This is a genomic window from Acaryochloris thomasi RCC1774 (assembly GCF_003231495.1).
In the GTDB taxonomy this organism is placed as follows: Bacteria; Cyanobacteriota; Cyanobacteriia; order Thermosynechococcales; family Thermosynechococcaceae; genus RCC1774.
Genome location: NZ_PQWO01000004.1, coordinates 115,344 through 170,167, shown reverse-complemented (window position 1 = coordinate 170,167; position 54,824 = coordinate 115,344). Strand labels below are relative to the sequence as shown.

The 54,824-nt window shown below is 50.5% G+C and carries 60 protein-coding genes and 3 pseudogenes (2 of these 63 cut by a window edge); 33 read left to right on the top strand and 30 right to left on the bottom strand.

Annotated elements, in window-relative coordinates:
• Together C1752_RS08490 and C1752_RS08485 are read left to right on the top strand one after the other, a co-directional pair.
• Nucleotides 1–258 carry the 3' portion of a copper resistance protein gene (locus C1752_RS08490; protein ID WP_110985631.1) on the top strand. Its footprint begins 192 nt before the window's first position, so the window shows 258 of its 450 coding nt (coding positions 193–450); its start codon lies off the left edge, out of view; its stop codon occupies nucleotides 256–258.
• Nucleotides 259–432: 174 nt separating this feature from the next.
• Entirely contained in the window at nucleotides 433–1,533 is a 1,101-nt protein-coding gene (locus C1752_RS08485; RefSeq protein ID WP_110985630.1) for a site-2 protease family protein, read from the top strand.
• Nucleotides 1,534–1,573: 40 nt separating this feature from the next.
• Here C1752_RS08485 and recJ read toward each other — a convergent pair whose 3' ends face one another.
• The 5 genes and pseudogenes from recJ to C1752_RS08460 form a co-directional block, all read right to left on the bottom strand.
• A complete protein-coding gene (recJ, locus tag C1752_RS08480) occupies nucleotides 1,574–3,973 on the bottom strand; it encodes a single-stranded-DNA-specific exonuclease RecJ (protein ID WP_110985629.1) in 2,400 nt (799 codons plus the stop codon).
• Between the two features lie 105 nt (nucleotides 3,974–4,078).
• Nucleotides 4,079–4,258, bottom strand: a pseudogene (locus C1752_RS30525) (CHAT domain-containing protein); the annotation flags it as partial.
• A 169-nt stretch (nucleotides 4,259–4,427) separates the two neighbouring features.
• The gene (locus C1752_RS08470) at nucleotides 4,428–6,374 is read right to left on the bottom strand and encodes a S8 family serine peptidase (protein ID WP_158535043.1); all 1,947 of its coding nucleotides are present in this window, start codon (nucleotides 6,372–6,374) and stop codon (nucleotides 4,428–4,430) included.
• A 267-nt stretch (nucleotides 6,375–6,641) separates the two neighbouring features.
• Complete coding sequence (locus tag C1752_RS08465; RefSeq protein WP_110985627.1) at nucleotides 6,642–7,100, bottom strand: protein tyrosine phosphatase family protein; 459 nt, start codon at nucleotides 7,098–7,100, stop codon at nucleotides 6,642–6,644.
• A gap of 45 nt (nucleotides 7,101–7,145) precedes the next feature.
• A complete protein-coding gene (locus C1752_RS08460; RefSeq protein ID WP_110985626.1) occupies nucleotides 7,146–7,550 on the bottom strand; it encodes a rhodanese-like domain-containing protein in 405 nt (134 codons plus the stop codon).
• Between the two features lie 110 nt (nucleotides 7,551–7,660).
• Here C1752_RS08460 and C1752_RS08455 point away from each other — a divergent pair, with 110 nt between their 5' ends.
• The 5 genes from C1752_RS08455 to C1752_RS28890 all read left to right on the top strand — a co-directional run bounded on the left by C1752_RS08455 (nucleotide 7,661) and on the right by C1752_RS28890 (nucleotide 10,842).
• Complete coding sequence (locus C1752_RS08455; protein WP_110985625.1) at nucleotides 7,661–8,374, top strand: methyltransferase domain-containing protein; 714 nt, start codon at nucleotides 7,661–7,663, stop codon at nucleotides 8,372–8,374.
• 43 nt (nucleotides 8,375–8,417) lie between these two features.
• On the top strand, nucleotides 8,418–8,603 hold the full coding sequence (locus tag C1752_RS08450; protein WP_110985624.1) for a hypothetical protein: 186 nt from the start codon (nucleotides 8,418–8,420) through the stop codon (nucleotides 8,601–8,603).
• A gap of 246 nt (nucleotides 8,604–8,849) precedes the next feature.
• The gene (locus C1752_RS08445; RefSeq protein WP_110985623.1) at nucleotides 8,850–10,016 is read left to right on the top strand and encodes a low temperature requirement protein A; all 1,167 of its coding nucleotides are present in this window, start codon (nucleotides 8,850–8,852) and stop codon (nucleotides 10,014–10,016) included.
• Between the two features lie 78 nt (nucleotides 10,017–10,094).
• A complete protein-coding gene (locus C1752_RS08440) occupies nucleotides 10,095–10,667 on the top strand; it encodes a Uma2 family endonuclease (RefSeq protein ID WP_110985622.1) in 573 nt (190 codons plus the stop codon).
• A gap of 28 nt (nucleotides 10,668–10,695) precedes the next feature.
• Nucleotides 10,696–10,842, top strand: a complete 147-nt coding sequence (locus C1752_RS28890; protein WP_199464326.1) for a hypothetical protein — start codon at nucleotides 10,696–10,698, stop codon at nucleotides 10,840–10,842.
• A gap of 6 nt (nucleotides 10,843–10,848) precedes the next feature.
• On the opposite strand, the gene C1752_RS08430 is transcribed toward C1752_RS28890, so the two are convergent.
• From C1752_RS08430 to bcp, 4 genes are all read right to left on the bottom strand, one after another.
• Entirely contained in the window at nucleotides 10,849–11,901 is a 1,053-nt protein-coding gene (locus C1752_RS08430; RefSeq protein ID WP_110985621.1) for a hypothetical protein, read from the bottom strand.
• A gap of 145 nt (nucleotides 11,902–12,046) precedes the next feature.
• Entirely contained in the window at nucleotides 12,047–13,741 is a 1,695-nt protein-coding gene (locus tag C1752_RS08425; RefSeq protein WP_315865248.1) for an ABC transporter substrate-binding protein, read from the bottom strand.
• A gap of 45 nt (nucleotides 13,742–13,786) precedes the next feature.
• Nucleotides 13,787–14,242 (bottom strand): NUDIX domain-containing protein, encoded by a 456-nt coding sequence (locus C1752_RS08420; protein ID WP_110985619.1) that lies wholly within the window; start codon nucleotides 14,240–14,242, stop codon nucleotides 13,787–13,789.
• 13 nt (nucleotides 14,243–14,255) lie between these two features.
• A complete protein-coding gene (gene bcp / locus C1752_RS08415) occupies nucleotides 14,256–14,735 on the bottom strand; it encodes a thioredoxin-dependent thiol peroxidase (RefSeq protein ID WP_110985618.1) in 480 nt (159 codons plus the stop codon).
• Between the two features lie 187 nt (nucleotides 14,736–14,922).
• On the opposite strand from bcp, the gene C1752_RS08410 reads away from it, so the two are divergent.
• From C1752_RS08410 to C1752_RS08390, 5 genes are all read left to right on the top strand, one after another.
• A complete protein-coding gene (locus C1752_RS08410; RefSeq protein WP_110985617.1) occupies nucleotides 14,923–15,117 on the top strand; it encodes a DUF8624 family small hydrophobic protein in 195 nt (64 codons plus the stop codon).
• A 2-nt stretch (nucleotides 15,118–15,119) separates the two neighbouring features.
• Nucleotides 15,120–15,590 (top strand): GNAT family N-acetyltransferase, encoded by a 471-nt coding sequence (locus tag C1752_RS08405; RefSeq protein ID WP_233501465.1) that lies wholly within the window; start codon nucleotides 15,120–15,122, stop codon nucleotides 15,588–15,590.
• Nucleotides 15,591–15,883: 293 nt separating this feature from the next.
• Nucleotides 15,884–18,361 carry a glycogen/starch/alpha-glucan phosphorylase gene (locus tag C1752_RS08400; RefSeq protein ID WP_315865249.1) on the top strand — a complete coding sequence of 826 codons (2,478 nt, stop codon included), beginning with the start codon at nucleotides 15,884–15,886 and terminating at the stop codon, nucleotides 18,359–18,361.
• A 179-nt stretch (nucleotides 18,362–18,540) separates the two neighbouring features.
• Nucleotides 18,541–19,179, top strand: a complete 639-nt coding sequence (gene cobO / locus C1752_RS08395) for a cob(I)yrinic acid a,c-diamide adenosyltransferase (protein ID WP_110985615.1) — start codon at nucleotides 18,541–18,543, stop codon at nucleotides 19,177–19,179.
• Nucleotides 19,180–19,188: 9 nt separating this feature from the next.
• Entirely contained in the window at nucleotides 19,189–19,701 is a 513-nt protein-coding gene (locus tag C1752_RS08390; protein WP_110985614.1) for a DUF2085 domain-containing protein, read from the top strand.
• 286 nt (nucleotides 19,702–19,987) lie between these two features.
• On the opposite strand, the gene C1752_RS08385 is transcribed toward C1752_RS08390, so the two are convergent.
• Entirely contained in the window at nucleotides 19,988–20,920 is a 933-nt protein-coding gene (locus C1752_RS08385; RefSeq protein ID WP_110985613.1) for a phosphodiester glycosidase family protein, read from the bottom strand.
• Between the two features lie 96 nt (nucleotides 20,921–21,016).
• Here C1752_RS08385 and C1752_RS08380 point away from each other — a divergent pair, with 96 nt between their 5' ends.
• From C1752_RS08380 to C1752_RS08365, 4 genes are all read left to right on the top strand, one after another.
• The gene (locus tag C1752_RS08380; RefSeq protein ID WP_110985612.1) at nucleotides 21,017–21,628 is read left to right on the top strand and encodes a hypothetical protein; all 612 of its coding nucleotides are present in this window, start codon (nucleotides 21,017–21,019) and stop codon (nucleotides 21,626–21,628) included.
• 130 nt (nucleotides 21,629–21,758) lie between these two features.
• Entirely contained in the window at nucleotides 21,759–22,391 is a 633-nt protein-coding gene (locus C1752_RS08375; RefSeq protein ID WP_110985611.1) for a hypothetical protein, read from the top strand.
• 82 nt (nucleotides 22,392–22,473) lie between these two features.
• On the top strand, nucleotides 22,474–23,358 hold the full coding sequence (locus C1752_RS08370; protein WP_110985610.1) for a hypothetical protein: 885 nt from the start codon (nucleotides 22,474–22,476) through the stop codon (nucleotides 23,356–23,358).
• Nucleotides 23,359–23,384: 26 nt separating this feature from the next.
• Nucleotides 23,385–23,921 (top strand): GNAT family N-acetyltransferase, encoded by a 537-nt coding sequence (locus C1752_RS08365; RefSeq protein ID WP_110985609.1) that lies wholly within the window; start codon nucleotides 23,385–23,387, stop codon nucleotides 23,919–23,921.
• 131 nt (nucleotides 23,922–24,052) lie between these two features.
• On the opposite strand, the gene C1752_RS08360 is transcribed toward C1752_RS08365, so the two are convergent.
• Together C1752_RS08360 and C1752_RS08355 are read right to left on the bottom strand one after the other, a co-directional pair.
• On the bottom strand, nucleotides 24,053–25,045 hold the full coding sequence (locus C1752_RS08360) for a M23 family metallopeptidase (protein ID WP_110985608.1): 993 nt from the start codon (nucleotides 25,043–25,045) through the stop codon (nucleotides 24,053–24,055).
• Nucleotides 25,046–25,141: 96 nt separating this feature from the next.
• Nucleotides 25,142–26,551 (bottom strand): cryptochrome/photolyase family protein, encoded by a 1,410-nt coding sequence (locus C1752_RS08355; RefSeq protein ID WP_110985607.1) that lies wholly within the window; start codon nucleotides 26,549–26,551, stop codon nucleotides 25,142–25,144.
• An 81-nt stretch (nucleotides 26,552–26,632) separates the two neighbouring features.
• Between C1752_RS08355 and dinB the strand changes: the two genes are divergently transcribed.
• On the top strand, nucleotides 26,633–27,703 hold the full coding sequence (dinB, locus tag C1752_RS08350; protein ID WP_110985606.1) for a DNA polymerase IV: 1,071 nt from the start codon (nucleotides 26,633–26,635) through the stop codon (nucleotides 27,701–27,703).
• 145 nt (nucleotides 27,704–27,848) lie between these two features.
• Nucleotides 27,849–28,268, top strand: a complete 420-nt coding sequence (locus C1752_RS08345; RefSeq protein WP_110985605.1) for a hypothetical protein — start codon at nucleotides 27,849–27,851, stop codon at nucleotides 28,266–28,268.
• Here C1752_RS08345 and C1752_RS29680 read toward each other — a convergent pair.
• Nucleotides 28,255–28,386: a hypothetical protein gene (locus tag C1752_RS29680; RefSeq protein WP_274704505.1), complete on the bottom strand. Its 132-nt coding sequence runs from the start codon at nucleotides 28,384–28,386 to the stop codon at nucleotides 28,255–28,257. The genes C1752_RS08345 and C1752_RS29680 overlap by 14 nt on opposite strands.
• Nucleotides 28,387–28,640: 254 nt before the next feature.
• Nucleotides 28,641–29,159: a MarR family winged helix-turn-helix transcriptional regulator gene (locus C1752_RS08335; RefSeq protein ID WP_110985603.1), complete on the bottom strand. Its 519-nt coding sequence runs from the start codon at nucleotides 29,157–29,159 to the stop codon at nucleotides 28,641–28,643.
• A 124-nt stretch (nucleotides 29,160–29,283) separates the two neighbouring features.
• Between C1752_RS08335 and C1752_RS08330 the strand changes: the two genes are divergently transcribed.
• On the top strand, nucleotides 29,284–29,760 hold the full coding sequence (locus C1752_RS08330) for a GNAT family N-acetyltransferase (protein ID WP_110985602.1): 477 nt from the start codon (nucleotides 29,284–29,286) through the stop codon (nucleotides 29,758–29,760).
• Between the two features lie 111 nt (nucleotides 29,761–29,871).
• Here C1752_RS08330 and C1752_RS08325 read toward each other — a convergent pair.
• Nucleotides 29,872–30,030 (bottom strand): annotated as a pseudogene (locus tag C1752_RS08325) (ATP-binding protein); the annotation flags it as partial.
• 380 nt (nucleotides 30,031–30,410) lie between these two features.
• On the opposite strand from C1752_RS08325, the gene C1752_RS08320 reads away from it, so the two are divergent.
• Entirely contained in the window at nucleotides 30,411–31,874 is a 1,464-nt protein-coding gene (locus C1752_RS08320; protein WP_110985601.1) for a cellulose synthase family protein, read from the top strand.
• A 257-nt stretch (nucleotides 31,875–32,131) separates the two neighbouring features.
• On the opposite strand, the gene C1752_RS08315 is transcribed toward C1752_RS08320, so the two are convergent.
• From C1752_RS08315 to C1752_RS08305, 3 genes are all read right to left on the bottom strand, one after another.
• Nucleotides 32,132–32,380: a DUF4926 domain-containing protein gene (locus tag C1752_RS08315; RefSeq protein WP_110985600.1), complete on the bottom strand. Its 249-nt coding sequence runs from the start codon at nucleotides 32,378–32,380 to the stop codon at nucleotides 32,132–32,134.
• Nucleotides 32,381–32,398: 18 nt separating this feature from the next.
• A complete protein-coding gene (locus C1752_RS30235) occupies nucleotides 32,399–32,758 on the bottom strand; it encodes a DUF6883 domain-containing protein (RefSeq protein ID WP_110985825.1) in 360 nt (119 codons plus the stop codon).
• A 509-nt stretch (nucleotides 32,759–33,267) separates the two neighbouring features.
• The gene (locus C1752_RS08305; protein ID WP_110985599.1) at nucleotides 33,268–33,561 is read right to left on the bottom strand and encodes a hypothetical protein; all 294 of its coding nucleotides are present in this window, start codon (nucleotides 33,559–33,561) and stop codon (nucleotides 33,268–33,270) included.
• Between the two features lie 312 nt (nucleotides 33,562–33,873).
• Between C1752_RS08305 and C1752_RS08300 the strand changes: the two genes are divergently transcribed.
• The 3 genes from C1752_RS08300 to C1752_RS08290 all read left to right on the top strand — a co-directional run bounded on the left by C1752_RS08300 (nucleotide 33,874) and on the right by C1752_RS08290 (nucleotide 36,309).
• A complete protein-coding gene (locus tag C1752_RS08300; protein WP_110985598.1) occupies nucleotides 33,874–34,842 on the top strand; it encodes an integron integrase in 969 nt (322 codons plus the stop codon).
• A gap of 125 nt (nucleotides 34,843–34,967) precedes the next feature.
• Nucleotides 34,968–35,507: a sll1618 family protein gene (locus C1752_RS08295; protein WP_110985597.1), complete on the top strand. Its 540-nt coding sequence runs from the start codon at nucleotides 34,968–34,970 to the stop codon at nucleotides 35,505–35,507.
• Between the two features lie 34 nt (nucleotides 35,508–35,541).
• Nucleotides 35,542–36,309: an SDR family oxidoreductase gene (locus C1752_RS08290; RefSeq protein WP_110985596.1), complete on the top strand. Its 768-nt coding sequence runs from the start codon at nucleotides 35,542–35,544 to the stop codon at nucleotides 36,307–36,309.
• 1 nt (nucleotide 36,310) lies between these two features.
• On the opposite strand, the gene C1752_RS08285 is transcribed toward C1752_RS08290, so the two are convergent.
• Together C1752_RS08285 and C1752_RS08280 are read right to left on the bottom strand one after the other, a co-directional pair.
• Nucleotides 36,311–38,146 (bottom strand): tetratricopeptide repeat protein, encoded by a 1,836-nt coding sequence (locus tag C1752_RS08285; RefSeq protein WP_110985595.1) that lies wholly within the window; start codon nucleotides 38,144–38,146, stop codon nucleotides 36,311–36,313.
• A 148-nt stretch (nucleotides 38,147–38,294) separates the two neighbouring features.
• Nucleotides 38,295–39,992 (bottom strand): hypothetical protein, encoded by a 1,698-nt coding sequence (locus C1752_RS08280; RefSeq protein WP_158535042.1) that lies wholly within the window; start codon nucleotides 39,990–39,992, stop codon nucleotides 38,295–38,297.
• 54 nt (nucleotides 39,993–40,046) lie between these two features.
• Between C1752_RS08280 and C1752_RS28045 the strand changes: the two genes are divergently transcribed.
• Nucleotides 40,047–40,274 carry a hypothetical protein gene (locus C1752_RS28045; RefSeq protein ID WP_146242303.1) on the top strand — a complete coding sequence of 76 codons (228 nt, stop codon included), beginning with the start codon at nucleotides 40,047–40,049 and terminating at the stop codon, nucleotides 40,272–40,274.
• Here C1752_RS28045 and C1752_RS08275 read toward each other — a convergent pair.
• Nucleotides 40,230–40,922, bottom strand: coding sequence for a cupin domain-containing protein (locus C1752_RS08275; RefSeq protein ID WP_110985593.1), 693 nt, complete (start codon nucleotides 40,920–40,922; stop codon nucleotides 40,230–40,232). The genes C1752_RS28045 and C1752_RS08275 overlap by 45 nt on opposite strands.
• A 33-nt stretch (nucleotides 40,923–40,955) precedes the next feature.
• Complete coding sequence (locus C1752_RS08270) at nucleotides 40,956–41,576, bottom strand: glutathione S-transferase family protein (RefSeq protein ID WP_110985592.1); 621 nt, start codon at nucleotides 41,574–41,576, stop codon at nucleotides 40,956–40,958.
• 103 nt (nucleotides 41,577–41,679) lie between these two features.
• On the opposite strand from C1752_RS08270, the gene C1752_RS08265 reads away from it, so the two are divergent.
• A complete protein-coding gene (locus C1752_RS08265; RefSeq protein WP_110985591.1) occupies nucleotides 41,680–42,249 on the top strand; it encodes a TetR/AcrR family transcriptional regulator in 570 nt (189 codons plus the stop codon).
• Between the two features lie 3 nt (nucleotides 42,250–42,252).
• On the opposite strand, the pseudogene C1752_RS29675 reads toward C1752_RS08265, so the two are convergent.
• Both C1752_RS29675 and C1752_RS29670 read right to left on the bottom strand, forming a co-directional pair.
• Nucleotides 42,253–42,420: pseudogene (locus tag C1752_RS29675) on the bottom strand (carbonic anhydrase family protein); the annotation flags it as partial.
• Between the two features lie 70 nt (nucleotides 42,421–42,490).
• A complete protein-coding gene (locus C1752_RS29670) occupies nucleotides 42,491–42,682 on the bottom strand; it encodes a carbonic anhydrase family protein (protein ID WP_146242302.1) in 192 nt (63 codons plus the stop codon).
• Between the two features lie 285 nt (nucleotides 42,683–42,967).
• Between C1752_RS29670 and C1752_RS08255 the strand changes: the two genes are divergently transcribed.
• On the top strand, nucleotides 42,968–43,342 hold the full coding sequence (locus C1752_RS08255) for a VanZ family protein (RefSeq protein WP_110985589.1): 375 nt from the start codon (nucleotides 42,968–42,970) through the stop codon (nucleotides 43,340–43,342).
• Between the two features lie 56 nt (nucleotides 43,343–43,398).
• Here C1752_RS08255 and csaB read toward each other — a convergent pair whose 3' ends face one another.
• Nucleotides 43,399–44,442 (bottom strand): polysaccharide pyruvyl transferase CsaB, encoded by a 1,044-nt coding sequence (gene csaB / locus C1752_RS08250; protein ID WP_233501461.1) that lies wholly within the window; start codon nucleotides 44,440–44,442, stop codon nucleotides 43,399–43,401.
• Nucleotides 44,443–44,501: 59 nt separating this feature from the next.
• Here csaB and C1752_RS08245 point away from each other — a divergent pair, with 59 nt between their 5' ends.
• The 3 genes from C1752_RS08245 to C1752_RS08230 all read left to right on the top strand — a co-directional run bounded on the left by C1752_RS08245 (nucleotide 44,502) and on the right by C1752_RS08230 (nucleotide 46,495).
• On the top strand, nucleotides 44,502–44,816 hold the full coding sequence (locus C1752_RS08245; RefSeq protein WP_110985588.1) for a DUF2499 domain-containing protein: 315 nt from the start codon (nucleotides 44,502–44,504) through the stop codon (nucleotides 44,814–44,816).
• A 43-nt stretch (nucleotides 44,817–44,859) separates the two neighbouring features.
• A complete protein-coding gene (locus C1752_RS08240) occupies nucleotides 44,860–45,150 on the top strand; it encodes a DUF3593 domain-containing protein (RefSeq protein WP_110985587.1) in 291 nt (96 codons plus the stop codon).
• A 433-nt stretch (nucleotides 45,151–45,583) separates the two neighbouring features.
• On the top strand, nucleotides 45,584–46,495 hold the full coding sequence (locus C1752_RS08230) for a DUF4336 domain-containing protein (protein WP_110985586.1): 912 nt from the start codon (nucleotides 45,584–45,586) through the stop codon (nucleotides 46,493–46,495).
• 120 nt (nucleotides 46,496–46,615) lie between these two features.
• Here C1752_RS08230 and C1752_RS08225 read toward each other — a convergent pair whose 3' ends face one another.
• The 3 genes from C1752_RS08225 to C1752_RS08215 are packed head-to-tail and all read right to left on the bottom strand — an operon-like array spanning nucleotide 46,616 to nucleotide 48,666.
• Nucleotides 46,616–47,350, bottom strand: a complete 735-nt coding sequence (locus tag C1752_RS08225) for an SDR family oxidoreductase (RefSeq protein WP_110985585.1) — start codon at nucleotides 47,348–47,350, stop codon at nucleotides 46,616–46,618.
• 9 nt (nucleotides 47,351–47,359) lie between these two features.
• Nucleotides 47,360–47,851 (bottom strand): carboxymuconolactone decarboxylase family protein, encoded by a 492-nt coding sequence (locus C1752_RS08220; protein ID WP_110985584.1) that lies wholly within the window; start codon nucleotides 47,849–47,851, stop codon nucleotides 47,360–47,362.
• A gap of 47 nt (nucleotides 47,852–47,898) precedes the next feature.
• Nucleotides 47,899–48,666 (bottom strand): SDR family NAD(P)-dependent oxidoreductase, encoded by a 768-nt coding sequence (locus C1752_RS08215; RefSeq protein WP_110985583.1) that lies wholly within the window; start codon nucleotides 48,664–48,666, stop codon nucleotides 47,899–47,901.
• A gap of 270 nt (nucleotides 48,667–48,936) precedes the next feature.
• On the opposite strand from C1752_RS08215, the gene C1752_RS08210 reads away from it, so the two are divergent.
• The gene (locus C1752_RS08210; RefSeq protein ID WP_110985582.1) at nucleotides 48,937–49,755 is read left to right on the top strand and encodes an AraC family transcriptional regulator; all 819 of its coding nucleotides are present in this window, start codon (nucleotides 48,937–48,939) and stop codon (nucleotides 49,753–49,755) included.
• Between the two features lie 55 nt (nucleotides 49,756–49,810).
• On the opposite strand, the gene C1752_RS08205 is transcribed toward C1752_RS08210, so the two are convergent.
• Nucleotides 49,811–50,731: a LysR family transcriptional regulator gene (locus tag C1752_RS08205; protein ID WP_110985581.1), complete on the bottom strand. Its 921-nt coding sequence runs from the start codon at nucleotides 50,729–50,731 to the stop codon at nucleotides 49,811–49,813.
• 108 nt (nucleotides 50,732–50,839) lie between these two features.
• Here C1752_RS08205 and C1752_RS08200 point away from each other — a divergent pair, with 108 nt between their 5' ends.
• A complete protein-coding gene (locus tag C1752_RS08200; protein ID WP_110985580.1) occupies nucleotides 50,840–51,490 on the top strand; it encodes a DsbA family oxidoreductase in 651 nt (216 codons plus the stop codon).
• A complete protein-coding gene (locus tag C1752_RS08195) occupies nucleotides 51,487–52,662 on the top strand; it encodes an FAD binding domain-containing protein (RefSeq protein WP_110985579.1) in 1,176 nt (391 codons plus the stop codon). The genes C1752_RS08200 and C1752_RS08195 overlap by 4 nt, the downstream gene beginning before the upstream one ends.
• A gap of 35 nt (nucleotides 52,663–52,697) precedes the next feature.
• Here the strand turns inward: C1752_RS08195 and nusB are convergent, their stop codons facing one another.
• Nucleotides 52,698–53,327, bottom strand: coding sequence for a transcription antitermination factor NusB (gene nusB / locus C1752_RS08190; RefSeq protein WP_110985578.1), 630 nt, complete (start codon nucleotides 53,325–53,327; stop codon nucleotides 52,698–52,700).
• 385 nt (nucleotides 53,328–53,712) lie between these two features.
• Between nusB and glgX the strand changes: the two genes are divergently transcribed.
• Nucleotides 53,713–54,824: the 5' portion of a glycogen debranching protein GlgX gene (gene glgX / locus C1752_RS08185; RefSeq protein ID WP_110985577.1), read on the top strand. The gene runs 1,036 nt beyond the window's last position; the window shows 1,112 of its 2,148 coding nt (coding positions 1–1,112); its start codon is at nucleotides 53,713–53,715; its stop codon lies off the right edge, out of view.

Here is a 54,824-nt window from a genome sequence, read left to right as displayed (position 1 = left end):
GGGCGCGTTGCCATTGGCATCTCAGCCCACGGCTTTGTTGCGCTGGGTGTATCGACCCACGGCGTAATCTCCATTGGCGTAATTTCAATGGGAGTCGTTTCGATTGGGTTGGTGTCGATGGGCGTCCTCAGCTCTGGCCTGGTGTCAATGGGACTTATCAGTCTGGGGCAGCAAACAATGAGTCTCGTTAAGCCCCATGTGCATTCAATAGAGGCTGCCCCTCAAGGCGAAGCTCAAGATCACAAAATGCACCATTAAGGCGGATCGCCCTTTTCAGTATTCTGCCTTCATTGGGAAACCGACCTGCGCAAGTTCGGTTAGTACGAGCAGGCTGTTGTTCATGTTTCGTTACAATTGTGAGCAAGGAGTTCAGATTGCCGTTAGGTTTTTAGCCCGCAGCTGTGACTCCTAGAACGATCAGGAGTTTTGATAATGAACGGTAATTTTCGGTTGGGTAGCCTGTTTGGCATCCCCTTTTACCTCAATGCATCATGGTTTCTCGTGCTGCTGTTGGTGACCTGGAGCTACGGCAACGGCCTCGCTTCTCAATTCCCAGCGTTAACGGGTGTTGCGCCGTGGGCCTTGGGTCTGGGTGCTGCCGTATTGCTGTTTGGTTCGGTGCTGGCCCACGAGTTAGGCCACAGTCTTGTTGCCATGCAACAGGGTATTGAGGTGAAGTCGATTACGCTGTTTCTGTTTGGGGGACTCGCCAGTTTAGAAGAAGAGTCCAAGACTCCGCTGGAAGCATTTGCAGTTGCGATCGCAGGTCCAGCCGTCAGCATCGCACTGTGGGGCTTACTCAACTTCGCCGGTCTCGCCCTCCCCATCTCTGGCCCAATCGCCGCCGTCATCGGACTATTAGCGACGGTCAATCTATACCTAGCGCTCTTCAACATGATTCCTGGCCTACCGCTCGATGGCGGTAATGTCCTTAAAGCTGCAGTCTGGAAGTTTACCGGCAATCGCTATCGCGGCATCCGAGTTGCAGCTCGCGCCGGACAAGTTGTGGCCTACGTCGCCATGATCTCCGGTGTCGTTACCATCAGCTTCTGGAATTTGTTAATTGGCTGGTTCCTGTTGCAGAACGCCGGTCGCGCGCTTCAGTCGTCCAAAGTTCAGGAGGCTCTGAGCAAGTACACCGTCGCTGACGTGGTCGCAGAAGGCCACCTTGTGATTGGCCGCAACGACTCCCTTCGTCAGCTTGCCAATCAAGCCATTCCTTTCCAGGGCAAAGTCAAAGAATTTCTAGTCACTGATGAACAGGGCCAGTTAGTCGGCTTGGTTGATCTAGAGCAATTGAAAACTGTCCCCACCTCTCAATGGCCTCAAGTCCCGGTTCAGGAAATTCTGTCCCCCACCGCAGAACTACCCAAGGTGGTTCAGGACAGTCAATCCTTGCTCGATATCGTGACGCTGTTTGATCAAGAAAAAATGCAGGTGCTAGCGGTGGTTAAAGAAAGCGGTGCCCTCGTCGGCTTACTCGAAAAAGCAGCCGTGCGTCGTCACCTGCAGCAGGGTATTGCCCCCGCATAGCTTTCTCTAAAGCTTAAGTTCTGAACAAAATAGGCGATCGCTAGGGCAACCCGGCGGTCGCCTGAACTGTTTCTAGGGGGACTGTTTGAAAATACTGCTGCTGAAATTGTTCTTCCTGGACAGCCTGTAGAAAGGTTTGAATTCTTTGATTCGCATCCGCCGTCGGTCCTTCTTCAGTCCGCTGAACGTGAAGACGATCTTCCGCTACTTGGAAGGTAAAACCCAAAGACTCCAGCGTTTGTATCCCCAATTCTAAGGTGCGGCGGCTGAGAGATAGCTTTTGCTGGAGCTGTAGATAGGTGACCGCTTGTCCCGTTCGAACGAGATACTTCGCAACGCCAACCCACTGTTCCCAGCATGTAACAGCAGCAGAGGTCACGTTAGAAGAATCCTCACCCGCAATCGCCGCTACTCCTCTGTCAGCCGCCTGTTGCTCATGGACCATCGCCACCGGAAGGCCATAGGACATGGCTGCCTGCTTCCCTTCTGCTTGAGCCTGCTGTAGATCAACGCCCAACTGGTCCCACGACAATGGACATTGATCGACAACAGCAATGCTTTCAGGTGACCAATCGAGGGGGCAAGTCTGACGCCAGTCCAAAATCTGTGGCGTTTCTGTACTCTCAGTCTCTGATTGAGCTGCAGGACGCACCGCAATCAGACGGACTTCATAGGGTGACTGCTGCTGCTTACCGCGATAGGAGTTGAAGTCTAACTCCACGATCACATCACAGTTTCCCTGGGGCACCTCATCTCGATAATGCCCCCACCATAAGCCTGGGAAGCCTCGCTCAGCGGTGTCATCCCAAAGTTCAAACTCTGTCTTGATGTACTGAACTTTGTTTCCTCTACGATCTTTGATATTGCGATTCCAGACATTCTCAAACCAGCAGTTCTGAATCAAAAGCTTCGGTACCGGGTTTCCCATACCACAGGGTTCTAAAAGCTTCAGTTCCTTGAACAAAGTCTGTCCACCCTCTCGTTCAAGATCTGCGACTGTAATCGTTAAATCGGCCTGTACTGTCGGCTGGGGTGGGGTTTGAAATCGCTGCCGGAACTGCTGATTAATCGCTTCAGTGAACAGCAAGATATTCTCAACCTCAAGGCTCATGCCCGCTGCGAAGGGGTGTCCTCCGAAGCTTTGCAACAGATGCGCCTGCTCTTTGACTAGCTCATAGAGATCAATGCGGCTGACCGAGCGAGCCGAACCCCTAGCAATATCGTCCCCAACTAGCCCATCGGTACTCAGCAGAATCGTAGGCCGACCATAGGTTTGGGCAACCTGGCCCGCCACCAGTCCCAGCACACCCAACGGCCACTGCGGATCGCTGAGCACAATGACCTGCATCGTAGACAAATCTAGTTGCTCCAGCTTGGCCGTCACCTGCTGCACTACCGTTTTCTGCAGCGCCTTGCGGCGCGTATTGGCGAGTTCGGTCTCTGCAGCTAAATCTTGACAGCGTGCTGCATCTTGACTGGTGAGTAACTCCACGCAGAAGCTAGCATCACCATGAATCCGACTGACGGCATTGATGCGAGGACCAATTCCGAAGGAAATATCAGTAGGGCGATCCCCTGATCGCTTACAGAGTTCTAGCAGCTTGGCAACCCCTGGCCGGGTGCGCCGCGTAAGCTGCTGCTGAAGCTGTTCAATTCCGCGCTGAGCAAGGTAACGACAGTCTCCTGAGAGCTGGACCAAATCAGCAATTAAGCCAATTGCCACTAAATCTAAAAAATGCTCTAGGGGCTGCTCAGGGACATCAGGAAGTGCCAGGTACATAGCCTCGACCAGCTTGTAGGCAACAGCCACGCCCGACAGGTGGGCCAGGGGATGCTCCCTCGCTAGCGATCGCGGATTAATAATTGCGGTGACCGGCGGGCGCTGGTCTGGCAAAGTGTGGTGATCGGTGACGATCACATCCATCCCTAACTGTTGGGCGTAGTGAATTTCGTCGAGATCGGTGCTGCCAGTGTCACAAGTGACGATCAGATCGTAGTTCTGTGCGGCTAACTGATCTAAACCCCGCCGCGATAGACCGTGGGATTCAATCAGGCGATTGGGAATTGTGTAGGTTAGTGTTTCTTGCTGGATAAAGAACTGCCCGAGACCATCCCATAGAACGGCGGTAGCGGTGACGCCATCAGCATCGAAGTCTCCCCAAATGGCAACCTTTTGCTGCTGCTCTCGGGCCTGAACTAGGCGATCAACGGCCTGCTGCATTTCTTGCCCGAAGGAATCGGCGGGGGCCGGTTGATATTGGTTCGGGTCCAGGAATCCAGCCACCTGTTGCGGATCTTGAAGGCCACGCTGCCAGAGCAGTTGGGCTGCAAACTCTCCAGACACTGGCGCTGCTTTACGGACGGCAGCGATCAGCCAATCCGGTGGTTGAGACGCGGCAGCAGTTTGCCACTCTAGAGCAGGCGTTTGAGAGACGGTCATTGGGCTGCAAGATTAGTCTACCTCTCAAGTTTGGCATGTCTAATCGGCTAACGAAGAAACCTTGAGTCAGCTAGGCTGGACTGTTCCCATGAAATAAAAAGCGGCCTAGGTTTCGGATTCTGGATGTTGCTTGAGCGTCGCTAACATTGCCTGCCGCAAAGCTTGGGCTTTGTTCTGTCCCTACTGGAGCTGTCGATCAAAGACCGTCATCAGCTCTACGGTGGGTGCATCGGGCACGGACCAAAGCGACACGATCACGCTAGGAACGCCCGCCGTCATTAGAGCGAGCCGACCGACTGTAAGGATTAAAGACTTCATAATCCTTTTGCAAAAATCAAAAGAATTTCCATTGATAGTGCTGCGACAGCTCTGTCGCCAGCCATGCAAGCAGAGGCAAAGGCATCTCCGCAGTCTGTGGGCTGCGGAGAAATTATCACCCGTTCTCTACACTAAATCAGAGGGCGTCTCTGACAGCCTGCACCGCTTTTTGAGCATCGACCAAACCCGAGCCGTAGTAGAGCTTTTGCTTACCCGCAGGCAGTCTCTCTAAATTTTTAAGACTCGACGTCTGCTCTAGAATATCCATCATTTGCTGGCTAGAGAGCTTGCGCTTGCGATCTTCTCCCTTCATAAGCGCGACGACACCCGCAACGACGGGGCTAGAGAATGAGGTTCCTTGGGTGTAGTAATACTGTCCCCGAGGATCAAAGGCACCGTTCCACTGCTCTACGGCTTCATCGCCGACTCCATCCCAAAATTCAGAACGGAAGGTACCGCCCGTGGTCAAGATGCCCCCGGTCACGCCAGACGCAGTATTACCGCCAGGAGCGACCACGTCAAGCTGGCTTCCGTAGCTGCTGTAGGGGCTGCGGCGTCCCTCTAAATCCGTTGCGCCCACTGCAACAACCCCCGGATATCCGGCAGGGTAGCTAACTTCACCGCTATAGCCCGGACGCGTTGCTTCGTTCCCGGAAGAAGCAACGATCACCAAGTTAGGATTGTCGGCCAGAACTTCTTTGATGACTTCTTGATGAACATAGCTGGGGAACGAACCTCCGAGGCTCATGTTAATCACGTCAGCATTACGAGAGGCGGCATAAAGAATGCCCTCTGCAATGTTAATCATGCTGCCATAGCCCTCAATCCCAAGGACGCGTACGGGCAAGATTTTGGCCTTAGGTGCAATCCCAACGGCTCCTTTCTTGGATTTGGCCGCGATCACACCAGAAACCATTGTGCCGTGAAAGGTGCCCGCAGATTCTCCTCGAATGCCTCTGCGAAGACAGTTAGCATGGGCTGCAGGTGTGCGGGCATAGTAATAGCTGCAGTATGAGAACTGTCCCTTGAAGCCGTAGTCCTGCACAAGCTTGTCATCTGAGAGTAAAAAGGTGTCACGGAAACGACTGGTTAGCCACTCTATCTCTGATGGACTCATGCGCGTGTCAGCGTCGTCCTCGACAAAATCCCAGCCATGTATCTCATTCGGCAAAGGATCTGCCACCTTCCTGACTTTGTACATGCTTTTCTTTAAGTCTGGGTGGTCCCACTGGATTAAGCTGTCCAGCACCGCAACCACGGTCCCCTTTCCGTCTTTGCTTTCTTCCCAAGCTTCTGGAGCTAGAACATCGACGCGTGAAGCACTCTGACCGCGTTGAGGGCGACTATCAATATGCCATTGACCGTCACGGAGGGACGGCATTTCGCTAGCGGAGCGAGCTGCTTGGCGCGTAGCCTGCGGGGCGTCGGCCTCTTGCTCAGGAACCACCAGATCTTGAATAAAGTTAGGGGAAGCTGATCCAATTTCAGATGTATTGTTCAACTGATTGGCGAAGTCTAAGACCTCTAGTCCTCGGGCTGATTTTGCTTTGACCAAGTAGCGATTTTGAGTGAAGCGAACAGGCCGAATCAAGGTCAGATCGTTGCGCTGTAAGACTTGCTTAACCTGTGCGGTATCACCCTCGATAGTGACCATCAGTTCGTTGGGCAGCAGAACCGCCTGATCAGAGTCCTGCCGAGACAGCACCGGAATTGTCTCTTCTACATAGTCCAGATTTTCTGCCCGTTGCTGAAGTGCCCGTACGGTTGCGCCACGGCTCCCGCGCTTGAGGCTAATCAGCGCATAGGTTTGGAGAACGGGTTCTACTGTGACAGCACCGGATCGGATACCGCCTTGAAGATCTTGCTGCAAACGCTCAAAGGGTTGTGCTTGACCGGAACGGGTTCTTTTGAACTGTACAGCCACCAAGTCCTCGCGGACCTCTAGTGGAATATTTTGAGTTCCCACTTTGTAGGTGATGGTACTCGATTCGGTTTGAGCAATAGCAGCAGGAGCGACCCATTCCATTGCCCCAATCATGCCGAGACTACTGGCCAAGAAGAGACCAACTACAGTTTTTTTCATGGACTTCATTCACCTTTGTTGCTTTTACGTGGGGTCAAGCTGTACTAACCCCTGGCGCACCGCAGGACTGAGCGCGTTTTCATTCTGTTAAAAGATCGAAAACGACTGCAGCTCCTAGCGACAGTTTGGCCCCATTAGTCTGCCCACATTTGAGTCACTGTTGAACACAATGTGAGATTAAATTTTAGTTGCTTGACTCTTCATCCATTATTGCGATCGCATCTCAAAAATCGCGATTGGTTACCAAAAATGCTACGTGCTTCTCAATTAGGCGTGATCTAGACCAAGCTTGTGATGTTCTAGATCTAAGAACGCTTGCCAAACGTCATCAGGTTTCCACCGTTCAAACATAGGAGAGCGGGCCACTTGAGCCGAGCATCCCTGCCTGAGTTGCCGATAGTGGTAGAGAAAGGCTGAGACGCGATAGTTCGCTGCGCAATGAACCCAAACGTTGCGGTCTGCAAAGGCATCCATGACTTGAATGAAGATTTTCAGGTGTTGGGCAGTGGGCTGCTCGAAGGGGACCGGAATATGGATATAGGCCATTCCTAGCGTTGTAACGATGCTCCCCTCTGTCGCGATGGCGTAATCTGAATCTGGCATTGCGAGGTTGATGATGCTTTGATAGCCTGCGTCAGCAATGACGCTAAATTGATCAGCGGTGGGCTGGCCGGAGGTGCCGATTGTCGGCGTCAACTGAACGTAGTTTTTAATCTGATTCAGCATGGGGCTATCTGTGATGGCTACAGTCGGAGCGTATGAATCGCCGATTCAGCTCGCGAATTGTTCGATCGGTAAACCCTTAGATCGCCAAGCTTTCATATGTCCATCTAGCTGCAGGATCGTTGTATAACCTGCGTTTTGTAAGGTGACGTTGGCAACAGCGGCTCTAACGCCTGTTTCACAATATACAACGATGGTCTGTCCCGTCGCGGTGGGGAGTTCACTTAGTCTTTGGGGCAACTGCCGAAACTCAATATTGATAGCGCCTGGGATGTGTCCTTCGCGATATTCACGGGCAGATCGCACATCTAAAATAACGGGAGCGGCTTGAGCCTCAATTTGTTCGAGGAGTTGGGGAGGTGCGATCTCGTCACTCGCAGGAATAAGATTGCAGCCAACACTTCCTACACTCAGCAGTACGCTTAACGAAATAGAGAGAAGCTTACGGTTCATGGCTGGCTCCGAAGGTCTGCATGAATGTAGCCGCTGTCAGCGTACATCCCACGATTGTCATTCACTGAGTATCAACACTTACTATAGAGTTGCATTCTGAGAATTAGCCTATGGTCATGCAACTCGCAAACGTCGTTCCCTTCGGACGATCCTTTGACGAATATCAGCAAATGTTTAGTCTATGCACAAGCGATCTGAGTAAACAGATTCTAGGCGTCGGTGATGGACCCGCTAGCTTCAACGCCGAAGCAACCCAGCAAGGATTTCAAGTCACCTCAATCGATCCTGTCTATGCTTTCAACGGTGCCGAGATTCAGCAGCGCTTCGATGCCGTAGTCGATGACATTATCGACCAAGTCAAATCCTCTCCAGATGACTGGATCTGGTCTTACCATCAGTCACCTGAAGATCTGCGCCAGAACCGAGAGCAGGTGCTTCAGAAATTCCTGCAGGACTATGAATCAGGGAAGCAGGCAGGTCGTTATCTTGTCGGTGAGCTGCCTAATTTGCCGTTTGCCGATAACCAATTTGACCTCGCGCTGTGCTCTCACTTCTTATTCCTGTACTCTGATCATGTGGATGAAGCCTTTCATCACAGCGCTATTCACGAGATGTTGCGCATCAGTTCTGAGATTCGAATCTTTCCGCTGCTGACGCTAATGCTGGAGCAATCGTCCTATCTTGATTCAGTCATGCAGACTTTCAAAACATCCGGCTATGCGGTACATCTGACTCAAGTTCCCTACGAGCTTCAGAAAGGTGGCAATCAAATGCTCGTGATCCGCCAGACTTTCCCTAGCTCCCCCTCCGTCACATTGCAGTGAAACGTATGTACGATAGAAGCAGGACAGCGGCGGAGTAGATCGAATGCAGTCAACAGATTCAGAGAGTCAGTTAGCTCAGCAGCTTGACCGTATAGAGCAGAAGGTTGATGGTGTGGCGAGGCGCCAATCAGAGATGGCAACACAGATTGATGGCGTGGCAACTCGTCAGTCAGATATGGCAACGCAGCAGACCAGCACCTTAACTCGACTCGATCAGATCAGATCATGAGTCCACAAGCGGGTTACGCCTCCGCGGCGAAAACATTAGCCATCGGTATTGCAATCACGGCTGTGCTATCAGCGCTTAAGCCCATTTTATTTGCCTATTTCATTCCAGGACACTAACCCTAAAACGAGAAGAAGGGTATTCTCTGACAGGAGTATCACAGGTCTTTACTGTCTGACCGCACTACTATAAAGATTTCTGCAGATCGCCTTAGAATGCGAGGGTGCGATCTCACGTTAGCCTCACTTTATGACCCGAACCTTTTGGCAGCCGCCCCATTTAAGACGTGATGAAGACCATGAAGGACGTGGTGCAACTTGGCTAGAGCTATTCTATGATCTGGTGTTCGTGGCGGCCATCGCTCAATTAGCAAGCTATTTCAGCGCGAATCTTGACTGGAGTGGATTTGCCACCTACATTGCCTTCTTCGTTCCCATTTGGGTGTGCTGGCTGGGGGCAACTTTTTATGCGACTCGTTTCGATACCGATGATTTGTCCGACCGGTTAGCCTCCCTATTTGAAATGGCAATCGTGGCCGCAATGGCGGTGCAGGTCAATGCGGGCTTAACCGATGCCTCGGTAGAATTTGCAATCTGCTATATCCTGTTTCGTATTTTGCTGATTTTACAGAATTTACATGCGGGCTATCATGTCCCAGAGGTCCGGGGACTCACCACAATTTATGCGCTTGGCTTTGGGACGGGTGCTGTATTTTGGCTGATTTCGCTCCTGGTACCGCTACCGTGGCGCGTGGGATTCTGGGCCATCGGCATCTTGATCGATCTAACGACCCCATTTATGGCGAGCCAGTGGGTGACGCAGTTCCCGCCCAGCGTCACCCATCTACCGGAGCGATTCGGACTGTTTACGATCATTGTGCTGGGGGAATCAATCATCGGGGTCGTTCAGGGCTTGTCGGAACATGATTGGGGGGTGCTATCGATTGTGGCAGCATTTTTAAGCCTCAGCATTGCCTTTAGTCTCTGGTGGCTCTACTTCGACTCGGTGGATGGCTCACCTTTGCAACGCATCAAAGACGGGAATGTTGTGATCGCAATGGGCTGGGTCTATGCCCATCTACCCTTGGCAATTTGCCTAACGACGATGGGCATAGGGGTTGAGCGGATGGTCTCCAACGGCGTCCAGGTTGTACCCTCCACTGCCGATCGCTGGTTGTTCTGTGGTTCTGTGGCTTTGTGCTTATGCCTGCTGGGTGCGATCCACCGCGTCACTTGGACGCTAGGTAGCCCGCATGTGCGCCGGATTGTTGGCACCTATCGATTGGGATCGGCGGCGTTTGTCGGGGTACTTGCGATCGCATCAACCCCGCTCAACTCTCTGACCTTGATTGTTTTAGTTGCGATCGCCTGCGCGGTCCAGGTGGGCTTAGACTTACGCCGGAACCTCGTCTTGTAGACTCTAGGTCACCCCATCCAGTCCAGGCGGTTGGCGTAGAATGAGAAAAGCGACGCAGCAGCCAGGAAGCTAAACGTCATGATACAGGCTCAACCTAAGCTCCAAACCTTTGCAGACTACCTTGCCTACACCGACGGTCTGGATGACCGCCACGAGTTAAGCAATGGAGCATTAATTACAGTGCCGCCTGAATCTGACGAAGATCTTTATCGGGCGATGCAGCTATACGAAGCATTGAAAGCCTTAGTTGGAATGCGTCAAATCCGACTGCAGGGACTAGTCTTGGCAATGCCAGGACAGCCGAAGAATCGCTACCCTGACCTGACAGTATTACGGCCCGAGCATCCCGAACAGATGAAAGATCTCGGACAAGCAGCTATCACGCTGGAGATGGCTCCGCCTCTTTTAGTTGTTGAAGTCGTGAGTCCTGGGTCTGAGAATCATCGGCGCGACTACCTCGATAAGCGCAATCAGTACGAATGGCGAGAGATTCCTGAGTCTTGGATCATTGATCCGATAGAAAGCCAGGTGACAGTGCTTTTTCTAACAGCAGAGGGCTATCAAGAAACAATCTTTGCTGGAGATCAGAAAGTACAGTCTCCAAGTTTTAACAGTTGGAAGCTGACAGCGTCGGAAATGCTGACGGTGTGAATCTTTACTCAAGCTTCGGCAGCTTGTTGTGTTTTGTGACCCACAAGTGGGTGACTATGCCACTAACTCGACACTGACCAACGGCACAGTTTATCCACAGGCTTTTCCACAGGCTGCGATGGTCTCCGACCGACCTTCGGCCATCGCAGTTCACAAGACTGTTTCTCCTGACTAATGATGTCTAGGATGCCTGCATCTCAAAGTCTGCAGTCGTTTTCAGTAAGATTTGAGGATTGGCCTGCTCCGTAGAGACAACGTTGATATTGCCCGTGGCTTCCACAATGACTTCTGGGTTAATCAACATATTGCGCCCGGTAGTGATGGTTTCGGTATGGCTATCCCAGATCTCTGCTAGCTTATCTCGAATGTTCTTGAATTCCTCTGGGTTCTCAAAATTGACGAGCGTGAAGGTTCGGTTGATCCCTTGGGTTTCAACTTCAATGGCGTAGACATCGAAATTAAGCTGCGGGCTTTGCGGAAACTTCACCAGCTTGCCGGAGTAGGTTTTAGGTTGGTTGTGGAGAGATGCGATCGCATCTAACACTTCCATCGGCTGCTCCGCCTCAGCATTAAGCTGCAGATGGGTAGGCTGCTGCGGCCACTGTTGAATCTTATAAGCCAAACGTACAATATCACCTCGATAGAGATTCTTCGTGAGGTCCGGTGCCTGGACAAAAATCGGCAGCACCCCATCCTTGTATTCCATCACCAAAATTGTGCCCTCAGCCCCGATTGCGTGGACTTTACCCACAAAACTCGACTGAGACTTCAGCTCCTCTGGCAGATCGACGGTATGTTCATATTCAGGAAACGCGTCCAAACCTGCCCAGTGGTCTAAGACCTGAACCGACTTCAGCTCGACATGCTTTTGCGGGCTTGGATTATCAAGCAAACGACCCTGCACACAAATCTGATCGTGCCGATTCAACTGGCCGAGTTTTTTTCGAGTCTGGTCATCACGAGCCAACAGCGAGAACTCACGGTGCTTAAAAAAGCTGTCAGGGTCACGCACCGACAGCACAAATAAATTAGCGTCTGCTGCTGCCCCATGCATACGGCCCACCATTCCAGTGCCTTCTAGCTCCGTTGTCAATCGAGACAGTTCCAGTCCTCGATAGGCTGCAGGATCATAGCTACAGGGTTCCTCCGCGGAGGAAGTCCAGATACCGAGCGTGATCACCAGTACCAAGCCCAGCAAGGCCAAGAAAAGAGTGCGATATCGACTTAAAACCATAGTATTTGTTCTGGCTGTTCGACGATTGTAGCGTTAGCTCTCATCTCTAATCTGTACAGCGTGACGCCTTAAGGATGATTGATCGTGATCTCAACGCTCAGCCATTAACCATCAGACTTTTCCTACAACCTTTGGAAAAGGATAGCTAATTTTCCTGAGCCTGAGCGGTATCTCGCTGAAGGGTCCAGAACGGGAACTGCTGTGTGGGGCTGATTTGCACACCCTCAATATTTTGCTGGGCAAAGGCATATTCTTTACTCTGCACCAGCGGAATATAGGGAACATCATCCGCTAAGATTTCCTGCAGCTCACCGAAAATCGCCTGTCGCTTCTCAGGATCGAGGGTGCGCCGCTGCTGTTTCACCAAGGCATTAGCATCATCACTGTAGTAAAACGACCCCTGAGACTGACTTGCGCCTTCTTCACACCCCTCTTCCTGCGATCCCTTCAAGCAGGATAAAAAGGGCTGAATATAGGTGTCAGGATCAAAAAAGTCAGGGAACCAGGTCACCAGCAGCGACGGATAAATTCCTTTACTCACGTTTTGGAACGCGGTAGCAGAATCGACGCTATTAATTTCTAACTCCACAGCGCCATCAAGCTTATCTTTTGCAAACGCCTTCAGCAGACTGGCAATCAGACTTCGGGGCACAGAGTTCGACGGATACCACAGCTCCAGCCTCAGCGGATTTTCAGTGGAGTATCCGGCTTCATCGAGATACTTCTGCGCCACTTCGGCATTGCCATCACCATAGGATTCTTTGAAGACGGGTGAGTAGCTCTCAAAAGCCGTAGGCAAGAGGCTATAAATCGGTTCTGCCTGCCCCTGATAGACCCGCTTGTTAATCAGCGGTCGGTCCACAATGGCTGCAATGGCGCGCCGTACCGCCACATTATCGAGTGGTTCCTGCTTGAGATTCAGGACCAAATACGTGACGCCTGTGCCCTGGGCTTCAATCACCTTCCAGCCCGACTTATCTGCATCTTGCCGCAGATTCTGCACCTGTTCTGGCTCTAGGTTTTGATAGGCGACATCCACCGCCCCGGTCTGAAAAGCATTGAATAGATTGGGCGCATCGGTGAGCAGTTGAATACTGACGCCGGGGTTGGCCGGTTTTTCGCCCCAGTACTGATCAAAGGCTTGGAGCTGCAGCAGATCGGGGCCGTACCGGGCAAGCTTGTATGGTCCCGTCCCCACAAAGGTATCGGGGGCAAATTTACCAGGGCCGACATCGTAGGCCTTCGGCGAAACGGCGCAGGCTCCGAAGAAGCTTAGGAGGGCCGGCAGGGCTGAGAAGGGCTGCTTTAGCTCAATGGTCAGTTCATATTCTGCCGTGGGCTTCACCGACTCAATGGCATCTGCCAATAAGAACGACGGCTGGCCGCCATTCTCAATGAAGCGTCGCAGAGAAAAAGCCATTGCCTTCGCGTTGAAGGGCGTCCCGTCATGGAACTGTACGCCTTCTCGCAGGGGAATTATGTAGGTCAAGCCGTCTTCACTCACTTCGGGTAAAGCGGTCGCTAACTGAGGTACCAGCTTTGTTGACCCTAGCTCGTAGGTATACAGCCGTTCCCCCATGTTGTTAAGCAAAATACCGGAGAAGATATCGTAGGCATCAGCCGGATCTAGCGTTCGTAATTTCGAGGTCGTGCCGATGGTAATAAAGTCACCGTTATTAACCGCTGATGGCCCATCGGCAGAGGGTTTAGGACCACAGCTTACCACCAGTAAAAGCGACACACAGAGCAGTACAACGAACCGCTGCATCCCGGTCCACGGCCTTAAAAGTAAGCGCCCTACATTGATCATGGTCTGCACGAGATCTCTAGCGGTTGGCAAAGGAATATCATACTCGCGTTTAATGCCTTTGCGTAGAGTCGCAGATCAAGCCAGCGCCGTTTTACCTTGCCGGTAATCCTGAAACTGGCGATCGTGATCGTGACTCAGCTTCTCCTGGGCGACATCATCAGGAAGAAAGGCTTGAATTTCTAGAATTTCAGCTTCCTGAACGCGATAGTCACCTTCGACTTGGGCCTCAATGGCGACACAGATAGAGTGGAGGCGAGAATCACGGTCAGGAGCTGAATAGACACCCACAAGGCGGCCCATTTGCTTTACGCGCAGCCCCGTCTCTTCTTCTAGCTCTCGATGCACTGTCTCAGCGAGGGTTTCGCCCCAATCGACAAAGCCACCGGGGAAGCTCCATTGCTGATTATCGCGGCGCTTGACGAGAATAATGCGGCCATCATCAAGAATGGGAATGATACTAACGCCAATAACCGGATGCCGGAAAATCACCCCGAGTACGGTCTGCCAAAAATGCAAGAGTTGTTGCACCATTCCTGATCGGTACCTATTGGAAGTTACTTTGAAGGGTTTCTAAATCCTGAAGAACCTGTTCAGCATGTTCCGCTGGCTTCACTTTGCGGTAAATTTTTGCCAACTGTCCTTGGGGATCAATGATAAAGGTCTGGCGATAGACACCGTCATATTCTTTGCCCATAAACTTCTTCAGACCGTAGCTTTCATAGGCACGGGCGACCTCTGAGTCAGGATCGCTCAAAAGGGTAAAGGGTAGGGTTTGCTTCTCGATAAACTTTTGGTGGGATTTAGCGGTGTCGGGACTAATGCCCAGAATCTGGACGTTGCGGGCTTGATAGTCAGAGTTGCAATCTCGAAATCCGCAAGCCTCTTTCGTACATCCCGGCGTATTATCCCGAGGATAGAAATAGAGAACGACCCACTGACCTTGAAAACTAGCTAACGAGATGGGTGCCTCGTCTTGATTCGGAAGTGTAAAATCTGGCGCTGAATCGCCTACGTCTAAGACCATGCTGTTACTTAAAAATTACATCAAAGCGTCAGGTTTATTTTGAACTCTACTTATAACAGGCTCTGATCATAAACTGATGACCCCATATTTATCTCTAATCAAATAAAAATAAATCCAAGTCGCTGATTAGAGGCCACCGACTGTACCCTTTAGGATGGAAGTACTCCCTAATCTTGAAGAATCGACCATGGCCTTTTTCCGACAATACATTGCCCCCCTATTCATCGTCGTTATTTTTCTAGTGGCGCTGCTTGCCGTCAGTGCTCGCATCTTTTTGCCCACAGATATGGCCCAGCCCGCTCCCGTTGAGATAGAAGATACGGCGCAGCTGCCGACAATTCCAGCTTTGGCGAGTCTTGTGATCTCAGCACCACAGCTTTAGGTGTGAGAGCACCCGCCTTCGACCAGCCGGGGTTTCAGTTGCGCTTGGGGCGATTAGCTGATCAGGCACTGCTGCTGACGTTTATGCAAAAAACCTATCGAGAGGCTTATCCTCAATGCCAGATTGAACATCTGGCTGAAACTGTTAGTCAGTACTGGTCTAAAGATTCCCCTGTCTGGTTTGTGGCGTCAGTCGAGGCCCCAGCCATTGCCTGCCTCTGGCTGGGACGGGCCATCGATCAGGTTACAGGGGAGCATTACACCCATGTTCTGTTGCTGTATGTGATGCCAGCCTATCGTCGTCAGGGGATTGGAACTGCATTAATGCGACAGGCAGAAGCTTGGGCTAAGGAGAGACGCGATCGCAAACTAGGTCTGCAGGTTTTTGAAACCAGTCAACCGGCTCAGGCGCTCTATACGCATCTTGGCTACACCACCCATGCCCGCACCTTGATCAAGCCCCTGCAAAGCTAAAAGCAATCCTAAGTTCCGGTCCATTGCCGAGCGAGGCCAGTAGGATAGGATTATTTAAATCCTATAGAAAAAGTCTGCAGCACAGCAAGCTTTGGACGCGCTTCAAGATTCTCCGCTTGCAAGCTGCAGCTATTTAAAATCGAGCAAAAAATAGAGTTAAGCCCTCTGTATTATTCATTGCCCAACACAGGAGTCTCACACAACTCAAGATGACTGAACAAGACACTACTCTGCAGTACAACAGCTTTGAAGATCCGCGGTGCGAAGGCTACCTAGAAGATGGCCGCACGGGCATGAGTCCCTCAACTCTAAAGCGGGCCTTTCTCAACAACCTTTTCTATGTTCAGGGCAAGTTCAAGGCACTGGCAACCCCCAATGACTACTACATGGCCCTTGCCTACGCCATTCGTGATCGCCTCCTGCAGCGCTGGATTAATACCGCTGCCATCTATACTGCTCAAGGATCTCGCACCGTCGCCTATTTCTCTGCCGAATTCCTGATGGGCCCACACCTCGGCAACAACCTGATCAATCTTGATATCTATAAAGATGTCGAAAAAGGGATTGCGGAGATGGGTCTCAATCTCGGCGAACTACTAGAACAGGAAGAAGAGCCTGGTCTCGGCAACGGCGGTTTAGGACGACTGGCGGCCTGTTATCTAGATTCCCTCGCCACCCTAGAAATCCCGTCGCTGGGATACGGCATCCGCTATGAGTTTGGCATCTTTGACCAAGAGATTGAAGATGGCTGGCAAGTTGAGATCACCGATAAATGGCTGCGCTTCGGTAATCCGTGGGAAATTGCGCGTCCTGAGTGGGCCGTGGAAGTGAAGCTAGGCGGCCATACCGATCACTACGTTGACGATCATGGCCGGTATCGGATTCGCTGGGTTCCCGATCAGCAGGTCACCGGAATTCCCTACGACACGCCGATTCTCGGCTGCCAGACCAATACTGCTAATACCCTGCGTCTGTGGACTGCAGAAGCACCCGAATCGTTTAACTTCAATGCGTTCAACTCTGGAGACTATCTCGGGGCCGTCTACGAGAAGGTGGTCTCTGAGAACATCTCTAAGGTGTTATATCCCAACGATGACTCGTCCCAGGGTAAGAAGCTGCGGCTAACCCAGCAATACTTCTTTGTCTCCTGTTCACTGCAGGATATGATCCGCATTCTGGTCGGCCAAGAACTGCCCCTTGAGAAATTCCACGAGAAGTTTGCGGTGCAGCTCAATGATACGCACCCGGCAATCGCAGTTGCCGAACTGATGCGGCTTCTGATTGATATGCACCACATGAGCTGGGATAGTGCTTGGTCGATCACGCAGCGGACCTTTGCTTACACCAATCATACGCTTCTACCCGAAGCCTTAGAGCGCTGGCCGGTGGAGTTATTCGGCAGTCTCTTACCTCGCCATCTAGAAATTATCTATGAACTCAACGACCGCTTTTTAGACGAAGTGCGGATCAAGTTCCCAGAAGATGACAGTCGCCTCTCACGCATGTCGTTGATTGACGAATCTGGCGAACGATATGTACGGATGGCGCACCTCGCCTGCGTCGGAAGTCATGCCATTAACGGCGTGGCGGCCCTCCACACAGAACTGCTGAAGCAGGATGTTCTATACGACTTTTATCAGATGTATCCGGGCAAGTTTCAGAACAAAACCAATGGCGTCACGCCGCGACGGTTTATGGTGCTGAGCAACCCCGCCTTAACGGAGCTGGTGACCAGCAAGATTGGCGACACCTGGATCAAAAATCTAGGGGAGCTACAGAAGCTAGAAGCCTGGGCCGATAATCCAGAATTTCAGCAACAGTGGCGGCAAATTAAGCAGGCCAACAAGCAGGAATTGGCAGCTTACATTCAGAAGCACAATGGAATTATCGTAGACCCCAATTCAATCTTCGATATTTTGGCGAAGCGCTTCCACGAATATAAGCGTCAGTACCTTGATTTGCTCCATATTGTGACGCTCTACAACCGCATCAAAGCCAACCCAGATATTGAGATTACCCCTCGCACCTTTATCTTTGGTGGTAAGGCTGCTCCGGGTTACTTTATGGCGAAGCTGATCATTAAGCTGATCAACTCAGTTGCAGATGTGATCAATCGAGATCCTGATGTGCGCGGTCGGCTGAAAGTAGTGTTCTTGAAGAACTATAACGTCAAGCTAGCGCAGCGGATTTATCCTGCAGCTGATCTATCGGAGCAAATCTCTACAGCAGGCAAAGAAGCCTCTGGAACCGGCAACATGAAGTTTGCTCTCAACGGCGCGCTGACCATCGGTACGTTGGACGGAGCTAACGTCGAAATTCGTGAGGAAGTGGGGGCCGAGAACTTTTTCTTGTTTGGCCTCACAGCGGAGCAGGTTTATGCCAAGCGGGCTAGCGGCTACAACCCGATGGAGTACTACAACAGCAATGCAGAACTGAGGCTGGCCCTCGATCGGATTGCTTCTGGGTTCTTCTCCCACGGTGATACAGAGTTATTCAAGCCGTTAGTTGATAGCTTGCTGCACCATGATCAGTATTTTCTGCTGGCCGACTACCAGTCCTATATTGACTGTCAGGAGCAGGTGGGCTTAGCCTATCGTGACCAGGACCGCTGGACGCATATGTCGATTCTGAATGCAGCCCGGATGGGTAAATTCTCTTCCGATCGCTCTATTCAAGATTACTGTCGAGAAATCTGGAAGGTTGAGCCGGTCACAATTACATTAGAGAATTCTGAGGTGACGGACTCTAGCTTCACCGCAACGGTGATTTAAGCCTCGTCCCTTCTTTATATAATGAAGTCCTTTCTCAGATTATTGGGAGGGGCTTTGTTGTATATGTAGTCTTCGCCAGCAGTCACAATCTGCGTTGGGAAGGATGGGTATGACATGAGATATTGGCCTTGCCTTGCCAAACACGTAAGATTAAGACAGACCTATCAAACGTTAGTGATATGACTGACTCCACCGCCACCGAATCCCGGACCGAGGGATTGACGGCAGAACAGCATCAGCAAAAGATGCGGCGGCGTAAGGAAGTGCAGGATCAGCGGGTGGCTGAACGCTCTAAAGAAAAGGGGCTGGTGATTGTCCATACGGGCAACGGTAAGGGGAAAACCACAGCGGCGTTGGGGATAGTATTGCGATCTCTCGGTCACGGCTACAAGGTTGCGATCGTTCAATTTATTAAGGGGGCCTGGGAACCTGCGGAGAAGGCTGTTCTGGAGCAGTGGCCGGACCAGTTGATGTTTCATGCGATGGGCGAAGGGTTTACTTGGGAAACTCAGGATCGCGATCGCGACACTCAAAAGGCCCAGAAAGCATGGCAAACCGCCCTCAGCTATATCCAGGATCCTGACTATCAGCTTGTTTTGCTCGATGAAGTGAATATAGCGCTCAAACATGGATACCTAGAAACTGATGCTGTTATACAAGGACTGACCAGCAAGCCTGAAATGTCCCACGTCATTTTGACCGGCAGGGGCGCGCCAGAGGCTTTAATTGAGCAAGCCGATCTCGTGACTGAAATGACAATGGTGAAACATCCCTTTCGCGAACAGGGCGTCAAAGCCCAAGCTGGGATTGAATTTTGAGGAGATAAAATGCAGAACACGAGCCTACCCATTGCCAAACAACGCCCCTGGCGCAGCGTTACGGCTGATGTTATTCTTGCAGCCTTAGTCAGCGGCCCTCTAGCAGCCCCGTTTTTAGCCGCTGCTCCATTACCAATCCTGCCGCAGATTGCCGACATTATCTACTTCATGGGCAATCATGTTTGTCCGCAGCCTGAGATGGGCTTGGCGCTGTGGCCCCCCAATTTGATGGCGGTCTGTATGCGCTGCTTTGGCACACTCATGGGGCTTATGGCAACGAGATATTGGGTTGAGAAAGATCAGGGAAAAGGTCGATACTGGCTGCATCAGTATGGCTTGCTGGGCTTGCTGTTAACCCTCTTACTCTGCTTGGTTTATCCCTTTGAACTGCGCGCCCAGGCTTTGGGTTGGTGGGACTACAGCAATCCCATTGTGACTGTATTTGGAGCAGTCTCTGGGCTAGGGTTAGGCGCTTACATTATGCCTTTGTTACATGGAAGTTCTGTTCAGAAACTAGGGTAAACCTAGACGCCACAGAGCAGACGAAAGAACCCTAGAGATCGCTTCCTTCTGAGGTGTCAGAGGCGGAAGCGACAGGCAAATTTTATACATATGTATAAAATTTGTCCTTTAGGTATGACAAGGTCAGCTAGCCAAAACAAAGATGATTAGCGATAGGTCGGTCTTGTCCTGGAACTTTCCCATGAACAGTCAAGCGCAAAGATTGACTCATCAGCAGTGGATGCTGCTAGGAACTTTTCCCTCAGCACAGCTGTTCCGCCAATGTGCTGCATATTTAGACAAGTGTTCAAGGTTGTAGCGGTGCAGCAAAAAAACCAAGGTGATTAGCGACAGGACGTTCTTGCCCCGGCACTTTGCCATGAATCACTGCATTTAGGGTTTGAGGGCCGGTGTCGGTTGCGATCGCAACAGTAGTTGACCCCCCACCATCGAGCCGCATCGCAGTATCGGCCCCTAACGACTGAACCAAGTCCACAACCTCTGTGAGCATTATTCCTTCGCTATAGAGAGGCTGCTTACCATCGCTCAGAATCAACCATAGGCGACTGCCGCTAGCATCGAGGGCCGCAATGTTGACGGGGTAAGGCGGGTCAGTGTTATTCCTGCGGACCACGGCCCCAAAGCCTTTGGTGGGTTCCCCCTCATTCAGAAGTCGGGTATTACCTGCAACCGCCTGCTCCGTGCCTTCAGGGCAATCGCCGCTACTCGCAATTTCAGCCCGCTGTGATAAGAAGCAGAGGGCTGTTTGACCGAGTTGAGGCGGAGAAACAACCTGTCCATTAGAAATTGCTAGACCACCCAGCATGACAGGTGTACCCTGCCTGGGTTCATAGTTCCACAGCGTCTCTTCCCGAAACGGGAAGAAGAAATTAGCGTTAACGGCCAGCTGAAGCTGATGTTCCTGCAAAAAAGTAGAGGTGCGTTGGGCCAGGGTTTCTTTGCCTGGATTAGGATCAACGCTGAGATTTGCCTCTTTAAAGCTAGGGGTAACAAAGGGACGGAGTCCCGGAGCCGTGAGATCAAGTTCAAGAATATGAATCATCAAGGGGCGAGGCTGTGTCTGGATGCGGCGGCTGTAGAGAATCCCTTCAAAAAGCGGTTGATTTGTAATGCGGGTTCGAGCCGGACGCTTTAGGGTGGCAGCGCCGTAAACTACCAGCGGCATCAGTAACCCAATCCACATCAGTCCTTTGAGAAGCACCTTTGGCCCATGTTTCATTTCTGTCTCTTATCCTGGAGAATGTGTGACCGCTGTATCTTGCTGATTTGATCGACTTCTAATTGTGATTTGGCTGTTCCATTTTCAACTCTGTTTATGAATCATCGTCATTCCAGACAGCTCAAGGTTTGGTTTACAGCACTACAGGGCTTGGGACTGGTTGCGATCGCATCCCTAACATTCTCTATCATCAGTACAATCCTGTTTGGTTTACTCGGCTTAGCCCCCAGCCATCCTGACTGGCACCTCGTTCCCCTATCAGGTGGAGTGCTAGCTCTAGCGGGAATCGCCGTAGGTATCCAGACGCTGAAACCCTCGAAAACCTATCTCATGGGCATCGTCAGCGGCCTCGCCTCCGGTGCTATCCTCGGCTTCTATCATGCAGGTCAGTTGAGTCAAGAGATATCCTGGGCCGTTGGCGGCGCCATCCTCGGGGGGCTGTTGGGCGGGGCATTAGCAGAATGGGCCTATCGGCCTCAACCAGGACTTGGACAATATTTTTTTGGGGTTGCGATCGCAATAGTAAGCACCCTTTGCGCCTATGGAACAGCCTTTGGCTTTGGTGCCTGGACCTTAATGGCCGTTAGTACCCAACACTGGGGGCTTGCGTTTTTACTGACATTACCAACAGGACTATATCTCTGGCTGACGCAGCGATCTTTACGTTGGATTTACCGACAGTGCCGCAAAGGATGGGAGCAGAGCTGAACAAGCGCATCGCCTACAGATCGAATAGCCCTGAAGCAGGTGTTAACTTCCGTAGGCGAACCTAGCCTTTTGCTCGCCCAATCCACGATAATGCACCTGATTACCCCACACTTCTCATTGGAGGCTCCCAATGTTCTTAACTCGCTGGTTAAAGCGACTAGCACCGCTTCTTGTCTGTCTCGTACTGCTCGTCACAGCCTGCAGCACCTCAGCCCCCGATAAGTACGAACAGGTGCAAAAAGACACCACCGGTTTTGGTAAGCCTGCCGCCGTCGCCAAACAAGCTGAGAAAGGCGGAACCTTTAATCAGTTCTTCCCGAAAGACGAAGGAGATTACAAAGTCGTTCCGAGCCAAGAGAAAAAGGGCTTTGCGCAGTACAAGCTCAATCAGGACGGCACCACGTTGGCCATGCTAACCATCAACGACACCGCCAGCCTGCCCGCCGCCGCCGCCAAATACGATAGCGCCACAGAAACCATTGCCGGATACCCCAGCGTTAAGCAAGGCACCACCGCCCTTGCTCTGCTCGTGAACGGACGCTACCAAGTCAAAGTGCTATCACGAGATCAGTCGTTCACTGAGGCCGATCGGTCTACATGGCTGCAGAAATTTGATCTAAAGGGACTCGCCAAGCTAGAGGGCGTATCGGGACCGCAGGCGAAGAAGGCTCCCAAATCATTGACGACACAGCAGCCGAAAACTGCTCCGAGCCTGCCAAACGCCGCTCCGAACCGCAACCTAGTGCCGCAACCGGCAGCCTAAGCCCTGACATTTTCTGGTCACACAGCAGTGGGCCAAAACACATACTCTCGAACGATTGACGGCAGATACTTAGGAGACAATCATGAGCAAGAAGATTTACGAATTAGTCGATAAGCTGCCTAAGGGGGGCATCACCGTAATGGCCCTCAAGTCTCTGGACAAATTTGTGCCAGGGAAATGGGATAACCTCGTCGGGTTCGACAACACGATTAAAACCGTGACCGGCGAAACTGACCCAGCGATGGTGCAGGCGATTGGAGAACGGGCCATTACCCTGTTTAACGACAAACACGAAGGCTACCAACGTGCTTTATGGCTCTATCAAACCGTTGATTCTGCCTCTGGGATGCTGGGAACCGCAGCCCTCGCCAACCGCATTGGTCAGGATAGCTTCCTAGGTTTTTTAAAGAACATTTCGCCTAAGCCTGAAAAAGCCCAGACCATCGACCTCAGCATTAAGCTCGTAACTGAAGTTGTGGCGTTTTGCCACATCAACGGCATCCCTGGCGATAGCTTGGGTGACTTCTTAAAGTCCTTGGGCGATTACAGTAGCGAGTCATTGATGCGAATGGCGGCCCTGGTGACCTTTGACGGCGTGATTCCCTTAGGTGCTGATTTCTCTTCTAAGGTGCTTGCCAGCATCAAAGGGATGGGAGCCTCGGACCTAGAAAAAAATCAAACTTTCAAAGGCGTCAAGAAAGAGATTCCTGGAGACAACGCTGAGAGCAAACTTGCCTTTATTACTGAAAGCTTCGAGTCCACTAGAGGATGGATGGATAAATTCGTCGCCGAGAAGGGCATTACCCAAAGCTCTGCAGTGGATGGCTTAGCGGGCTTCATCGAAGGCTCGAAGAGCAAGCTCGATTATCTAGGTGCGTTTCTCGATATATCGGTGAAGTACTACGAACATACCGGCATTCAAACGCTGTCGCGTCGGTTGATTGAACGCGCTGTAGCCGAGCTCTAGCTTTATTTCTCCATGTTTATAACCCAATGGGACCTGACCCAACAGCAATAAATAGCATCGAAACAGAACGACTAATTCTCCGCAGATTCTGTGAAACAGATCTAGACGAGATAGCTGAGGTTCTGAGTCATCCAGACGTGATGAGGTTTTCGTTGAGTGGCCCTTATTCTCACGAGAGAGTAAGGGCATTTATTGATGGATGCTTAAAGAGCTACGAAACAAGAAATGCGGGGTTACTTGCTGTTATTCCTAGAGACGAGCAGAGAGTCATTGGTTATTGTGGCTACTATTTTCAGGTCATTGATCAGCAAAATGAAGGCGAGATTGGTTATCGTCTGCATCCAAATTACTGGGGGCGTGGGATTGCAACAGAAGCGGCCATAGCCGTCAAAGAATATGGTTTTGGAACATTGGGTTATGAGAGGATGATCTCGATTGTTGAAGTAGAGAATATCGCATCCATACGGGTAGCAGAGAAAAATGGCATGACGTATGAGAAAGACTCCATTTTTCTAGGGCAGGTTCCAGTCAGGATTTACGCAATTGAGCATTCCCAAACATGACCTCAATTGCATCAAAATTGCATCATCTCGTTAGCTGCGAGGTCGGAAGCTCAATATGGTTACCACCCAATTCTCCAGCAACTTTGCATGCAAGGATATCTCCGTCTTGACTGCCGCCGAACGCAGGTTTCTTATTCCACACGGATGGTCTTCTCAATATCGATTAAGAGTTGATTGTCACGGAAGAGTTGGTATTGACCGACCCATTCACCTGAGAGAAGAGCCGTTGAGGTGTTCTTTTTACCGATAGAAGCGACCCATACCCGCTGAGCCTGAGAAAGCGGACGCTCCAGCTCAGCGGCGACCTTTCCTGTTGGATCAAGCAACTGTAAACGTTCTCGATCACCTTGGAGAACGCCATAGCTGTGCGCCCAAAAAACAACGGCAGGGCTATTTGCAGCGAGAGCAGAGTCTGAAAAGGCTCCAGACCATAGCTGATCGAGATCGGGGAGCTGAGGCGCAAACCCCGCTCGGATCAATCCCGTCGGTTGATAGGGGAGGTCAGTCTTCCAGAGCGGTTGCTTAGATGTTTGACACCCCGATTCGGCATTTGGCCCCACATACGGATCAATCACTTGACCTTGGTAGCGAACGCTTAGATGAACATGGGGGAACGATGCCGCTCCAGAGGTTCCCACGAGGCCCAAAACACTTCCCTCCGCGACGGTGTCTCCAGATTTGACGGCTACGCTGCCTTGACGTAAATGGCAATATTGAGTCTCCCACTCCTGGCCGTGGTCAATGACCACACCGTTGCCACATTCCATGCCCTCAACCGCAGATGTATCAGCAGGGTCTTTGATGCGCTGATCCGGAATATCATTGCGGATGCGGAGTACGGTTCCCGCTGCTGCAGCTTTTACGGCAACACCTTGAGCCATGATTCTTTCGTCTGGAATGGCAAAGTCTGTCCCCTTATGGCCGTCGTAGGTCATCCGGCCGCAGCCGACATCAACAGCGTCTGGCCCCGGATCTCGATCGGGATAAATTAAAACAAAGCAGTTTTGGCCGAGAGTACAGTCAATGGGCTGCCCCAATTTCAGGCTGGGCGCAGCTTGAGTGATGAAGCCACATCCGAGGGCCAGAAACAAACCCAGAAAAATAGGCAATAGCTTCCTACGCATGATGGGGCCTCTCCGCTCACAGGTCTCTGTTCTTTCTCATGCTAGCGGCAGGGGGCAGTGACCTGAAGTCGAGATCTCTAACCTCAAAAGCGAAAGCTATGCTGCGCTTTTCTTCTTTCGCTTTTGCTGACGTTTGATTGGCTCTAGAACAGCCAAAGCCTGCCGTCGAGCTTCGTCATGCTCAACAAGGGGCTGATAGTAGTCTCTGCCGTATAGCTGGGGCGTACTGAATCCTGCCACGGGTATGTCTGCTAATTCAGGCACCCACTGATGGATAAAGCTGCCCTGCGGATCAATCTTGGAGATGCCTTTATTGGGGTTATACACTCGAAACCAAGACCGTCCTCGATTGCTGACGCCTGCATGACTTTGCCACTGCCAGTGATCAATGGCGACGTCGGCATCAATAAGTTTGTTCATGTAGTGATTCGCGCCCCACTGCCAAGGCAGAAAAAGATCGATGCACAGAAAGGTGGCGCACAGGGCCCTGAGCCGAAACGGAATCCAGCCGGTTGCATTGAGGCAGCGCATGGCAGCATCCACCAGCGGGTAACCCGTTTTGCCCTCACACCAAGCTTGGTAATGATCTTCATTCTGACTCCAGGACACCTGATCGAATGCCTCTAGGTAAGACTCGGTTTCACAGCGGGGGAGGTTGCGTAGCTTTTGAGCAAAGTGATCACGCCAAAATAGCCGACTAATAAAACCGTCTAGGTTGCGCTTTTCCCATTTTGTGGCGGCGGGTCGATATTGCCGCACCTGTTGATAAATAGTCCGGGCAGACATCGTCCCGAATTTGAGGTGGGGGCTGAGCCGACTGGTTTTCTGACTGGCCTGTGTGGCAACGCTCAGGCTCTTGAGATAGTCGGGTGCTTTGTGGTGGATAAATTCAGAGAGCAACCGATGGGCTTCCCGTTCGCCCGCTGTGGGAATGCGTTGATCGGATTTGGGTAAATCTAGATCCTGAAGCGATCGCAACTCGTCCATTCCTTTCACCGCAACAGGCGGCAAAATCTGGGGTCTGGGCGCAACTGGCTCACTCAAGAACTGATACCACTGGGGTGTAAAAGTTTTCAGCGCATAGGTCTGCTTCCCGCCAGCGGGCAACAGCGCTTCAGATCGAAACACCTGCACCCTAACGCCCAGATTCTTTAAGGAATCTGTGACAGAACAATCCGTTTCGGTGCGCCACAGTCGTTCACTGTCATCATTCCAGTACACGGCATCCGCCTTGAACTCTGCTGCGACTTGAGCAAGCACCTGCCGCTGATCACCATACCGTCGCACCAAAGTAGAACCGAGATAGTCCAGATTCTTTTGCAGACTGTCTAAGCAGTCCAGCAAAAACTGAACGCGCCCCGAGCCTGTTTCAGGATGCTGCAGCAAGTAAGGATCAAAAATAAACAGCGGCACAATCTGGGCTTGCTCAGCCACCGCCTGTGCCAGCGCGGGATGATCGCTCAAGCGCAAATCACGTCGAAACCAGACAATAACGGTGGGGGCCATACTGGACCTCAAAACAGCGACTACTGAAGCGCAAAAATCATGATATTTTATACATAGTACAAAAGTACTTAGTTGACGGCAATGACGCTCCGAAAAATCCTGCACATCGATATGGATGCGTTCTTCGCCTCCGTTGAACAACGGGACAATGTAGCCCTGCGGGGCAAACCGGTTGTCGTGGGGGGACGACCGGAGCAAAGAGGTGCAGTTGCTGCCGCGAGTTATGAGGCAAGGCGCTACGGCATTCACTCGGCGATGCCTTCTCGAACGGCAGCTTTACGATGCAAGGATTTAATGTTTGTCCGTCCTAGATTCGAGGTTTACCGTCAGGTTTCAGGACAAATCCGAGCCATTTTTAGAGAATATACAGACCTTGTGGAACCCGTCTCTTTGGACGAGGCCTATTTGGATGTGACCACCAATAAGCTTGAGATCCGATCGGCGATAGAGATTGCCCACCGGATCAAGCGGCGTATTTATTCTCAGACTCAGCTCACGGCATCTGCTGGAGTCTCAATTAATAAATTCCTGGCAAAGATGGCCTCTGATTTAGATAAGCCGGATGGCCTATCTTTGATTCCGCCCGATCAGGCGCAGGCTTTTGTGAGCGACCTCCCGATTGCAAAGTTTCACGGCATTGGCAAGGTGACGGCGGGCAAGATGCACGAGCTGGGGATTCAGTCTGGCCAAGATCTGCTGCGATGGTCTGAGGCCAATCTTGTGGCTCAGTTCGGTAAGGTGGGGCACTACTATTACCGGATTGCAAGAGCGGACGATCAGCGAGCAGTCAATCCGAACCGGATTCGCCGATCGATTGGGGCGGAGCGGAGTTTTCTGACTGACCTAACCGAACCAGAACAGATGGTGCGGGAGTTGGATGCGATCGCAACTCTTCTCCAGCAGCGGCTGGCGGAAAATCAGCGCTCCGGCACAACTTTGACGCTGAAGATTAAATACGCCAGCTACCAACAAATTACCCGCAGTCGAACGTTGAGCGAACCACTAGACGACATTGAGGCGATCCGGCAGCTAGCCCATGAACTGCTGCGCACCCATCTTGATCCGGAGCAATCCGTCAGATTACTGGGCCTGACTGTCTCTAACCTCAGTTCTGCTCAAAATGGCCCCCAACAGCTTTCTTTGCAGCTTTAGCGTCTTTAAGGTAAAAGTGTTTCTATATTGCTAAGAAATCGGGCTATTTAACAGACGGCGGATAGTCTAGTAAGAAGGCTGTATTTGTGGAGTGAAGTCAATGCTAAGGTTCCCGATAACTCTACTGCTGAGCATCCTATTTTGCATGCCTAGCCTTGCCCAAACAGGTGCGCCTTTGGATGAAGAACCCTCCGTTTGTGAAACTGAAATTGATGGGTCAAGTAATCGCGTTCAGGCAATTCAGGGCCTCAAGCTAGTGGAATCGGGTTCTCGTCTGTACCGCGATCTTGATACGAGTCGTCCGGTTGCTTTCACGCACTCCTTTCTGTTCTTGATCAGCGGCGGTGGTGGCGAGAATCTACTCAATTCACCCGTGTTTATGAACAGCCTAGCGAGTAATATTCTGAACAACTGTACTCACATTGGCGAGGTTGTCTTTGGCCTAAATCAATCAGACTGGTCTGAAGTCTACGGTAAGCGAGAAAGCGGCGAAGTCTTTCCCTTCAAGTGTATTGAGGCTGGGGAAGATGCAAATCCGGTTTGGGGTGAATTTATTTGCCCCTAACGGCAGAAACATCATCAACTTCCAGCGCGCTCAGGACTTTCATTGCGGCTTGTTGCTTGGCTTGCTTTTTTTGGGTTGCGATCGCAAACCCCTCCACCTCATGCCCCTCGTAGCCCAACCTACAGAGACAAGAGAACCCAGATTCCTGCGCCTCAAATTCAAAAATGGGTGGCTCTCACCCCATCGCCTGACACAGCTCCAGTAGCGTCCCAATATAATTTTGGGCCTCTGCTAAAGGGCAATCAGACCGCGTTTGCTGAGCGTCCCCAGCGTCTTGAGCATGGGTCTGAGTCTTGCCCCTTGATCAAGTAGTCGAGTATCTGTAACGGTCCTTGGGACAGATGCGATCGCACCTCCGCTGCCAGCGTGGATTTAGACAGTTGTTTCGCGCTCCATGATCTCATTCTCTACAGGGCAATCAGTGCAGATAAAAGGATCACAAAGCCGACAAATCTTGTAGGCATGTTCTTCTCCTTTCAGGATGTTGCGCAGCATCTTTTCAGCAAGACGACCCAATGTTTCTCGCTCAGAAGGATTTAGACTATCAAGCGCACAGGCAAGCAAGTTTTGACGAGACGAGAGAATCTGTTGACATTTGACTTTTCCTGCCTGTGTCAGGGTAAGGGAGATTGTACGACCATCCGTTGCGGACTGTCCCCGACAGAGAAGGTCATGTCGAACAAGCCTGTCAACGAGTCGAACAGCTCCGGAGTGAGATAGTCTTAGCGCTCCACATAGTTGATTGATACTCATCCCTGGCATGTGACCAACAAGTGATATCGCAGCGGCAGGTGATGACGAAGGGACATGATTCTGTGTTACTTGAAGAAGATCGTCTGCCAAAGCGAGGGATAACGCCCCAAAGACGTTCTCAATTTTTTCCTTAGTCATAGTTCTATGAAGAGATGCGTTGTATTGGGAAATTGAGATTCAGAAGAATATTATATGCTTGACGCACATGAACGCCTTGTATATGCTTGGCGCATATAAATAAATTCAGCATGAAAGCTTTGCTATGATTCGAAATGCAATAACTGAAGACAAGGTAAGCCTTCTGGCAATAGCCGAAGCGACCGGGCTATTCTCGCCGCAAGAGCTTGATGGATTTGGTGAGATGATGAGCGAGCATCTCGGTAGTCAAGGAGAAAGTGAAAATTTTTGGATCACCGATGACGAAAATGGACTTGTCGGAGCTGCCTACTACGCACCGGAGCCATTTTCTGAAGGCGTATGGAATCTGTACTTCATCGGCATCCTCCCGAGTGAGCAAGGTAAAGGACGTGGCACTGCACTCATTCGTCATGTGGAAGAAGTCTTAAAAGAACGCGGCGAACGATTGCTGTTAGTGGAAACTTCAGGCGTAGATAGCTTTGAGCAGACACGCTCTTTTTACCGTAAAAACGGATATGACGAAGAAGCAAGGATTCGTGACTATTACAAGGCTGGAGACGATAAGATTATTTTTCGAAAGGCACTGAATTGCCCAGCATAGTCAGTCCTAGTCACCACTGCTAGATATTCCGTAGCCGAAATTACCTGCGAGGATTCTCTTGAATTCTTTCTGTTTGGTAGCATTTAGATTGGATTTGGGGTTCCAGTAGCATTACGATGACTTGGTTTTAGCGCAGTTTGCAGTCGCCTGCTTTCTATAACTCTCAGCCTTGATTTCAGTAATGAGGGCATGATGGACAAGGCAATCTACCGCAGCCACTGTCACCATTGAATCACTGAAAATGCTGTCCCACTTGGAGAAGGGATGATTGACTTCGTTCTTATAGGCGCGAATTTTATTCGCCAGCTTCAACTTTTTTCAGTCAACCAGGAAGTCAGGACTCTGACATCAGAAATTGGCTGCATCTCTTGGCAACAAAATGAGGTCTTGTTGAGTCACGGAAAGAGAGTCCTTGACGACCTCAACTTTGAGTAATGGGACAGATGACGAATGAAAGCCGTTCAAAGAACTAAAAATGCGGTAGATTGAGTCAGGTTTTGGATAGATTGTGGATCTTTTCCCTAGACAAGAAGAAGTCAGAGGTATCGCTCGTGAGGTTCACCAACGAACAGTAATGTGTTTCGGCCACTGTCGCAGCGCTTCGTGCCCTATAGATCGGACCGATCAATCACCTTACAGGACCTTACTTAATGAGCGCGCTATCAGAAAATATCTATAAAATCTATCTGGGTCTTTTAATCATTATCGGGCTATACAGCCTCCACAAAGTCTCGATTGTTTGGCGCTTCTATAAATATAGAGACAATGTTCCTCAGCCTCAGTCTTACTATTCTGATTGGGAACTGCCGTCGGTCACGATTCAATTACCCATCTTTAATGAAATCAATGTCGTTGACCGCCTGCTAGAAGCCATTGCCCACATTCATTACCCTCGGGAAAAACTAGAAATTCAGGTTCTCGATGACTCTCTGGACGAAACGCAAACCCTGTGCCGCTCCAAGGTCGAAGAGCTGCAAACACGAGATCTAAATATTCACTACATTCATCGCCACAATCGGACGGGCTTCAAAGCGGGTGCATTAGAACATGGCCTCCAGTCAGCATCTGGGGAGCTGGTGATGATTTTTGACGCTGATTTTGTCCCGGCACCTGACACGCTGCTCAAAATGGTGCATTACTTTTCAGATCCTCAGTTGGGGATGGTGCAGGCCCGATGGGGACACATCAATCGTCACTATTCTAGATTGACTGAAGTGCAGTCCCTGATGCTGGATGGGCATTTCGTGACCGAGCAAACGGCTCGCAACCGTTCGGGATGCTTTTTCAATTTCAACGGCACCGCTGGTATCTGGAGGACTGAGGCCATTGCCGATGCCGGTGGATGGCAGCACAACACGGTGACAGAGGATTTAGATCTATCCTATCGAGCGCAGCTTAAGGGCTGGAGGTGCATTTATTTACCGGAGATGATCGTACCGGCGGAACTACCGATGGAGATGAATTCCTTCAAAGCTCAGCAGTTTCGGTGGGCAAAAGGGGCCAGTCAGGTAATGAAGAAGCTGTTGCTGCCGATTCTCAAATCCAATGCACCGCTCAGCGTCAAAGGGGAGGCGTTTCTGCATTTAACGAATAACTTTAACTATTTGCTGTTGATGGCGTTGCTACTGCTGTCTCTGCCCTATCAGATCTACCTAACGCAGGCACCTTGGCAGCATGGAGTATTCATTCATCTGCCTCTATTTTTGATCACGACGTTGAGTGTTTTGTGCTTCTACTTCGTTTCTACGCGTGAGCAACCTCTTAAGCTACCGCTGTGGAAGCTAGTTCACAACATCGTTCTGCTCATGAGTGTGGGGATTGGGCTAAGTATTAATCAGTCTCTAGCAGTCTGTGCAGGTTTGTTTGGGGGTGGTGTTGATTTTATCCGCACTCCAAAGCACGGGGTTGTCAGTCGCCAAGAAAGCTGGAAAACCAAGAAATACCGGGCCGCAAGAAATCTGCTTCCATATCTTGAGCTGTTTATGGCTGTTTATCTAACAATTACGATTGGGGTGGCCCTCAACAACCAGCATTTTCTATCAATTCCGTTTTTGGCGCTGTTTTGGAGTGGCTATGTCTATGTTCTAGCCCTCAGTATTTCGCAGCGCCGGTAAATAGATAGGTTGTGGCCTGGTATCTATCAGCTTTCTTAATACCTAGCGATAATAGCAATGGGCCAACTGCTCAGCCACCAGGGGCGCGAACAGGATCTAAAGTACCCAGCAGCCACTTATTGCGGAGCGTCCCTTGCATGGGCTTGTTAGAAAAACAAATAGACGGAAAAGCTTTTACGACTGAGACAATTAATCACAACACCGAACCCTTATCAGGTTTTTGATACTCTTCGTTGCAATACGGTTGTTGCGCTGGTTTATGTTGCTACCATTGCAGGCTTTAAGTCTGGCGATGCTGGCTCAAAATGCAACACCATTATTTGCTCTGATCGTAATCCAATAGACTCAAATGTTCGTCCGTCACGATCGCTAAACTCAACTTCAAATGCAGTCTCAGTAGCCAACGTCTCAACCACGGTACCAACTTGCCCACACCACAAGTTGTAATCTGGTAAATCGACTGTCAATGCTACAACATCTAGTAACTTGATAGAATTTGCTGTCATTGTTCTTACCTCCACTAACTACAATGGATAACAGGTTGTTAATCTCGGGACTGTTGAACCATTTTCGAGCATCCATCCACTCCGAAGAGTCGCACTTCTATTGTGCCATTCAAGAACAAAATCTAGTGTGTAGCGTTGCCCAAATTGATCTTGCCTTCCTAAGCAAACGTCACCTGTCTTAACAATTTTGAGCAGAATCGCTTGCAATTCATCAGCGTGTTCAGCAGTCATCCCTAAAATTGAGAAAAACAAACGAGCCTTATGCTTTCCAGCATCATGCTCTGGATTAAGGCAATAGTCACGTAGCTTGCGAATATCGACCACCGCATTTTCTGCGTGTGGTAGTAGATCTGCTCTGCTGTTTTTCCTGTCTTGAATGCCACGCTCAACTTTTAATAAGGCAGCTAGAACATCAATGTTGGGATTGGATAAAACCTCCTCCTTTCCTTCAGGACAGTCGTACACGACATAAGTCCATACCCCTGGATTCCCCGCCTCTGAACTTTCGCCTTCGTAGAAAGTAATGGTGCCGTCTTCTTCACACTCATAATAGGCTGAATAAATATCTTCCCAATCTAGATTGGAACTTTTTCGTACATTTTGAACGGTATCTAGTACACCATCAATATGACTGGGCTGACTCTCAATCTGAATCAACCATTCTCCACTCCAAACGTAGTTATGTAGTTCAAGCGGCATTGGCAGTTTTATCGCTGTACTAGATTGTGAGTAGATACGTATTTCTAACGTCTTGGTATCAGGGGCGCGAGAATTATTTTAAAGCGTTGACAAGTAGCGTGTTTCGAGCGTCCATTTGCATACCATTGTTAGACAAAAACACAGAGCCTACAAACTTTATTGGCTAGAGGCAATCGCTTCGTATCCACTCAAGGGAGAAAAGAGCCAATGGCCAGTTTAACACCCTTTTTCCAGGCAGTTTCAGCCAACGCATCCATGAATTCAAATTCAGGTTTAGTTGTGTGAAATGGCTTGATTCCTAGGTCTTCCACTTTATACTTTTGCTCAAGTTTTACATTTTGAGGTAATTCAGATATTCCCAGCTCCTGTGCTTTCACATTTTTAATCCAAAACTCATTAGCAAAAAAGGGCGGATTATCAAATAGAGCAGCGTATAAATCTTTATCTTTGATGAAAAACTTTATTTCATGAGCGTAAGCCATAGTTTCAAATAAAGAAATGACAGTACATCACAGTAGTATGCCCATTTACAAAGATAGGCTAACTATGCTTAGGAGGCAAATTGCCTCCTAAGAAGAAAGAATAAACCGCGTTGAAAGTCTTAGCTAAAGGCAGGGTAACACTTTTAGCTTGAAAGATATATTGAGCAACTAGCCTGATATAAGAATCTTATCCTAATCGGCTAATGTCTTTGCATAAAAGGAATTAGGGATGTTTTCTTGGCTGCTTCACAGAAATTTAGAAGGCAATTTTCCGCCATATATGACAATCTAGGGTTTTATTGGGCATGTCAGATGCAAGCGACTAAACCGAAAAAGCTGCTTGATCAAGTGCGTGATGTCATGCGTACCAAGCACTATGCTTATCGAACCGAGGAAAGCTATGTTCAATGGATTCGACGATTTATTCTGTTTCACAATAAGCGTCACCCGCAAGAGATGTCAGAACCAGAAGTAGAAGCCTTTCTAACCCATTTAGCGGTTCACCAAGATGTCGCTGCGTCGACCCAAAATCAGGCTCTCAGCGCTTTGCTGTTCCTCTATCGATACGTTCTTAAGCAACCTCTAGGTGACTCTATTGATGCCGTTCGCGCCAAACAATCACAACATCTACCAACAGTCCTTACAACTGGTGAGGTAAAACGCTTACTGCAAGGCATGTCCGGCATTCAGCAACTGTTTGCTAAACTCCTCTACGGGTCAGGAATGCGGTTGACTGAAGGCTTACGATTGAGAGTTAAAGACCTCGATTTCGGGCATTCACAAATTACAGTTCGAGAAACTAAGGGCAAACGTGACAGAGTGACCGTTCTCCCCCAAACACTTACTCCACTCTTGCAAGCTCATTTCACTCAAGTCAAACAAATTCATCAAGATGACTTGGCTCAAGGCTATGGAGAGGTATACCTGCCCAATGCTCTCGAACGCAAATACCCAGAGGCCAATCGAGAATGGATTTGGCAATACGTTTTTCCCTCTACTAAACGGTCCATCGATCCTCGCAGCGGTAAAACAAGGCGGCACCATTTAGATCAGAGCGTCATCCGAAAAGCAGTCAAGAGAGCCGCTCAAAAAGTAGGCATTAACAAGAAAGTAGGTTGTCACACCCTGCGTCATAGCTTCGCCACCCATTTATTAGAGAATGGCTACGATATTCGGACGCTGCAAGAACTCTTGGGACATAAAGATCTCAAAACGACTATGGTATACACCCATGTTCTCAATCAAGGTGTATTGGGTGTCCGCAGTCCTCTTGATGTTTGAGCGATGTGAGCAGCGTAATAGTCCATAGCTATCGCCGCTCACAATTGATGATCTAGCTCCCTGCTTTGCCGTGGCTTGGTGAGGGCGGTATAAAGAAAAGAGTCCCCCATGTGAGGTCTGCTCTAATGCCGACAGATTTTCAAGTACCTTCAGAGGTCAGCTTTCAAGATGCGATCGCATTGACTCAAACGCTCTTCACCAATATCGATCAGCTAGCATCCTCTAAAGTTGAGTCTCACGTCGCAGACCTAGTCGCCACGATGAACGGGGCGCGAGGCTTTTTTGTCACCTTTTTGACCAATGAGTTTGAGCTGGATGAAGAGAAGAAGGATGCGATCGCAACTGCCCTCCGCACAGCCCCAGACACCGTAGCAGGATTGCTTGTCAAAAATCTTGTGATGTCCACCGCTATGACCTTGACCCATAGCCGTCAAGACAACCCAGACATGGTTCAACAGTCGCAGCTTACCCGTGAGCGCACAGCAGCCGTTATTCATCAGGTGAAGCTCCCTGCTGTCGAGCAAGAGGCCCAGCAGCTTTGGCAAAGCCTCACCACCGACACCGGAACCTACACTGAATTCCTGCAGCGGTGGGGCTACGACGCCGAACAAAAGCAAGCCATGCAGGCTGCGATGAGTGAGACCTTCCCAGCTCTGCAAGCGTAGAGCTACAATTGCCCTGCTGTAATGGGAGAGAACCGTGAAGAAGGTATTAGTGACAGGTGCCACAGGAAGAACTGGCTCCCTAGTTTTAAAAAAGCTACGGCAGCGAACGGAGCAGTTTGAAGCCCTCGGATTGGCCCGCTCGGAAGCGAAAGCGAAAGAGATATTCGACGATCTAAATGGGTTTACGCTCGGGTCCATTTTAGAAAAAGAGACTTTAGATGAGGCTCTGACTGGCTGCAGTGCCCTTGTTATCCTCACGAGCGCGGCTCCCGTCATGAAAGCACCGCCCGAGCCAGGACAGCGCCCTGAATTTGACTATCCGCCCGGACAATTCCCTGAGGACATTGACTATCAAGGACAGCTCAACCAGATTGATGCAGCCAAGGCCGCAGGAGTAGAGCATATTGTCCTAGTTGGGTCGATGGGGGGCACGAACGAACAGCACCCCCTCAACAAAATGGGCAACGGCAATATTCTGGTCTGGAAGCGTAAGGCAGAACAATATTTAATTGATTCGGGTATCGATTACACCATCATCCGAGCAGGTGGGCTACTTGATCAGCCCGGTGGTGTTCGAGAGCTGTTGGTAGGCAAAGACGATGCTCTGTTGGCACATCCACCAGAAGGCATTCCCACCTCTATCCCTCGGACAGATGTCGCAGAGGTTGTGGTTCAAGCATTGTTGGATCCGCTGGCGCGTAATAAAGCCTTTGACTTAATCTCAAAACCAGAGGAAGCATCTACAGAGACAGTCACCACGCAGTTCTCGACCCTCTTTAGTCAAACGACCCCTGGGCTTTAGATTAAATGCCAGCGTAGGCTCGGACAATCACATCGTCTATCTCAGATCTCAATTCGGGTTTAAGGAGCTTGGCAGCTAATTGCTGAGTTGCTTCAAGTCCTGCTTGCCGCATTTGCTCATCTTTTATGCTGCCGTAGTTTCGAGCCATGTTGCGGAGTACCTTACTATGCTGAACTTGTTCAAAGTTTTCTCCGCCGACACGAACCACACTAAAGCGCGAATCGTCTGGAATGAGCTGATCTTCTGGTGTGCCTAAAAGCTGCATAGCTTCGGTCATCAGACGATGTGCGGTCGCTTCATCTCCTCTGGTGATAGCAGCAGAGGCAAGCCCGGTGAGCTGACCTGAAAAGCCGCCTTCACTAAATCGGATCTGCTTGAAGAAATCTTCTAGTATTTGGAGCCGTGCTTGAACGATCTCATCTTCTTCTGTTTCGAGATAGCCGGTTACAAGCGTCCCAATGCCTAAATAACCAGGTGTCACATCAGCAATGTTCAATCCTTTAGACGCACTCTTCTGTAGTGCTGGTACTGCAGCGAATACCTGCTTAAGGATCGCTTGCTGACCTTGAATGTCACCAATTTCTTTATAGGTTCGAGCGAGGGGTTCTATGTATATAAGTCCGCCAGCTAATATACCGGCTTCCTCAAATGCTGAAAATCTTTCTGTGAGAGGTGTCAGAACTTCTTGCGCCTTTGAGCGGTTGCCAAGCTTGCTATATGCGATCGCAACCGGCAACAAAGCAGCTAAGTCGTATTCGATTCTTGCGAAAGAAACGCGAAGCTCGTCTGCTTCAGCCCGTTTTTCTCTTTCAAAGGGAAGTGTTGTTGATTGAGACAGCTTTGTCAGGTCTGCAAGTGCCTGTTCAGCGGTAGCCACATCATCTAAATCGCCATAGGCAGCAGCAATTTTGCCGATATCGTAAAATCTCCTGCCGTTTTCCTCGCTGTTTTGCACAAGCTCCACTGCTTGATCTAGTAGCTTTTCAGCAGACTCTGTGTTGCCCTGTTGACCATAGGCAGTTGCAAATTGGCCGAGGGTGGCAATGCTTAAGCTCTCAGGCGTTCCATGAGCTATAGCGGTTGCTTGCTGTTGCTTTATCTCTAGAAGCTTTGAAAGCCCTTTGTTTGCTTCTGCGGCATTGTCTAGCTGACGGTAGGCGTCGATAAGCTGTGTCGGGGCGAATGGAGTTCTTGTTTTCCAGAGTGGGCTGTCGGCATCTGTCACCAGCTCAAGGAGGGTGGCAAGTCCTGATTGAGTTATATCAGGATCGTCTATCAGGCTATAGGCTTTGGCGATATCGCCGATGGCGTAGGGTCTCAAGCGCTCATTGGGGGATGTCAGGCTTAGCTCAACGGCTTGTTCTAATAACCTTTGAGCGGTTGCGACTTCACCAATACCACTGTAGTAGGAGGCAATACGAGCAACGGTGCGTGGATAGCTATAGAGGGCAGCAGAGTTTTCACTCGCAATCAGCTCTGATCGCTCTAGTAGCTCTATTGCTCGCGCCTGCTCCCCCAACTCACTGTAGGCATCAGCGAGTCTACGCAGTGTGCCAATCGAATTTTCAGGTTTTTCGTTACTGCCGTTATCAACGGTTAAAACAGCAGCATCTAGTCTCTTGATTCGCTCTGCTGTTGCGGCTGGCGAGAGGCTTTTTGATGGCTGCGGATTTGCTTGGGTGATGAGAGACGGGAGAGGCGTTTGCGATCGCACTGGCAACTGCGGTGCGGTAATTAACAGTGCAGAGACACAGGCCGATACCAGCTTAGGCAGCCTTCCTAAAGCAATTTTGGGGGGCGTTGAAGCAAAAAAAGCGTTGCTTAAAGAAATACTCATAGGATGCACTAAATATCTGCGCTAGAAAGTAAATGAGGTAATGCAATGCCCTGCGTTTAGCCGGATCTAAATCTGCTGTGTAGTGCATAAATCTCTGTACCACAGGCTCTTGACGGTTTCAGAAATTGAAGCCGCGACGGTCTTGTTCTTAAAATAGGCCCGGGTGCAGTTCCGTTTTGTCATCTTCTGAGATGAGCTTCAGATACGCACTGATAATAAAGTCTTGGATGTCACCGTTCGGTTTTCCAAAGGTCTCTTGGGCTAGTGCCGTGAGTTGTTGAAGCTTTTGCTGGGCGAGTTGAGTGTCTTCTATATCAGTGTAGACTTTTGCCATCATCGGGAAACCCCAGCCACTACCCAGCCCCCCATTCCCCTCTGCTGGGTAAGTCATAATAATTTGGCTAATTTCATCTGTGATCTGTAGGGCTACTTCTGTTTCTCCACGCTGGCTAACCGCAGCCGCGACTAGTCCAAGAAATTCTGCTTGGTCTGCGCTGGTCAAGGCACGTCTAGCGTAGTCCAGCAGAGCATTTTGGTACTTGGGTGCAGCTTCGTTGTCTACCTGTGGGTAAAGCCTGCATAGCAACATGAAGAGAAATACTTTTTGAGTCGGATGTTCAGTTTCTACAAATTCTGTGTACAGTCGATCGATCGTTTCCTGTTGTTTTAAGGGTAATTCTAGCTGCTGATATAGATTAGCCAGGTGAGGCAGTGTCAGGATAAACTCTGCTGGATTTAGCTCGGTTGAAGCGGTTAATGAGATGAGATTCACGACCTGTTGTGCTTTGTCCCGGTTACCCAGGGTGTGAAATGCGATCGCAACTTCGCTCAATCCCCTTACTTTGTCGGATGGTCGTTCTATCTTTTCTGCTTTGGGGAGTAAAGCCAGCAGTTGTTGTTCAGCCAACTGCTTATTATTCATCTGGCCGTAGAGCTTGACTGCATCCTCTAAGTAAACGCTGCTATCGGAAAGCGTAACGGCTTTTAGCCAAGGGTAGGCGGCCCCTTGATTGCCGATTTGAAAGTAGGCTTTTGCAATATTAGACTGCAACCAGGTTGCGTCTGTCTTCTTTGCTAACTCACTGATCTGATCGATGCCTTCACTCGCGATCGCCGGTTCATTGAGCTGACCATAGGCAGAGACAATCTTACTGAGCGCTGAAGATCTTTGATACTCATTTCTGATGTTGTCTTTAGCAAGGTCTGTCAGGGTGGAGAGTCCCGCTTGAGCGACGGAAGCCTGCTTCATGCTGCCATAGGCTTTAGCCAGCTCTCCGGTCGCTTCGCCTCGCAGGGCATCTATAAACGAGTCGTGAACTGAGCGACCTAATGTCGTTCTAATCGCTTGAGAATCCGAGATGATTGCGATCGCATCTGCTATCAACGCGGTTGCTGTTTCTACGTCGCCAATCGCGGCATAGGCTGGCGCTAGTTCGCTAATCCTATCGACATAGTGGTGAATAAAAAAAGAATGGTCCGCTGGCTCTAAACCCCTAGGCACTTTTTGCAGTAGCTGTCTGGCGCTTTCTACCTCTCCTATATCGCCGTAGGCAATCGCAATCTCGATCCACGCGGTCCGCTGCGCTTGGGAGGGGTTCATATTACTTGCGATCGCACTTGCCTGCCGCAGTATCTCCCGCTTCGTTTCGATTGAAATCTCTGGAGGCCGTTCATCAGCTGTTTGTGCCAGACGTTCTGCTTGAAATCCAGTCAGGTTAGAAGTGCTTGCGGTATTTGCAAAGCTAGATGCTGAAGCAGTCGCCAACAGGCAGCCTAATGAGAGTGCAGAAGCTCTAAGCTGTTGTTGAATCTGTCGCTTAGCCATGAAAGGAATTTTTGGGGGCATGAACTGACTTGAGATGAAGCTGTCCATAGCATAAGTGGCTGTGCAGCTTAACCCGTGGCAGTTTCAAAAAATGAAACGCTAGGGCTAGAAGCGATCTCACCTTTCAAAACCCGCAACAGCGCCCCTATTCAAGAAAGTGTCGAAACTTCGTATGTGGGAGAGCGGCAACGATGTCGAAAGCAAGAATTTGAAGAATTCATGTTTGCAGGCAGCTTTGAGCCGCACAGCAAGCAGCCCCTAAGCCCTCAAGCGCGTCAAAACATCCAGATCGAGATGCCGTAGATGGCCCTCTTTCACCCAACAGCGACAGCCGACCGGCCCCGCTTGAGCAGACAGCTTTGCATCAATAGGTAAGCGCAGCCAAGACTGCTCTGTAAAGGTTTCATTGCCCTCCGTGAATTCGCCCTCTAAGACTAGAACTTCTAGCCCGCCCTCCGGCTGATAGTTGAGAGTGACACCCGGCTTCCAAGACTCTAGCCGGACTGCTTCACGGCCATCATGGAACAATGGCGTGGTCTTAACACCAGGCCGGTCGGACACCTCGGACTGCGTTCTTGTGCGAGCATCGACGCGTACATGGGTACGGTCCTTAAGATCAAACTGCCACAGCTTCACAAAAATCGTGCAGCCAAGGTCAGACCCAGGCTTGTGCTTCGACTCTGGTGGGTTGCGGATATAGCTACCGGCAGGGAAATCACCATGCTCATCCTGAAACACGCCGTCGAGCACCAAGAACTCTTCCCCTCCAGTGTGGACGTGGGGTGAGAAAGAACTCTGGGGTGCGTACCGAACAATCGAGGTAGCGCGGGCGACTTCATCACCAACACGATCTAGCATCCGGCGCTCTACCCCCGGCATCGGCGAAGGAAGCCAATCGAGTTGAGCAGCATGGACTGCTGCGCGCTGACTAAAATCTGCATTCAAATCCATACTGCTCTCCTGTTCGATGTCGCTGAATTAGATTTAACCTGAGATGCTGGGGCGCTGACTGACACGCTCACGCCATGCCTGCAAATGACCACACTCCACCGGGATATCGATTTTGGCAAAGTCTGCAAAGGCCAGTCCCGCAAAGGCTGTGATATCAGCCATCGAGAACTGCTCACCGGCAAGATAGTCCTGCTTCGCCAGCACCTCATTGAAATAATGCATCCCTGAGACAGCCTTTTGCCGCTGATGCTGACCCCACTCTGCACACTGATAGGTCTCTAGATCGGGACCCAGCCCCGGCGTTGCATGGTGGAAATAGGTGGTACCCGCATCCAGCAACCCGGACTCAGCACGACGCTGCATCATGTGAATCGTGGCCCGCTCTTTGGGAGTGCGTCCGGTCAAAGTGATCTCGCCCGTAATGTGGTCAAGATACTCTGTGATCGCTGTGCATTCAGAAATCGTGGTGCCGTCCTCTAGCTCTAGAACAGGGACGGCCCCCAAGGGATTCTTTGCTAAAAACTCGGGCTGCCGATGCTCACCATTGGGCACATCGACAGAAATAAACTCGACCTTTTCCGTCAAACCCTTCTCAGCAAGGGCAATGCGGACCCGTGCCGGATTTGGGAGACCGTTGAATTCATAGACTTTCATACTAGAAGCACTCTCTATCTATCGATAGATAGACAATGACCGATCCCATCAATCTTTGTCAAGGCTATTTATACTCAGAGAGGGGCAATGTCACAGTGAATGAATGGCCGATACGATCAACCGCCTGTTAGACGCTGCAGAGCAGCGCATCCGCACCTCTGGCTATCATGCCGTCAGCTTCCGGGATTTAGCGGAGGATTTGGGCATTAAAAGCTCTAGCGTGCATTACTACTTTCGCCAAAAAGAGGATCTGGGCGTTGCCCTTGTCCATCGCTATACAGAGCAGTTTGAGGCGGCATTAGCTCGCGTGTCTCAAGACTCTGCGGCCCTCTGTTTACAGGAGTTCTGCGGCCTTTATCGAGCCTCATTAGTCGCCAACGATACCCTCTGTCTTTGCGGTATGTTAGGGGTCGAAAGCGGTGGTTTACCGGAGCCTGTGGTTAAGGCTGTACAGCGGTTCTTGCAAGGAAATATGGACTGGGTTGCTGAGGTGCTGCCTGCCAAAGTGGCGCTTGCAGAGCGTCAGAGTCAGGCTGCAACGTTAGTGGCGGGGCTGCAGGGAGCGATGATGATGGCGGTCTGCATGAAAGATATCGTCTATTTTGATCAGGCTGTGGAGCACTTGCTGCAGCCCTATGGCGGTATCTCTCATGCGCGAGAGCAAGGACGCTAGCGTTTAGGGCACCTCTTCCAGTAAGAATTGCCGGTTTAAAGGCTGCACCGGCCGAGCCTTGAGCGGAAAGCTTTGCTTGAATGGGTCAATCTGAGCTTGGGAAATTTCTAGCGCTTCTTGAAAAACCACCCACTGTACAACTTCTGAACAGGGCGGCGTGGTAAGAGACCCGAAGTAGCAATATTTCTAGCTGCTTTCGAGCGGGCATTGCATCCCAAATCGGCTGTAAATCCCCATTGACTTAGCCCTCTTTCAAGAACACCCCCAGCACAGCCAGCCTCCCCTCAGCGCTCTGGTGAACCAAATAAACCACCATCGGGAAAGTCTCATCTTCTACCGTATGCTCACTGGGAGTGTGGAAATGAAACGGCTGAAGTTCAAAGGTTTTATCGCTCAGCGTCAGCATACTGCCGGGTTCAGCTTCTCTAGCCAAGATAAGTAGAGTTCTCTATTGTGAATAAAAAAAATGCCCTGACAGAACCAATGTCAGAGCATAGCTGTGGTGTTCCCCAGATAGATGAAAAGACAAATATGTCTACTTATAGAATGCCCCAAGTGCAGGTATGCGATGTGTTTTCTTTCTGTATAGCTTTTGCATTTCATCAAAGTTATACGTGTTGACAGTCTCTCAACACGGTTTCAGTCTTTAACGGATGACCTGGGGCCTACGTCAGGCAATGAGGGCACGCTGAGATAAACAAGGCATCGATCACAGATTATGAAAGAGCAAAAAGGATGTTGGATCGCTCTTGGACTCCTGTATGCAGTAGCTTTTAGCGTCCTATTAGTGGTGGCCTACACCGGCAACCTACCGCCACAGCTCGCGATTATTCCCAACTACGATAAGCCTGGACATTTGATTATTTACGGCATTGCCACCTACCTGGGGCATCGGGTGCTGCGCTGGCAACGGATTGGACGGTTCCGTCTGCCGCTCTGGGTGATTGCCTTTGGGAGCTTTACACTCGTTGAGGAGGGACTGCAGGCTTTTTCACCTAATCGCAGCTTCGATGGCCTCGATCTGGTCATGAGCTTTTTGGGTGTGGGGTTGGGGTATTGGCTAGCCGAACGTCACTTATCACGACTGCGATAGCCGTCTTCATGATGAAATTCAGGCGGTGTCACGTAGCTGACTGCAGTGGCAGAGCGCTAAAGCACCTGCTCTAAAATCTTTTGATGTTCTAAAGCTTGGCTGCATCGTCCATTCCTGCTGGCTTCGGTCAGCCCCTGTCCCTGACGATAGTGCTCAACCCAAACTTGACTAATCGTCTGCGGTTGAGTGGGCAAATCTTCAAGTTCCCAGCCGGGACAGTCGATATCTGTCATGAGCTGCATTACCTTGGGGTCATAGCTCAAACCCACGCAGCGACAGCCTTCTGCCGCAGCCATAATCAAAGCATGGAGGCGCATGGCAATGGTCATATCTACGGTCTGAAAAACGCCTTTGAGCTGACGCGGATCGCTGAGCTGCAGCACCTGACTCGGCCCTTGGAGCTGTTTCTGCAGCGCTTGGGCGATGTCTAGATCTTGGCGGGGCTGAAAGGGCAGCAGCAGAATCGAGGCTTGAGTTTGATTCTGGAACAGCACTAACGCTTCGCTTAGGTGCTGCAGTCGCTGCGGTGTCAACAGGGGGTGAGCACGCAGCGACACGGCAATGCGAGGGTTGGGGAGTTCGACCCGCCGATAAACAGAGGTGGCGTCCAGCGCCCAAACGGGGTCAGGGGCTTGGCTGGCCTGCAGCTTCCAATCTTGGATGAATTGAGTGGAGTTGCGATCGCGAACGCTAACCCCTGCACAGCCCTTAAAGGTTTGCTTTGCTAGCCAGCGATTGCGACGATAGTTAAGGGGACCAATCCCCTGCGCCCAAGCAATTGTTTTAAGTCCGAGCCTTTGAGCCAGAAACATGAGTCCTGTATAGTAAACCGGACTTAAAGCGCTGGTGGCGTCTTGGATTAAGCTACCGCCGCCCCAGATGAAGGCTTGAGAGGACCGCAGGGCAGAAAAGACGGTGGAAAAGTGGTTGCGATCGCAACTCTCAACGCCGTGCAGCTTCTCTGTTGCGGCTGGGTCACTGGACAACACCAGCGGCGTCACATGCTCCGGCAGCATCTGCAGCAGCGCCGCCAGCAACGCCTCATCTCCGCCATTCCCAAAGCCATAGTAGCCACATAAAACCGCCTGGATCTTCTGCACACCGTCACTCCTACCACCACAGTTCTGTAAGATTATCCTAGACTCACACGGACCTTGCCATGCACGCGCTCTCAATTCCAACCTGGATTATCCACATATCAAGCGTGGTTGAGTGGCTCGTTGCAATTTGGCTGATCTGGACCTACGGCGACGTCACCCAAAACAAAAGCTGGCGGTGGCTCTCCTTAGCAATGCTGCCTTTGCTTATAAGTGCCATGTGCGCAATCACCTGGCACTTTTTCGACAACCCTCCCCAGCTCGAATGGATGGTAACGCTTCAAGCGTTCATGACCGTTGTGGGTAACACCACCGTTTGGCTTGCCGCCTGGTGGATCTGGCGTCAGCATAAAGCGGCGCAGGAAGGTACAGCCTAATTTCCCTGATCTTCTGATATTTATCGAGTCTTGAACCCCAATCATGATTTCTAAGGACACCCTCTTTGCACTGTCACTCTTTCCCTATCTAGGCTTTTTATGGGTCGTGACCAAATCGGGCCTGTTTCCTCGCCTAGCGATAATTGGCTTTTACCTAACGCTGCTATTCGTTGCAGTGACAATTCCAGCAGGGGTGTATGCACTTCAAAAATATGGCCTGACCCTAGCCGATGTTGACTTTTTACATGGCGGAGCAGAAGTGTTTCTAACACTCTCCAACATTTTCATTGTCCTGGGGTTTCGGCAGGCCATTCAGGAGAAGCGAGAGGCTTAGACATTGACACCGCCGTCAATGGTCAGGCTCATCCCAGTAATATAGCCTGCCACCTCTGATGCCAGATAGGCACAACCATCGGCGCAATTTAGCAGGGTCGCCGACCTCGGCTAGCATCGTGTCCAGACTGGGCCAATACACTTAGGTAAAGACAAGGCGCATGTGAGCCGCGTGGTCAGTCGTCTCGAAAGCCTGCATTGCCCGTGCCCAGGGAGAGCCTCGCGGACTGCTTCGGTACAGACTGGGAGAGAGTAGCCGTACCGGTTTCTGCACTGTTTACTTCGAGTCGATATATGACACCGAAGGTTAGAGCGTTTGTGGATTTAGCGATCGCAGACTTTAACCAACCCTCTTGGTCTTAGACCGTTGACTCGGGGGATAATGCGATTAAGGCTCTAATTAAATCTGTCGCATTCTAAAGAGAGGGTACCGGATGGAACTTGGACTGCGCCCCATTCCCAGTGATGTAAAGAGTCCTCTGATTGAAGTCGCTGCCAACATTTGGACCCTTAAGGCAGATAACTTCGTCTACTACCGGCCACCGGCACAACCTCGCTATCCCTACACACACCGTACTGTTGTCATCCGCCTCGAAGATGGCAGCCTGTTTATCCATTCTCCGATCGCGCTAAATCCGGCCATTCGCAACGAGATTGATGCCCTTGGAACGGTCAAATATTTGGTCTCCCCTAACCATATTCACCATTTACGCCTGTCAGACTGGAGTGCAGCCTACCCCGATGCCAAACTATACGCTTCTCCGGGACTGCCGCCAAAGCGCAAAGACTTGACGTTTGAAACAACCCTGTCTACTGGTGTACCAGAACCCGAATGGGAGGGCCAGATTGAACAGCTCAACTTTAAATCCTGGAACGGCTGGCTGGACGAGATTGTCTTTTTTCATTGCCAGTCACGAACGGTGATCTTCACCGACATGATTATGGATTTTGACCCCGAGATGTTCTCAGGCATCTCTCGGGTTACGACGCGGTGGAACCAGATGTATCGCCACTCGCCACGGGGAATACAGCTTGTACACTCCTTTGGCCGTGAATCTCTGCGCCAAGCCTTCGCAAACGTTCAAGCCTGGGAACCAGAGCATTTGATCGTGGCTCACAGTCCTTGGCAATGCATCGATGGTAGAGTGCAGGTCTTAGAATTTTTGAAGACCGCATTCGACTGGTTAAAACCTCAGCCCAAACCGATTGAGGCTGCATTAGGCGTAGCAAGATTTTCGACCCTTACGCTGCTCATCCTGCCGTTTCATTTGTTGCTCGTCCTAACGGCAGATATTGTCTATCCACGTCTGGTGAAGACAGAAACAGACAAGTCATCACTCGCTTAATTGGCTGGAGATATTGTCAAATCTGCCGCAGAACTTCTGAGTCATTAGCGAAAAAAAACCCCATTGGCTTTCACTTCGCAGAGCTCACTGTCTCGTTTGAATCGCTGAACTTCCTTTTGCTTAGAATGTGCTTGTGGTTGGGCGGACAATCACCTCATTGACATCGACATCATCGGTCTGGGACACAGCATACAAAACGGCCTTTGCGATCGCATCCGAACTAAGGGCATTCTTACGGAGTTCCTTCAAAAAGTCTTGGGCTGATTCATCTGTAATATCTGAGCCGAGTTCCGTCTCGACGACACCAGGAGAGAGTGTAGTCACGCGGATGTTCTTCGATTCCTGCCGCAGCCCTTCGGAGATAGCCCAAACGGCATACTTAGTTGCACAGTAAACCGCCGCAGTGGGCGAGACTGCATGTGCGCCGATGGATGCAGTATTGATAAAGTGCCCGCCGCCCTGGGCTTCCATAATGGGGAGACCGGCTGCAATTCCGTTCAATACGCCGTGAACATTCACGTTGATCGTGTTATCCCATTCCTCGACTTTCAAGGCGTTCAACGGAGATAAGGGCATGACACCTGCATTGTTGAAGATGACATCAACACGACCAAACTGGTCTTTAGCAAACTCAATAAACGCTTTTACATCCTCGCGACGGGTGACATCCACGGCTTTGCATTTCGCCGTGCCGCCGTGTTCACGGATCTCCTCGACAATCTGCTCTAATTTTTCGATTCGCCGTGCGCCTAGAACAACCTTTGCACCATTTTCGGCGAGTAACTTGGCGCTAGCTTCACCGATGCCGCTACTGGCTCCAGTAATCGCAATGACCTTTCCATTTAAGTTCGACATTGAAATCTCCTACTGCTGCGACGTAACCGGAAACTTGACATTGTTCTCTTGAAACAGCTCTTTGAGCGTTCCCGCAGCAATTAAAGCGCGGGGGTAGCCGGATGTAACGGTGGTAATGTAAATCACTTCCATCAGCTCTTCTGGTGTCACGCCGTAGTTGAGAGCGTATTGGGCATGAACCTTGAACTGCGGCATCGTCCCTTCTGCGGCAAACCCGGCAAGAGAGACCAGTTGTCGGGTTTTGTCGTCTAGAACTTCTCGCCCCCAAATATCACCCACAGCATATTTGAGCGTTAGATCGGCCAGCTCTGGAAAATCCTTTTGGAGCTGTTGGAAATGTGGTGGTAGCCCCTGGCCTTGTGAAAAGCTATTCATCACTTTTTCGCCGCGCTCTTGGCGGGTTAGGACTTTTGGCGGTTGCGGAACGGTCTCCTGTGCTTGAGTTTCTGAAACTATCACTACGGCTAGCACTACTGCTGAGGTCAGAAACAGTCGATTCATGGCTTTGATGCCTTCCCTGATATTTTTTGCTGTTGGGGTTTAGTCAGTTAGATAAACATGCCGCCAGAGACTTCAAGCCTCTGGGCGTTGACCCAACGGTTTTCTTCGGAGAGTAGAGATGCGATCGCACCTCCAATGTCGTCCGGCACACCCACGCGGCCCAGAGCCGTTTGCGAAGCAACAAAATCATTGAGCTGTTGATTGTCACGCACTGCGCCGCCGCCGAAATCTGTTTCAATGGCACCAGGAGCGATCGTGTTGACGGCAATTTGCCTTTCACCCAGCTCCTTTGCTAAGTAGCGGGTCAACACCTCGATGCCTCCCTTCATTGCGGCATAGGCAGAATATCCTGGTAGCGCAAATCGAGCCAGACCCGATGAGATATTAATAATCCGTCCGCCATCCTTGATCAGCGGCAGCAGTTTTTGCGTCAAGAAGAACACGCCCTTCAACTGAATATTCATCAGGCAGTCAAAGTCTGCTTCGGTTGTCTCTAAAAAGGGTTGGTTGATGCCAATTCCGGCATTGCTGACCAAGAAGTCAAACTGCTCTGTTTGCCACTTGTCTTTCAGGACTTGTTTGATTTGCACTGCAAACGCATCAAAGTTTTTCGTGCTAGATGTGTCGAGCTGTAGGGCAACAGCTTCACGACCCAGTTCTGCGATCGCAGCCACAACACGATCGGCTTCCGCCTCGCTGCTGTGATATGTGACGATGACATTCACTCCTTTTTTTGCCAGTGCTAAAGCAGTGTTTTTGCCCAGCCCCCGGCTCGATCCTGTCACCAAAGCAATTTTTGTTGCGTCGTTTACCATTGCCTTATCCTTTCATGGTTCTTTTGACATAGTTTCATCGTAGGCGCAAAAATCTTGACGCTAAATACACAAACTTCTCAGATAATTGCCTAATCCTCTCAAATGGAGTATTGGCAAGAAAAACATTTTCTACAATGAGATCACAGGAGTAGTGAAATCAATGAAGGATTCAACGCGGTGGATAAGGTACTGAGTCACAGGACGACAATCAGCAAATGCAGCGAATTAGCGGCATTGGTAGCTCGGCATACTGACGGCAAGGGAGATGGTATGCATACAACTGCCATCAATCAACTAGACCTCATGCGGGAATCTACCGCAAAAACACTTCAGGGGGTCTGTGAACCAACCCTTGCTATCATCGTTCAGGGCAAAAAAGAAGTATTGCTCAACGATGAAACCTATTACTATGGCGTTGCCCAATATCTAGTGGTTTCAGTTGACTTACCGATCTGTGGCTTTCCGGTGGAGGCAACAACCAGTCAGCCTTACTTAGGACTCAAGCTGACGTTAGACCCCGTTCAACTCTGCGACATTATTGCTCAAGTCAGACCGATTAAAGATAAAAAAGAGAACTCGGTGAGAGGCTTATTTGTCAATAATGCCGATTTACCGTTAATTGATTGTGCCACCCGACTGACGCAACTGTTGGACGCGCCACAGGATATCCCTTTCTTGGCACCAATGATTATCCGTGAAATCTATTACCGCCTTCTAATCGGTGAACAAAGCGAAGCGGTGCGTCAGATCGCCACATCTGGCAGCACTATGCAGCGAATTGCTGAGGTGCTCAGGCAAATCAACGTTGATTTCACAAAGCCACTGCGAGTTGAGGCCCTAGCTGAGCAGGCTAATATGTCTTCATCGTCATTTCATCGCCACTTTAAAGAGGTCACTTCAATGAGTCCGCTGCAGTACCAAAAACAGCTAAGACTATTGAAAGCGCGTCAGATGATGCTTACTGAGAGTACTGATGCGGCTCAGACGGCCTATCAGATCGGTTATGAAAGTCCCTCGCAGTTTAGCCGTGAATATTCCCGTATGTTTGGTGCGCCACCCAGGAGAGATATTGAAAGATTGAAGAGTTGAGCCGACTATAGAGCCGTAAATGCAGTCAACTTAGTTAGAGCGTTTTTCTTCTTATCTAGCCAGAAGCAGATGAATGACTAAGTCGCTGAGTCAGGTAATCAACAAACGTCTTCACTCTCAGAGAGTGGCGTCGATTGGGTAGGTAAAGCGCATAAACGCCAGTATCAACATCTGTGTGAGGGTAAAACTGAAAATCATCCAAGACAGTCTGCAAACGTCCTTCACAAATATCCTCGCCAATCAACCAAGTGGGCATCAAAATCAACCCTGCACCCTCTAGACAAAGCTGACGTAAAACCTCTGAGTTATTCGCGACCAAAGAGCCATTGACCTTCACTTCGCAGATCTCACTATCTCGCTTAAATCGCCAAGTATCATGCCCAATGGAGTAGCTAAAGCAGAGACAATTGTGATCCGCTAAATCGTCCGGATGCATGGGGATGCCATGCTCCTGAAGGTAGCTCGGACTGGCGCAGACCTTTCGAGTGTGAGAGGTAAGCTTACGAAGGATCCAATTGACGCCGGAGCGATCGAGATTGCAGATCCGAATGACCAGATCCAGCGCCTCTTCCACCGGGTTAGCAAGTCCGTCACTGAAAATCAAATCTAACTGCATTTCAGGATATTGAGACAGAAAATCCCCCAGCAGTGGCGCAATGTGGAGCCGCCCGAAGGCAACGGGCAAGCTGACCCGCAATAATCCCCGTGGTATTTCGTCTTGTTCTGATACTGAGAGATTCGCGGCCTCAACGTCTTGGAGAATGAGGATGGCTTTGTCGTAATATCTACGTCCCTGCGGCGTAAGAGTCACGCTACGCGTCGAGCGGTTGAAAAGTTGTGTGTTCAGCATCGCTTCTAGAGCATTCACCTGGCGAGTGACTGAAGAAACAGCTACCCCAAGCTGCCGGGAGGCTTCTGAAAAACTCCCGGTCGCCGCCACTCTTGTAAAGGCTCGCATTGCCGAAAACTGATCCATACTGAACTCTTTTTTGCGCAAAACGCAAAGGTGTTTAGCCCGAGAGCTATATTAACATCTCTATTGAGTGGAGTTATGGTGAGATTGTCCCAAAAGGAGGCAGTCAGCATGGCTTTGAAAATAGAGATAACGTCAGACTTTATTTGTCCCTGGTGTTTGGTTGCCGAGGCTAGGCTAAATTGTGCCCTTGACCAGCTCAATCCAACAGTCAAGATCGAACGTATCTGGCATCCCTACGAGCTAAACCCAGACATGCCTGCAGCGGGAATCGATCGCCAAACCTATCGCTCGAATAAGTTTGGCAGTTGGGAGTATTCTCAACTGCTCGATGCAAAAACGGTCCAGGCGACCCAGAACGACGGCATTGAGTTTCGCTATGACCTGATGGAGGTGACACCCAACACGCTAAAGGCACATCGCCTCACAGGATTTGCAGCACAGGTCGGCAAAGCAACTGAAATGGCTGAACGCATTCTGAAGGCATATTTCACAGAAGGACAAAATATTGCTGAAGCTGAGGTCTTAGCAAATCTCGCAGATGAAGTGGGTCTAGATAGAAAAACGGTGAGGGCTTTTCTTCGCTCTGATGCTGGTACTGAAGACGTGCGCGAGTCAGAACGTCAGGCCATGGTTCGCGGTATTCAAGGTGTCCCTAGCATTCAGATTGGACAGGAAATTCTATCGGGTGCTCAGTCTGTTGAGGCATACTCAACCGCCCTACAAAATGCCTTGCGAGAGAAAGCGGAGGTTGCGAAATGAAATCCACAGATAAACGCGCCATCATCATTGGCGGATCGCTGAGCGGACTATTCACAGGAATCTTGCTGCGCTCAATCGGCTGGGAGGTCGATATCTACGAACGTTCTTCCCATACGCTCGCCAGTCGTGGCGGCGGGGTTGTACTGCAGCCAGACGTACTGGCCGCCTTCCATCAGGCCGGTGTTGCCTATGAAGCTCCACTGGGTGTTATCGCTAACGAGCGGCTCTACCTCGAACAAGACGGTAGCATTGCTCAGCGGATGATGATGCACCAGACGTTGACCTCTTGGAATTTGCTCTACGGTACGATGCGGCGGCATCTCCCGACAGAACATTATCACCAAGGCAAAACGCTGAAGACGTTTCAGCAGGAGAGAGAACAGGTCACGGCTACTTTCACTGACGATACTCAAGATACGGCCAGTTTGTTGATTGGTGCAGATGGTCCTAACTCGACGGTGCGAAGCCAGCTCCTCCCAAGCTATGAGCCGAGCTACGCAGGCTATGTTGCCTATCGTGGCTTGGTGGATGAAGCGGAACTTGACAGCGTAGCGGCAAATCTAATGCGAGAGCGGTTTGTCTTCTTTCAATTTCCCAACTCCCATATTCTTCAATATGTAATTCCAGGGGAAAACGAGTCACTTATTCCTGGAGAGCGTCGTTTTAACTGGGTGTGGTACGTCAACTATGACGAGGCCACTGAACTTGCATCTATCCTCACGGATAAAAACGGTAAGCGCCGCGACTACTCGATTCCGCCGGGAATGATGGCTTTAGACGTTGAGCAGCAGATGCGATCGTATGCGGATCAAGTACTTGCACCGCCTTTTCAGCAGCTTGTGGCTGCAACCCAGGAGCCGTTTGTTCAAGCAATTCTAGATCTGGGCGTGCCGCAAATGGCATTTGATCGTGTTGCCTTGGTTGGGGATGCAGCCTTTGTTCCTCGTCCTCATACGGCAGCTAGTGTTTCTAAAGGGGCAGCCAATGCGATCGCACTCACCGAGGCTCTAACCGCCCAAAATCACGATGTCCCCAAAGCACTAGACGCTTGGGAAGCCAATCAACTGCGATTGGGAATGCATTTATGGAAAGTAGGCCAAGAGCTGGGTGAGCGTTCTCAGTTTAAATACGGCAAGGAGCGGCACGAACATTCAGATCATGAAGCCGCTTGAGAAATCTAAGACCATCAGACTTCAAGGTTTGCCGTTCAAGATTGCTGAGGGGCCGCAGGCAACTGTTTCGTGACGCGCCGCAGCACACCGTTGATAAATCGATGCCCCTCTTCGGCGCTGTAGCGTTTGGCTAGCTCCACAGCTTCGTTGATGGCAACTCGATCCGGCAGCGCTAGGTAGACCATTTCGACAACCGCAATCCGAAGGATATTTTGATCTACTTTTGCAAGGCGTGTGAGCTGCCAGTCCTGTAGCGAGGCTTCTAGCAGTTCATCGACCTCTTGGCGGTACTGGTTGCAGGTGCTGACAATTTGGATGGTGTAATCTCGCACTTCCTGCTGGTCACCCAGCTGCATGAGTTCCGGTAGCTCCACGGCTGAACCAAGGCGATTGATAGCAGTTTGAGTACGTGCGATCGCATCTCCCACCATTGCCTGAGAACTCTTCAAATCAACCGCACGAAACTCACTATCCCGAAGCAAATCATTGCCACGCTTTAGATCTGCCGAGGCCATTTCCAAAGCATCCTGCACCTCTCCTGTCAATGCGCGAATAGCCGTCAGCATGACAGTCTGGGGCGTCTGCTCTTCCAGCTTTTTAGGCTTGCTGGGCAGTTGGCTAAGGCTCAGTAGAGCCAATTCACGGGCAATTCGGCGAGGTTGCATTTCAAGGGCAGAATAAACGATAGCTCAACCAGTGTAGTGCCTTTCCCATAGCCCTGGCGGAGTCGGATCAACAACGCCATTAGAAATGGTAATTTATGTCTTGGACCACAGCCTTGAGCATGATCTTGCACAAGAGAGCATCTCCTCTCTTGCATAGAGGCTTTGATAGAAATCCCATGCTTGCTTTTCTATCAAAGCTTGTCTTCCAGTCATGGCAGGCAGAGAAAGAGATGATTGAAAAGGCAACTACCTATGTCTTTAGCCCCGTTTGTATCCAAGGATGGACGCACGATTCAGCCGCTAAATCTATAATTCATAGAGTTATGTCCAAGTTTCCCCGCGCAAAGTCGGGGGCATCTTTAAACTTTCGTAGAGCTGAGGCAGTATGTATCTATCGCTGTGGCCAGGTAAACCCTACCCTCTAGGGGCAACTTGGGACGGTAAGGGCACGAACTTCGCGCTGTTCTCTGAACATGCAACAGGTGTTGAACTCTGCTTGTTTGGCAAAAGAGGGCGCGAGACGCGCATCCCACTCACCGAAGTTCGGAACTTTACCTGGCATGGCTACCTTCCCTCCATTGGGCCTGGTCAGCGCTATGGCTTCCGGGTTCACGGTCCCTATGATCCAAAAGCCGGTCATCGGTTCAATCCTTACAAACTGTTGATTGACCCCTATGCCAAAGCATTAGACGGAGAAATCGAATTTGGTCCCGACCTCTTTGGATATGCTTGGGAAGACCACCATGAAGACATCTCTTTTTCAGAAATAGACGACGCGCACCTCGTCCCCAAGGCAATCGTCATCGACGAAGCCTTTGACTGGGAAGGTGATCAGCTTTTACAAACACCCTGGCACGAGACTATTATTTACGAAGCGCACGTCAAAGGATTTACCCAGCTACATCCCGAAATTCCCAAACGATTGCGCGGTACCTATGCAGGGCTTGCCCATCCTGCCGCCATCTCCCATCTCCAGTCTTTAGGGGTGACGGCAGTCGAGCTAATGCCCGTCCACCACTTTCTTTCCCAGCCAGGTCATCTTGCTGACAAAGAGCTGCAAAACTATTGGGGATACGACTCTATTGCCTTCCTCGCACCTCATGCTGGCTATGTTGCCGGCAAGGCCGAGCGACAGGTGCAGGAATTTAAGGAAATGGTCAAGGCGCTGCACCGGGGCGGCATTGAAGTGATTTTAGATGTGGTATACAACCACACAGGCGAAGGCAACCAACTGGGACCAACCCTCTCATTGCGCGGCATTGATAACTACACCTATTATCGCCTGGTAGAAGAGGATCCCCGCTACTACATGGACTTTACGGGGTGCGGCAACTCGCTCAACGTCCGTAACCCCCAAGTGCTGAAGTTAATTATGGACAGCCTCCGCTACTGGGTGCTAGAGATGCACGTCGATGGGTTCCGCTTTGACTTAGCCACGGCGCTGGCGCGGGAGTTCTATTCTGTAGACCGCCTGGCTTCGTTCTTTGACATCATTCA

What these genes read in the sequence shown, in the direction of transcription:
- dinB (WP_110985606.1), top strand. Translation starts at nt 26,633, where the DNA reads ATGACGCTCCGAAAAATCCTGCACATCGATATGGATGCGTTCTTCGCC.
- C1752_RS08450 (WP_110985624.1), top strand. Translation starts at nt 8,418, where the DNA reads ATGCAGTCAACAGATTCAGAGAGTCAGTTAGCTCAGCAGCTTGACCGT.
- C1752_RS08360 (WP_110985608.1), bottom strand. Translation starts at nt 25,045, where the DNA reads ATGCGTAGGAAGCTATTGCCTATTTTTCTGGGTTTGTTTCTGGCCCTC.
- C1752_RS08460 (WP_110985626.1), bottom strand. Translation starts at nt 7,550, where the DNA reads ATGAACCGTAAGCTTCTCTCTATTTCGTTAAGCGTACTGCTGAGTGTA.
- C1752_RS08400 (WP_315865249.1), top strand. Translation starts at nt 15,884, where the DNA reads ATGAGTCCCTCAACTCTAAAGCGGGCCTTTCTCAACAACCTTTTCTAT.
- C1752_RS08410 (WP_110985617.1), top strand. Translation starts at nt 14,923, where the DNA reads ATGGCCTTTTTCCGACAATACATTGCCCCCCTATTCATCGTCGTTATT.
- C1752_RS08420 (WP_110985619.1), bottom strand. Translation starts at nt 14,242, where the DNA reads ATGGTGCAACAACTCTTGCATTTTTGGCAGACCGTACTCGGGGTGATT.
- C1752_RS08215 (WP_110985583.1), bottom strand. Translation starts at nt 48,666, where the DNA reads ATGGTAAACGACGCAACAAAAATTGCTTTGGTGACAGGATCGAGCCGG.
- C1752_RS08220 (WP_110985584.1), bottom strand. Translation starts at nt 47,851, where the DNA reads ATGAATCGACTGTTTCTGACCTCAGCAGTAGTGCTAGCCGTAGTGATA.
- C1752_RS08270 (WP_110985592.1), bottom strand. Translation starts at nt 41,576, where the DNA reads ATGAAAGTCTATGAATTCAACGGTCTCCCAAATCCGGCACGGGTCCGC.
- C1752_RS08205 (WP_110985581.1), bottom strand. Translation starts at nt 50,731, where the DNA reads ATGGATCAGTTTTCGGCAATGCGAGCCTTTACAAGAGTGGCGGCGACC.
- C1752_RS08485 (WP_110985630.1), top strand. Translation starts at nt 433, where the DNA reads ATGAACGGTAATTTTCGGTTGGGTAGCCTGTTTGGCATCCCCTTTTAC.
- C1752_RS08285 (WP_110985595.1), bottom strand. Translation starts at nt 38,146, where the DNA reads ATGAGTATTTCTTTAAGCAACGCTTTTTTTGCTTCAACGCCCCCCAAA.
- C1752_RS08295 (WP_110985597.1), top strand. Translation starts at nt 34,968, where the DNA reads ATGCCGACAGATTTTCAAGTACCTTCAGAGGTCAGCTTTCAAGATGCG.
- C1752_RS08275 (WP_110985593.1), bottom strand. Translation starts at nt 40,922, where the DNA reads ATGGATTTGAATGCAGATTTTAGTCAGCGCGCAGCAGTCCATGCTGCT.
- C1752_RS08335 (WP_110985603.1), bottom strand. Translation starts at nt 29,159, where the DNA reads ATGACTAAGGAAAAAATTGAGAACGTCTTTGGGGCGTTATCCCTCGCT.
- C1752_RS08370 (WP_110985610.1), top strand. Translation starts at nt 22,474, where the DNA reads ATGAGCAAGAAGATTTACGAATTAGTCGATAAGCTGCCTAAGGGGGGC.
- C1752_RS08255 (WP_110985589.1), top strand. Translation starts at nt 42,968, where the DNA reads ATGAAAGAGCAAAAAGGATGTTGGATCGCTCTTGGACTCCTGTATGCA.
- C1752_RS08210 (WP_110985582.1), top strand. Translation starts at nt 48,937, where the DNA reads ATGCATACAACTGCCATCAATCAACTAGACCTCATGCGGGAATCTACC.
- C1752_RS08380 (WP_110985612.1), top strand. Translation starts at nt 21,017, where the DNA reads ATGAATCATCGTCATTCCAGACAGCTCAAGGTTTGGTTTACAGCACTA.
- C1752_RS08320 (WP_110985601.1), top strand. Translation starts at nt 30,411, where the DNA reads ATGAGCGCGCTATCAGAAAATATCTATAAAATCTATCTGGGTCTTTTA.
- C1752_RS08330 (WP_110985602.1), top strand. Translation starts at nt 29,284, where the DNA reads ATGATTCGAAATGCAATAACTGAAGACAAGGTAAGCCTTCTGGCAATA.
- C1752_RS08385 (WP_110985613.1), bottom strand. Translation starts at nt 20,920, where the DNA reads ATGAAACATGGGCCAAAGGTGCTTCTCAAAGGACTGATGTGGATTGGG.
- C1752_RS08280 (WP_158535042.1), bottom strand. Translation starts at nt 39,992, where the DNA reads ATGCCCCCAAAAATTCCTTTCATGGCTAAGCGACAGATTCAACAACAG.
- C1752_RS08315 (WP_110985600.1), bottom strand. Translation starts at nt 32,380, where the DNA reads ATGACAGCAAATTCTATCAAGTTACTAGATGTTGTAGCATTGACAGTC.
- C1752_RS08265 (WP_110985591.1), top strand. Translation starts at nt 41,680, where the DNA reads ATGGCCGATACGATCAACCGCCTGTTAGACGCTGCAGAGCAGCGCATC.
- C1752_RS08225 (WP_110985585.1), bottom strand. Translation starts at nt 47,350, where the DNA reads ATGTCGAACTTAAATGGAAAGGTCATTGCGATTACTGGAGCCAGTAGC.
- C1752_RS08200 (WP_110985580.1), top strand. Translation starts at nt 50,840, where the DNA reads ATGGCTTTGAAAATAGAGATAACGTCAGACTTTATTTGTCCCTGGTGT.
- C1752_RS08345 (WP_110985605.1), top strand. Translation starts at nt 27,849, where the DNA reads ATGCCTAGCCTTGCCCAAACAGGTGCGCCTTTGGATGAAGAACCCTCC.
- C1752_RS08240 (WP_110985587.1), top strand. Translation starts at nt 44,860, where the DNA reads ATGATTTCTAAGGACACCCTCTTTGCACTGTCACTCTTTCCCTATCTA.
- bcp (WP_110985618.1), bottom strand. Translation starts at nt 14,735, where the DNA reads ATGGTCTTAGACGTAGGCGATTCAGCGCCAGATTTTACACTTCCGAAT.
- C1752_RS08470 (WP_158535043.1), bottom strand. Translation starts at nt 6,374, where the DNA reads ATGAAAAAAACTGTAGTTGGTCTCTTCTTGGCCAGTAGTCTCGGCATG.
- C1752_RS08300 (WP_110985598.1), top strand. Translation starts at nt 33,874, where the DNA reads ATGCAAGCGACTAAACCGAAAAAGCTGCTTGATCAAGTGCGTGATGTC.
- C1752_RS08440 (WP_110985622.1), top strand. Translation starts at nt 10,095, where the DNA reads ATGATACAGGCTCAACCTAAGCTCCAAACCTTTGCAGACTACCTTGCC.
- C1752_RS08455 (WP_110985625.1), top strand. Translation starts at nt 7,661, where the DNA reads ATGGTCATGCAACTCGCAAACGTCGTTCCCTTCGGACGATCCTTTGAC.
- C1752_RS08355 (WP_110985607.1), bottom strand. Translation starts at nt 26,551, where the DNA reads ATGGCCCCCACCGTTATTGTCTGGTTTCGACGTGATTTGCGCTTGAGC.
- C1752_RS08245 (WP_110985588.1), top strand. Translation starts at nt 44,502, where the DNA reads ATGCACGCGCTCTCAATTCCAACCTGGATTATCCACATATCAAGCGTG.
- C1752_RS08430 (WP_110985621.1), bottom strand. Translation starts at nt 11,901, where the DNA reads ATGGTTTTAAGTCGATATCGCACTCTTTTCTTGGCCTTGCTGGGCTTG.
- C1752_RS08375 (WP_110985611.1), top strand. Translation starts at nt 21,759, where the DNA reads ATGTTCTTAACTCGCTGGTTAAAGCGACTAGCACCGCTTCTTGTCTGT.
- nusB (WP_110985578.1), bottom strand. Translation starts at nt 53,327, where the DNA reads ATGCAACCTCGCCGAATTGCCCGTGAATTGGCTCTACTGAGCCTTAGC.
- cobO (WP_110985615.1), top strand. Translation starts at nt 18,541, where the DNA reads ATGACTGACTCCACCGCCACCGAATCCCGGACCGAGGGATTGACGGCA.
- C1752_RS08195 (WP_110985579.1), top strand. Translation starts at nt 51,487, where the DNA reads ATGAAATCCACAGATAAACGCGCCATCATCATTGGCGGATCGCTGAGC.
- C1752_RS08445 (WP_110985623.1), top strand. Translation starts at nt 8,850, where the DNA reads ATGACCCGAACCTTTTGGCAGCCGCCCCATTTAAGACGTGATGAAGAC.
- C1752_RS08365 (WP_110985609.1), top strand. Translation starts at nt 23,385, where the DNA reads ATGGGACCTGACCCAACAGCAATAAATAGCATCGAAACAGAACGACTA.
- C1752_RS08305 (WP_110985599.1), bottom strand. Translation starts at nt 33,561, where the DNA reads ATGGCTTACGCTCATGAAATAAAGTTTTTCATCAAAGATAAAGATTTA.
- C1752_RS08390 (WP_110985614.1), top strand. Translation starts at nt 19,189, where the DNA reads ATGCAGAACACGAGCCTACCCATTGCCAAACAACGCCCCTGGCGCAGC.
- C1752_RS08230 (WP_110985586.1), top strand. Translation starts at nt 45,584, where the DNA reads ATGGAACTTGGACTGCGCCCCATTCCCAGTGATGTAAAGAGTCCTCTG.
- C1752_RS08465 (WP_110985627.1), bottom strand. Translation starts at nt 7,100, where the DNA reads ATGCTGAATCAGATTAAAAACTACGTTCAGTTGACGCCGACAATCGGC.
- recJ (WP_110985629.1), bottom strand. Translation starts at nt 3,973, where the DNA reads ATGACCGTCTCTCAAACGCCTGCTCTAGAGTGGCAAACTGCTGCCGCG.